Genomic DNA, 57,671 nt, shown 5'->3' with positions numbered 1-57,671 from the left:
GTGCCTTCTATGTCAATGACGTAACAGGTCCGAATGCAGGAAAGGCGTTGTGCTACAAATGCCAGTATGGTTTTCGACCGGTCGTCACCATTTTCACCCGCAGCATGAACGAAAGTGTTAAGAACCTGATCAAACAGATTGATTACGTTGTCGGTAAAAACCACGAGGAACACCGAATGGCGGCCTTCGTGGTACTGCTGAGCGACCAGCCCCGCAACCATGAAAAAATGCTGGTGGCCGCAGCAAAGGAAATGAAACTCTCACATACCCCACTGACGACATTCAGAAAATCGGCTGGCCCGCGAAGGTACAGCATCCACAAAGATTCTGATGTCACGGTAATGATGTGGGTGGACAACGACGTGACGAGCAATCACGCTTTTGCAAAGGGAACACTGAACGACGATGCGATCCGACAGATCATCGCTGCCACGTCAAAGATCCTGAATTGACCCACTCAGGACAACAATGACCCAGCACAACAAATCACCAACGTCTGTTCGCTGTGACTTATTTCCTGGCGTCAGCAGGTTCGTTGATGAGCCTGAGCTCGCCACGACTGCGATCGGCAGGATGTGACTGCTGCGATGGCATCTTACGGACAGCGACACAGGTATTCTGCGTGAGGACTGTCGATTACGCGTCTGAAGGTTTCGCGAACTGTCCCTGACCGGTGTCAAAAAGATCATATCCGCGGCAATACCCGGATGTTCCGGTCCGTGGATCAGCCGGAGTGTCAGTTGGTCGAATTGATTCGAACAAAGTACCAACGAATTCCCGCCGGCGAATCCGCAACATAAAATTCCCGGATGGCAGCGTTTGTACTGTTGTCTACTCTTAGCTCAAACGTCTCGCCTGTCTCACTGACACCGCGGTAATCACCTGTCGCCATGCCATCCGGTCGAAACTGCGTCACAACATGCCGATTGTCGGATATCGAGGTTTGCACATGTCGGGTAACTGAGGCCTCTGTCAAAGAACGAACGATTGTTCTTCGATCGTCACCGGTACTGACGACTGCTGAAACGGACTTTTGTCGCAGTCGCTGTGCAAGGTACTCCTGTCTGTACGCCTGGTCACCGTTCCACGCGACCATGAACAGGCCGACAGCAAGCATCAGGAGTAAAATTCGGGCATTCATCAGTCAACGTCCGTTCCTGGTCAAAGTTTCCTGAAAGACTTATCGACAGTCGCGGCATGGCGGTTCGATCGAATTTTGGCAGGAGAATGATGCGCCAGATGATCCGGCCAACTTTAACGAGAGGACCGGTTGCTCCGGCAGTGTGATCCTGCACGGCATGATCAGGTTAGAAAACGGAGCACTCACACTGAATTACAGGAAGTCGGAATAATTGGCAAAATGCTCTGTCAGGACACATAACCAGGCTCAGCAGCCTGACGACCGATCAACAGATTTAACGGGGCGGCTGTCCGGATTATGACGGAGTACCTGTTCAGGTCCGGACTGGATCAGATCCCGTACGATTCATCGCCGGGTAACATCACATCCTGTTCCTCCGAAATTGGAGCCCGTGCTTTTACCAGGACGACCTTCATTCCGGAAACCGTCTCAATGTTTGGCAGATGGTTGATTGGAACGGGCTTACAACGCGGAACTCCCTGTCGACGGAATACGAGATCGACAAATTTGGCGCAATAGTATTTGTCGTCGTCCGCACAAAAATGTTCGTCAAACGGAATTTGATCGTTATATACCTGTCGACAGAATCTGCTCACTTCCGGGACATGTACTGCAACGTCTCGATCAGGCCGCCTGAATGCGACACGCCGGATCTGATCTCTTGACAGGTACCAGTCAAGTTGTTTTCGTCTCGGCCCGCCGCAAGCACAGTCACCTTCGGACTGCCGCTTAGGACAGTAATCCGGGAATCACTTCACCGCCATCAACAACTTTCATCGGCCGACCCAGCGGGCTGATATTTTCATGGTTTGCATCAACCTTCATTGAACGACAGATTGTACGGAACAGGTCATGAACGGTGACCGGGGAACGCTCTACGGACGTACCATTCGCCGTTGACGCCCCGTACACCTGTCCTCCCCTGATTCCACCACCGGCAATTGCTGCGCTGAACACTCGAGGATAATGATCGCGACCATTTCGAGGATTGATTCTTGGCGTGCGACCAAATTCGCCCATCCAGACGACCAGTGTCCGATCGAGCATGCCGCGGTCTTTGAGGTCTGCAATCAGCGTTGCGGTGGCGGGATCAACAACGCCGGCGTTCCCCGCACATTGTTCGAAATTGTTCTGGTGGGTATCCCAGTTGCCGGAACGGACTTCAACAAATGTCACACCGCGTTCCACCAGTCGGCGGGCCAGCAGACAGCCTCGACCAAAACTGTCATCGCCATAACGATCGCGAAGCCCGCTGTTCTCATCTGCAATGTCGAATGCTTTCACTTCAGGACTGAGTACCAGGCGGGCACTTTTGCGATAGATCGCCTGGTGCGATTCGACAAGCTGTTTCGCACCCGATTCAGAGAACTCGGTTTCCAGTCTTTGCAGAAGTTTCCTGCGGCGGGCAAACCGGTTACGGGATGTCGGAAGCGCGACATTGGCCGGTAACTTTCCTGGGTTGCCTACTACGAAAGGTTCATAGTCCGTTCCAAGAAATCCCGCCCCCAGAGTACTTCCGATTGATACAAAAGATGGCAACTCGCTTTCTGGATTGCCCAGCTGCTGAGTAACGCAGGCCCCCAGTGAAGGATGTCTGACGCTGCCGGCCGGCAGATAACCGGTGTGCATCTGGTAAGTCGCACGAGGATGACTGCCTTCCTTATTTGTCATGGAACGAATGATGGCGACATCATCCATGACTTTTGCCAACTGAGGAAAATTGTCGGCAATGCGAATTCCCGGCACAGAGGTTTCGATCGCTTCAGTGGGACCGCCATTCTCCGTACCGGGCTTGGGGTCCAGTGTTTCAAACTGGCTTGGGCCGCCCCGCATCCACAGCAGAATCATCGAACGACCTTCACGGCGGAGTGACTCGGCCTGATCGGCCATGAGTTCGTGGAAGCCCGAAGTACCGGCAGCAACTGCCGCACTGGAGACCAACTGGAGAGCACGTCGCCGAGTAAAATGGCTGCCTGAGACACTGACCTGGTCAACGAAATGGGTACTCATTACTGCGCTCCGATGAATGCTGCCAAAACAGGAAATCAATCAAACAATGAAACGGAATTCCCAATAACTTCAAGAACTCTTCACAGAGTCCTGTGTCATTCGCCGGCCCACAGCCGGAAAACCACATCTTTAACGCTTTGTTCGAAACTCACTGGAATTCAACAACACCCATAAGACGTCCTCCAGCGCTTCGGTACTGCCGACGGTGTCCTGCAGAAATTCACGGCACACGGCCAGTTCTCCGGTCGTCGGTTCTCGTCCAAGAACCGTCAGATATAATTCACAGACAGCTTCCTCGTCAGAGGACACCCGTTGTCGAATTCCGGCAATCGGACTGTCAGAATCTCGTCCGCTGATCAGTTGACTGATTTGCGGTGAATTCATCAGAAAGAGCGCCTGAGGTATCGTGCCGGTTACCTCATCGCGCGGTGTTGAGGGGTCAAAACCGAAGGTGGCAGCTATCGCGCTTCGCCCGGGATCTCCCCGATCAAACCGTCGTCGACCTTCGACAGGAAGCCGCATACCGTCGACACCAAGGGACTGACACAACACAGCGTACAGCTGATCAGATCTCAAAACGGCCGGTTCCAGATACGCAAATCCCTCAACATCAGTCCTGATTCTGCGTTGATAAACATCCGTCGCCACGATGGTCTCAACCAGCCACTTCAGGTCATAACGACTGCTCACAAACCCCTCGCAAAGAGCTTGCAGCGCGGCTGGGTGACTGGCTTCGCGATCCGGACCGATATCATCCACTGGTGAATAGAACGCAGTTCCGGTCAGTTCTGCCCAAATCCGGTTGACAACGGCCTTTGCAAACCATTGGTTTCCCCGACTGGTGATGAGATCGGCGGCAGCCGATCGACGGTCCAGATCATCTGAACCTGACTTGATTTTACGACCGTTCAGAAAAAACATCGGATCGACCTGGGTTCCTTCCAGGGCAGGATTCTCCAGATCAGGCATGAAATGTTCTGCGCTTCCCCGACCCGGTCGGTTATTTCCAGGGGGTTCGGCTGTTCTAATTTCTTCCAGCGTCAGTTTTCCATCACCGTTCCTGTCAGTGCGCTGCATGATTTGATCGTTGGAAAACAGTCGTCGCAGCGGTGACTTCTGAGCCTCGTTCCTTGAAATCAATCCATCTTCGTTCCTGTCGAGTCGCGTCAGCAGAAACTCAGAGACGCCCCGGCGTCGTCGCTGATTCCCGTTCACCGACGCAACAATAAAAGCGTTGCGAACATCCATCGAGCGATCTCGTCGTACACTGACACGGGGAAAGAATGCGACCAGTTCGTGAAATTCTTTACGTTTCCAGCGGTCCCACGGATGGTCGTGACAATTGGCACACTGAATCTGGATCCCCATGAACAGCCTCGAAGCCTCGGCAGCCACCTCCTCCGGCTCCCCTTCATGTGCGAACAGTAGCGCTGTTGCCCCGTTTTCTGTGACCTGCCCGGTAGCAGTCAACAATTCTTCGACAATCTGATCCCACGGGCGGTTACTATTCAGCTTCTCAGCCATCCATTTTTCAAATGGCTGTCGGACCAGTCCGGAACGAACATTCGTTGCCCGAAGCAATATCGCGTCGCGCCAGTACCGCGCCCAGTTTTCACCATATTCCGGAGAATTCAGAAGTCGTTTGACTGCCTCCATTCGCTTTTCAGACGAAGGATAGAGCCCAAACCGAGTGATTTCTCCCGGTGTGGCCGGGCGGCCGATCAGGTCCAGTGAGATTCGGCGCAGAAAATTTGCATCGTCAATCCGGTCTACGCTCGCAGCAGAATGATCGGCATAAATCAGTCGGTCAACTTCGGCTGACTTTCCCGCCGAACCGACGGACCGTTCAGCTGCCGTACCGGATGTGGCAACGATGACAGGAATGACGGCAAGGTAAACAATTCTCACGGAGATACCTTTCTTGTGTCAGATCACGGCCTGCACCAGACAATGAAGGCTCTCATCGAGCCTGTGCTGAGCTAAACCCGCCGGGGCGGTCACAGTGTCGAAGAAAACACGCAAAACGGGTCAGGGCCAATTAATTCTGTGCCTGAGATGTCGGTCGACACACCCCGTCAGCGAAGACGAAATCACCGTGATCCGTCGTTTTCCGGAGAAAATGGCCGGAGTTCCTTCGCGTCGTCCTGTCTGTCGTCCTGGACCCGAATTCTGAATGTTGTGAATTCAGGTTCGCTGCCACTGGCTGAAACATCAACGACAGCAATATGCTCTCCCGCATCAGAGGCACGCACCTTCAGCATCTTAACGCGACTGGTGTTTGGCTCGAGATTGCGAATGATCAAAGAAAGTCTCCGATTGACATCATCGTCCCTGATATCCCGGTGAGACAACCCACGCGGCAGCTCAACACGAAGCAAGACCTCGGCTGCTGTTTGTGAACCCACATTACTCAGTCGAAACGGAATCTCAACATCGTCGAATAACCAGGCGACCTGGGGGAAATCTTGCATGGTGAGCCGCACATCCGGCCGGCCTGTCGGATAGTCCGTTTGCCGTTCCGACCCGACGACAACCTCAGAGGAAACCGCCGCAACTGCTGAAATCACGGTTTTCGGAGGCGGAAACAAACGACCGGAATCGGACCTCACACGAACTCGCAGAATTTTTTCATTCAGCGGAAGAAGGCCGTCAACAACCCAGGTCACCGTTGAATCACGACAAACACCCTGCTGCCCAACGGACACCGCCTCCAGCGGATACGGAAGTCGTTCGTGGATCAGCAAACCACTCATTTGCTGCGAAGACTGATTCGTGATACTGATTTGAATGTCGAACAAATTTGTACCATCTGCGACAGCCATACTCTTTTGGATGTGCAGATCACTGGCACCGACATCAGTACCAGGCACAATACTTACACGCGACCTGACAGCATCAAGTTCGTCAACGCTGGCTTCGTGCACCGAAAACAACTCTGTCGTCAGGTTCGAAAAATTAAGGCTTCGATCAGGAAGCCGATCTCGAAGTTTCCAGTCATCCTGCCGCGTAAATCTGAGTTGACGCAGCGCTGATTCAATTTCGTCTTTTAGTGTTTGGGATGTTGTAACGACCCCGGAAGTCTCCACGATGACGTCGCCATCGTACTGTTCCTCTCTTTGCCGTGAAAACTGTGGTGTTCGAAGGCGGGGAACAATCCGTGTTTCGGGTTCGAGAACCGCCATGTCACTGTGGTTTCCGTCGAAGGACTCCGAATTCCCGTCCGAAAGATCGTCGAGATCCTCAAATCCTCGTCTGAAGTAATCCCTCCCGCGAACCATGTCGATCGGGGACAGTACAGCATTATCGGAAGCAGACCTGCCCGGTGTACCGGTTTCCCGGCCTGGCAGCAGATTCTGGCTCAGGATCCGGTCAACGTCCGGTCGACGATTTGACGGTTCCTGATGCACAACATGAGAGTCAGGAAGAGTTCTGCGTCGGATTGAATCATTTGGCCGTTCGGTCCATGGCTGAGACTGAATTTCTGTGGGCCCGTCCAGGCTGCCTCCCGCATTCATCCGTCCGGAACGTTGAAACAGATTGGCGGCCGCCTGTTCTGCAATTCCTCCAAACAACATCCATGCGACGATCAGAACTCCGGCACTTCCCGAACTGACTGCCAGCACCCACCAGAGGTGTTCCAGCACAAAGCACCAGACGCGATCGACTCCCTCGCACATGCTGTCCCACAGATCCGCAATGAACTCTGAAAGTGCGGTAAACCAGCGGCCGTAAAAACCACCAAAAACACTCAACTGCTCGCCAAAGATCATCACCAGCAGCAGCAGGAACAGCAGGAACACAAATCCGAGTACGACATTCATTTTGCGGTCAGTCTCCCTGTTGATTTGACGATCACATGCAGGGAAAAAGTTTCAGATTGACACCGGATGCAAATTGCCCAGGGTTCTGAACTTGGGGTGGTTTAGCAAAATCGGACAATTCGGTGAAGCGGAGTCTGCCAATGTCCACATAACCATTCGTCCCATCGACATAGGCCCTGTGGTCGCCAGCAACATGCCGGACGTGAAAATACACGGGCCGCTAATCCAGCCCTGATCGATTGCTTTGCGCTGTAAAACTGAACTGACTCTATTGTCTCCAACGTCGCGCACGGTCGTTAATCCGGACTGACATTTTCTGATGGACCACGCCATCATGACCATTGATAAAGCGACCTGCATGAATGATCGTTTCTGCGAACGTGTTGGCACTGAATCCGGCCATCAGTAAAGATGCTCGCAACATTTTTCTGAGGTGCATCTGTGTTTCTGCGGACTCTTTCGCTGCGAAATCACCATGGAACAGCCCATGATCATTACACCGTAATTGCAAATATACACAATATCCGGCAGCATGGACGGGGAAGGGATGGATTCAATTCACTTTACAGCATCGTACGGAAAGGTCACCGGTAAACAGGCCCCGTGAAGAATCCTGTACATCACTGGAAAACGATCCTCACCGCGATCTGCGGAACCTCAAATCATCCGGAACTCGTTTACGCAATCACCATTCGGTGACAGGAAGACATCGGGCATCAACTGAGGGTATCATACTTGTGTTCAATCAGTCTGATTACCAATGCCTTGATCGTTGTGTCAGTTAACCCGTCCACCTGTCCGGCAGGGGAGATCAAAAAGATATGCCAGCCGGCAACACTGACAACATTGTTGTACTTTTCAAGGGTGGACGGCTGCCCTCATGGTACGAGTTATCCGACACAGATCAGCGTAAGTTCTCTCAAATTCATGTTGACCTGATGCTGACGGTGGCCGAGAAGCACCAACTGAGTCGGCTCGAAGGATTTCGCCTCATCGGCCCCCAGGACAACTGGCAGCGTTTCTGGCTGATTGAGTTCCCTAAGATAAAAGGTGCCGAGCGGTGGATTCGTGCAGAGATGGCCCCGCCGTATGGTCGCTATGGCTACTACGAGTATTTCTTATCGCAGCAGTTGCAGCCCGACGTGTTCAACGCATGGGGCCCCCGACCAGTCTCTGCGACTGTTCCTCTGACTGTCGATCCCCACAATGTTCCGGAGTTGTGGACGGACAGGGACAGTATCGTCGTGCTGATGTTTGCTCGGTACAGGCCTGGGGCAGAATCACTCTCAGCAGACGTTCGTGGCGATGCCCAACACGGGCAACTCATGCAGAGTATCGCCCGCAAATACGGATTGATACGCCTGGAAGCCTTCCAGCTCCTCACACCGCAGAACGACTGGCACCGAGCTTGGATTATCGAACTGCCGACACTGGAAGCTGCCGAAGCCTGGATCGAAGGTGAAGAGTGTCTGCCCCACGGAATGTATGCACAAAGAAAGATATTTCTCACCCGAAAGTGGTCACCGGAGTACTTCGCCGGATGGGTCCAGACTGACTGAAACTCACTGATTCGAATCACAAGCAGACAACAATCCGGACTCCCGGCGAAACTGACTGACGGAAAGGCAGATCGATGACACAGAGTGACAGCCGAAGAGACTTCATGAAAGGCGCTTTTGGTGCCGGGATCGTAAGTGAAACGGGTTTAAGTACAGGCAAACCAGACAACGCTCCTGATCCGAATACAGCGCCGGATTCTCCGCCACAGATTATGTTTTACCACGACGGTCGCCACCCGTTGTTCTACATGTACGAACCACCGATGCAGAAAGAGGAATGTGAGGCCGCCGTTGATGAACTGGCGGGAACACCGGTCGAAGCACTGATGTTTTGTCTGGGTGACGGGCGAACGATGATGCACGACACGAAGGCTGGCGAATTATGGGGCCATAACGTGGATGCCTGGACGCACCAGATCTTCCGACGCACCTACCAAAACGCCAAAGGGCTGATTGATCAGGGACATGACCCACTGAGAATCGTCTGTGAGCGGGCTCACGAAAAAGGCATGCGGCTGTACCCTACGCTTTTGATGCAGCTTGAAAGTGGAGTGCGTGGCGGTCGTGGTTATGACATCCGCAGTTCAAATTTTCGGCTGGACAATAAGCAACTGGACATCGGCGGCGGCAAAGTCCGTCAGGATTTCCCCGGTTACAACTGTGCTGACTTCAAACACCGTGAGGTCCGGGATGAACGGTTTGCCATCATCAATGAAGTATTGACTCAGTACCCGGTTGACGGGATTGAGCTGCAGTTAAATTTTTGGCCGTATTATTTTCACCCGGACGAAGTCACAGCGGGTCGAAACATTATGACCGAATGGATTGCACGGGTGCATGAAGCCGTCAAACGCAGTGGCTCGCAACGGGAACTGGTCATCAGCATTCCGTCAAACATTGAAACGTGTCTGTCCCGGGGACTGGATCCACTGAAATGGATTGAACAAGGCATCGTGGATGTGATCGTCGCCCACAAGCTCGCGCAGCCTGAATTGATGGATCCGAACGGAACCTTCCTCGTTTACGAAGGATGGCTGCTGGACGATATCAGCTCACTTGTCAGGTCAGCCGGCAACTCGCAGTGTCGCATTCATGCTGCCATTGACAGCCACCTGGATTCCGATCGACTCGCAGAAGCTCCCATTGAAATGATCCGCGCGGCAGCCTGCAGTTTCTGGAAGTGTGGCGTCGCCGGCCTTTATATCTCTCAGTGGCACGGCAACTGGCCCTATGATGCTTCATTTTACGAAAAGCTGCGTGAACTGCCTCATCCCGACATTATGGGCGCCAAAGACAAGTTTTATCATATCCCCACCACCGCAGGCCGCTTCAACAACCGTGGGTTAACCAGACAACTTCCTGCGAAGCTCGAAGTCAGTCGACCGGTTGCCCTGGAACTGGAGATTGCTGATAACCTGCCGCGATGGGACACTGCGGGGCGTGTGCATGACGTTTTACTGCGATTGCGAGTGATGAATACCACGGAACTCGACACACTGAACTTCCGTCTGAACGGAATGCTGCTGCCTGAGACATCGCTTCGCAGAATCAACCAGATGTATCGGATGAGTGCTCCGCGTTATCGCACCGGATCGGGATACTGGTTCATCTTCCGACTGAACCGCGAACACTGGCCGCAAAACGGCAGGAACAGCATTGAAGTGACGCTCACTCGCCGTGACCCGGAACTGACTGATGAAATTTTTGTGAGGGACGTGGAACTGGAGATTAAATACCTGATGGGGAAGAATTTTCATCGAGGTCAGGATCTCGACGTCGGTCCCTCAGAAACCAGCGGAGTTTGACAGACCGACCGACAGCGTCTCAGTTTTTCACCGCCCGGCTGCTCCGGGATTTCGGCAATGGAATCTCCCCTTGTTTTCAGATGACACCGCTGCCACGAAGCATTTTAACGGACTGCCGAAACGCGTTTGTCGTTTCGTCCGTGTCCTGCGACGAATGGACTGCAGAGACAATACCACCAGGCCACTTGGCAATATCGACGCCATGGATCAACAGGGCCACCCGTAACAGTCCGATCAGGACTGGATCCTGGTTCCTGATTTGTTCGGGTGATATTCGGGCATTGAATTCACTCAGGGGAATTTTAATACTCTCAGGATTAGTGCAGATGTGAAAACCCGAGTGGGTCCCGTACACGACCCACGGGATCTTTTCTTCACGAAAGATGTCATTAAGGGACGCACGCAATCGTGAGGCAACTGCACTTGCCCGTTCACATACGTCAGTCTCCTCAATGATCTGCAGTGTCCGGAGTCCCGCCACTGCGGATACCGGATTAGCGTTGTAGGTTCCCTGATGAGGAACCTTTTCACGGCCATCGTCTTTGCCGTAATCCATGTCGAGAAGTCCAAGGACGTCGCGTCGTCCGGTGACAGCCCCACCGGGGAACCCGCCTGCAAGAATTTTGGCAAGAGTTGTGATGTCCGGTGTTATTCCGAGTTCGACCTGCGCACCACCTGGTGAACACCTGAAACCACTGATAACTTCATCCATGATCAGCAGCGTGTCTGTTTCCGACGTGGCGACACGCAAATCACGAACGAATTGCTCCGACAATGGAAATCGTCCCCACGCACCGCCGGTTGGTTCCAAAATAACGGCAGCGATGTCACGTTCCTGCAGACGCTGGCGGACGTCCTGAATGGACTCCGTTGCCCCCAGGACAATTCCCTGACTCAACTCAGGCAGAATCCCGGGAGTTGGAGTGCCGTCAAAGTGCGAGCTCACACCGAATGCGGCATGATCCTGCCAGCCGTGGAAGTGACCTTTAAACCTCAGGATCTTTGGTCGATCGGTAAATGCTCTGGCCAGACGAAACGCCAGCATCGTTGCTTCAGTACCGGAACTGGTGAAACGAACGAGTTCAGCTGAGGGCAACATCTTCTGAATTTGCTTGGCCCACATCACTTCAGGTTCATGACAGGTGCCGAAGTGCGTTCCCTTTTGCAACTGAGCCTTCACCGCTGCGGTAACATCAATATGATTGTGCCCCAGCAGGAGAGCACCGTGCCCGCCGAAATAGTCGATATACTCATTGCCGTCGACATCCCATTTTCGTGAACCACTGGCATGATCGATATAGACAGGATGCGGCTTAATATATCGGGAGTCATGCGCAATTCCGCCAGGAAGCACGGTACCGGCGGCTTCAAACAGATCGACAGATCCTTGTGTCTTCTGCCGGTACGTGTCAAAGATTCTGTTGCTGTGTTCCATCTGCTGACCTTACTCAACTGAATTTGGCAAACCAGACACAACCAAGGGCCCCTGCCGGTGGACACTAAAACAGGAGACAATCGTTAGCCAGAGATCAACCCGGCTCCTATCTTCGCAGTGATAAACCCAATCAGCAAGACACCAGAATGAATGATTACGATCAACCTGATCGCATAATCTCCAAACAGCTGCAGCATCAGCTCCGTTCAACTTTCGGATGCGGAACCTTACCCACGAACACGACAGGCCAGGAAATTTTTCGCCGGCCCCGGATAACATAAGATTTCGGCCGTGACTAACAGAGAGTGTGATGCAATAAACCACAGTGTGCCGGGAGTCTGCTGATTGAAAGGTCTTTACGAATAGAGGAAGCGCTAAGCAGCGCATCCTGGCCAACTTGCAGCCCGAACATCGAATATCAAACATCTGCCTTCTGACATCACATGATCCTGGAATTCCGCCGTACGAGTGTTCGTCCAACGCCTTGACTCTAAACTGAGACCGGGCGATGCTATTCTGGCGGCTCGCAAATCAGCCGAAGTATCAGATGAAGGAAAACTCAGTCTGATGATCAGACTTGGCGTTTTGACAATACTGCTTGTGCCCCAGGTTATTTGTGCGGCCTCTGAATTTCGCGACCTGGCCAAAGCCCTTCCGACTGGTGCCAATGCGGTCCTCGTGATCGATGTGGACAGAGTTTTGAAAAGCAATATAGCCACGTCAAATGACTGGGCAACTCCGCAGAATTCTGCCAACAGCCCCGTGTATCTTCCTCGGGAAGCAGACAAAGTCGTTGTGGCTGCTCAGGTTGATCCTCCCAGTGATTTTCAAGTTGCCTGGGAAGCCGCGGTGATCGGCCTTAAGGAATCGTTGCCGATGCGACTGGCAACCGGTGGCGGACCTCTGTGGGAGGGCATGGCCTGGTGCATGATTCACGGACTGACTGTCGCCACTTTGCTGACGCTGCTCGTTGTTCCCTCACTTTATGCTCTGTTTGTCGAGACGTTCGGTGTGCACCCGGTCCAGGTTGAGTCTGCATGAACAGTATCAACCCGATCACTGACTGCGATGATTCCCGAAAACAATCGCTGCTGAGGCGTATGCATCAGGCACGTTTCGTCCGGCTGTTGATTGCGCTGTCACTATTGTTGTTTACAGCACCGTTCGTAGGTGCATTTGAAAACCAGCTCGGGAGAACACTGGCCGCTGTCCTGCTGGTGGGAGTGCTGGCAACTGTACTGATCGCCGCTTCTCTGACTGTCAGTGAAAAGGAACATCAGTCTCGTTTTGCCATTCTCCTTTCACTTGCATGCATCATACTCAGCGCACCGGCTCATCTGGTCGATTCCGCCCAACTGCGGATTCTTCACGAAATTTTAACGATTATACTGCTGATCCATGTGATCCATTTAATCATCCGTTCTTTATTTCGTGCTCGTCGAGTTGATTACGACACGATCGCTGCATCACTGTGCGGATATCTGCTGACGGGAATCGTCTTTGCCGCCGGCTATGCTCTTTTGGTTGAATTCAACAGCGCAGCAATCAACACCGGAACTTCTGCTGAATTCCCTGACCGGAACATGCGGTTCGGTGACGAGACCACCGCCACAACGTTATACTTCAGCTTCGTGACACTGACGACACTGGGATTCGGAGACATCACACCGGTTTCGATGCCGGCCCGTATGCTGACTACTGCTGAAGCGCTGATCGGTCAACTTTACCTGGTAGTAATCGTCGCTCGTCTGGTTGGACTGCACATCACAAACGACATGGCAGAACGACACGACCGGGAAGGTTAGAGCGATCCGTGCTGTCGGGATGTCACTGATTTTCAGGTTGATCCTCGGTCCGTAAACAGAATGACAGCATGTCAGACACACCACGTCACTCGACCGGAATCAAACGACTGGATGACGCCCTTGGAGGAGGTCTCATCCCAGGTACGCTGACTGTGCTGATGGGAGCCACCGGTATCGGCAAGACGCAACTTGCGCTTAGCTACTGCAACGCCGGAAAACACCAGGAAGGGCAGCGAGGTATCATCTTCGACCTTACCACACGCGGTGATTCTCAGAACCAGTCAGATTATGCACAGCGGATTCACAACTGGTCCATTCAGAATCGGCAGCTGGTCGATCGAATCGATCCTGACGTTGTCTGGAACGAAGAAGATATCCGCAGTGATTACCTGCATGTGTTTGACCGCGGCGGCCGGCGCGTCACCATCAACGACATGCAGCCGGAAGAATGGCAGGAATTCAAAGCAGATCTGATGCGGCGTCTGGATCAGACGATTGCTTTTTTCTACGGCAACTTCATACACGGCGTCCGCAGGGCTGTGGTTGACGGCGTGGAACCGACAGAACAGGACAGCGACTCGTTTCAATTCCATCTGTTTGATTATGTGTACCACCAGATCCTGCGAAAGGAACACGACTGGCTGGCCAGAGATTTGTTCCGTGTCCACTATCGTGCTCAGCAGGATCGGGTGCAGCAGCACGCCTATGACTGCAGCGGGATCAGCGGGATGCTGTCGTATACCAGCCATGAAGTTATGCTTGATGACCTGATTGAACGGCCTCTGCAGTCGGGAGATGTCCTTTCCAACGCCAATACGGTTATCCTGGTTGGAAAAACTCGCCAAGGCTCAAAGATTGGACGCGCACTGTTCATCGCCAAACATCGTGGCAGTGCATGTGAAGAAGCTATTCTGCCATTTACCATCACGGAATCCGGAATCACCTTCGATCCTTAACGCCATGACCCGACCACACACAGACTCTGTCGTTCAAAACAGCCTCATGATGAAGGCGGTACGCCGGGAGCCTACAGAAACAACGCCGGTGTGGATTATGCGTCAGGCTGGCCGCTACCTTCCGGAGTACATGGCCGTCCGCAACAGGGTGACATTTATTGAATTATGCAGGACACCCGAACTGGCCTGCGAAGTCACCCTCACGGCGCGCAGCGTTCTTGGAGTCGACGCGGCCATTCTGTTTGCCGACCTGCTGCCAATGCTGCAGCCCATGGGCATAGACCTCGAGTACGTTAAAGGCGAGGGACCTGTGATCCATAATCCGATCAAACACGCAAAGGAAGTGGACCGCCTGACGGTTCTGGATGCGGTCGAACCGCTGGGGTTCGTATTTGACGCGGTCAGAATGATTCGACGCGAACTGCCGGACAACATTCCGCTGCTGGGATTTGCAGGGGCCCCCTTTACACTGGCTTCATACTGTATCGAAGGCGGAAGCTCCCGAAACTGGGTGTGTACGAAATCAATCATGTACAATGATGAGGGAGCCTGGACTGCGCTGATGAACACGCTGGTTGATTCAGTCATTATGTACCTTCGCGAACAGATTGCCTGCGGATGCCAGGCCGTCCAGCTTTTTGACAGCTGGGCCGGGTGTCTGTCCCCTTCTGACTATCGTCGCTATGTGATGCCTCATACAAAACGCGTCATTGACGCGGTGAGTGCAGATGCTCCTGTGATTAGCTTTCTCACCGGCAATCCTGCACTTTTACCGTCTCAGAAGGATGCCGGCGGTCAGGTCATGGGAGTTGACTGGCGAATCAGCCTGGATGACGCATGGGATATTTTTGGCCCGGATGTTGCCGTTCAGGGAAACATGGATCCTGTGTCTCTGTATTCCGAACTTCCTATTCTGAAGCAGCGTGTGCAGGATGTTCTCAATCAGGCAAACGGTCGTCCCGGCCACATTTTTAATCTCGGTCACGGAGTGATGCCGAACATGAATCCGGATCATGTGAAAGCCGTTGTTGATTATGTTCATGAACTGGGAGCCCGCTGATGTCGGCTGCAGCCGTGTCTCAGAGACAGCGGCGTGTGACCGTCATAGGTGCGGGGATCACGGGACTGGCTGCAGCGCTCAGACTGATTCAGCAAAACAAGGATCTGTATGTTGACGTGCTGGAAGAGTCGTCACGTGCAGGCGGTGTTATTCAAACCGAACGCCGGGACAGTTTTCTGATCGAGCATGGTCCGGATGCCTTCATCACAAATAAACCGGGGGGGCTGCAACTGTGCAGCGATCTTGGTATCACAGACCAACTGACGGGAACGGATGAGCAGCATCGTCGTTCCCTTGTCGTCCGTCGTGGTCGTCCGGTTCCCGTTCCGGAAGGCTTCATGCTGATGGCGCCTGCCAGGCCGTCAGCAATTTTAAAAACGCCGATTCTGTCGTTCGCCGGAAAACTACGTTTGCTGTCCGAAATTTTTCGGCCGCGAAAGTCCACCGATGACGACGAGAGTTTGGCATCTTTTGTTCGTCGCCGCTTCGGAACAGAAACATTTGATCGACTCGTGCAGCCTCTGGTCGGCGGGATTTACACTTCTGATCCGGAACGACTAAGCCTCAAAGCTACTTTGCCCCGGTTCCTCGAAATGGAACGACAGTATGGCAGTGTCATTCGGGCAGTTCTGGCGGATAAACGGTCCGGACCTGAGGACTCTCAGCCGTCGGAAAGCGGTGCACGCTATGGATTGTTTGCCACGCATGCCACAGGCCTGTCATCAATTGTGGCATCGATCGTATCAGCACTGGAATCATCCGGCCGGGCGAAGGTGCATTTCAATACCGCTGTAGATTCTGTCAAACCGACACATGAACCGACGGGTGGCTGGCACGTAAGAATTGCCGGTCAGAATCAAATATCGTTCCAGGGAGTGATACTGACGACTCCGTCACGGGTCAGTGCCGGGATACTGCAGACCGTCGATGCAACCCTGGCCAACGACCTGAGTACGATCGAATTCGCCTCAACAGCGATCGTAACGACGGGACACCGTCTGAGTGATTTCACACATCCGATGGACGCATTTGGTTTGGTGGTACCTGCAGTTGAAGACCGCGGCATCCTCGCCATTTCTTTTTCCAGTCGTAAATTCAAAAACCGGGCACCAAACGGGCATGTACTGCTTCGCTCATTTCTGGGTGGTGCCATGCAGGCGGATCTGCTTGACCTTCCGGATCAGGATATTCTTGAAATTGTCGCCGCTGAACAGCAACAACTGCTGGGAAGATCGCAAAAAGCACGGTTCGCCACGGTCATTCGATATCAGCAGGCAATGCCGCAGTATCACATCGGTCATTCGAATTTGGTCAATCGCATTGACGAGCGTGTATCTCGTCAATGCAGTCTGGAACTCGCCGGCAACTCCTACCATGGAGTAGGTATTCCTGACTGCATCAGCAGTGGTTACGCCGCCGCCGACCGTCTCTCTGCTGATTTGTCAGATTGATCTGTTTCGAACGATTGCTGAATCGTGCAGCTGTTCGGCAACCACTGTCGCGCCGTAGACGTCACTCAGCACGTCCTCGGGACCACCGGCGAAATACGCACTTCTGTGAACCCGTGTTTTGGGTTATTCCAGACTAATGGATCCGTTCCGGAGGATTCAGCAGATGACACTTTGTTTTTGATCAGCTGCTGTCGACCTGCGACATCTGATGTGCCATGCTCTGACATAATCCGTTAACGGACTGAAGACCGAAATCTCCATCAGAGTATCGACAGGATGAAAGCTGGAAAACAGGTTGCGATCGTCACCGGAGCCTCCGCCGGTATCGGCAGAGCCATTGCACTCCGTCTGGCTGAAGATAATTTTAGTGTGGTGCTGGCTGCGAGATCGATCGACAGCCTTAGTGAACTGCAGCAACTGATCGAAAGTAAGGGCGGATCAGCTCTTGCTGTGAAGTGTGATGTTTCCAGTTCCGGAGATCTAAAAGAACTGACTCGGCAGACACTGGATCGTTTCGGCCGAATCGACGTGCTCATCAACAACGCCGGCATCGAATGTTTTGGACATTATGAAACGATCCAGGTCAGTCAGATCCTCAAAACAATCGAAGTCAATTTCACCGCGGCACTACTGATGTCCCGCCTGGTCATCCCAACAATGCTTGAGCAAAATTCCGGGTGCATTATTAATATGGCATCGACAGCGGGAAAACACTGTCCGGCATTCGGAGCCGTCTACGGTGCCACTAAAACGGCATTGATCGGATTCACTGAGGGACTCCGCGGCGAGTATATGGATCGCGGAATTTCTTCAACCGCTGTCTGTCCTGGATTCACAAAGGACGGAGGGATTTACGAACGGATGACAGCTGCGGTTGGCCGCGGCACATCGGCTGCTGTCGGATGTACCACAACCGATGCCGTGGCAAGTGCGGTCATAAAAGGGATCCGGTCAAGACCGCCGGAACTCATCGTAAACTGGCCTCCTGTGCGGCCTGTGCTGGTGCTGAAGCAGTTATTTCCCCGACTGGCGGAGAAACTGATCCTTGCAGTTTCAAGGAAATTTACCAGGAAAGTGGCCGACGTATCAGTCGCTTCTGCTGCTGAAGGATAGGTGTGTTCGCAGTGTGTCTCAGCAGAAAGTCTGACTTTGATTCCCCGGAACCCTGCTTGATCACATGGTCATTCACGAGAATCCGAATTTTCCCCAATGTACAACCGGAGACCCGAATCCAGGCAACTGCCGGACGCTGTTCCACCCACCTTGCAAAGCCTGATCTCGGCGTTACGATCGGTTGGTGGCCGGGAAACCAGGGACTGTGGGAATTCCTCAGATGACCTGTGTGTGCATGGAATAATCGTCCAAACTCCGAAATTTTGGATCAATCATCACTCTCAGCCATGAGTTCGTGCGGGGGCCTTCACACCTGCTGTCTGTACGGTTACCGGTAATTGAGTAAGTCAAGTTCGAAGAGAGATTTGTTATGTCACGTCCGTCAGTTAAAGTTGGCATCAACGGCTTTGGCCGTATTGGTCGTATTACACTTCGTGCCCTGATCGCTCGGCAGAAGTGTGACAAACGGCAGGCTGATATCGAAGTGGTGGCAATCAATGACCTTGGTGCAACCGCAGCACTGGCTAATCTGTTTAAGTATGACAGTGCTCAGGGACGTTTCGATGGCGATGTTCACGTCAGCGGGGATGACCTGGTTGTGAACGGCAGCACCATCAGAATCTGCGCAGAACGAGATCCTGGAAATCTGCCGTGGAAAGATCTGGGCGTTGATATTGCTCTGGAGTCGACCGGATTCTTCACCAGCCGGGCGGCGGAAGGCAGGCCGGGATTTGATTCACACATCAGCGCAGGTGCGGGTAAGGTCGTCATCTCTGCTCCGGCCAAAGGAGAAGATCTCACCGTTGTCTGTGGTGTCAACGACGATCAACTAACGGCCGATCACAGGTGCATCTCAAATGCGAGCTGCACGACCAACAGTCTGGCTCCCATGGTCAAAGTCCTTCATGAGAATTTTGGCGGCGTTCAGCACGGTCTGATTACAACATGCCACGCTTATACAAATGACCAAAAAGTGGCAGATCAACTGCACTCCGATCCCCGTCGATCGCGGGCGGCTGCCGTCAATATTATTCCCACGTCAACTGGCGCCGCAAAAGCTGTTGGCAAAGTCTTTCCTGTGGTAGATGGCAAATTAACGGGAATGTCACTGCGAGTTCCTGTTGTGACAGGCAGCGTAACGGACCTCACCGCAATCGTTGGAAAAGACACAACAGCGAAAGAGATCAACGATGCCGTCAAAGCTGCTGCCGAAGATGGCCTCAGTGGGATCCTGGAATATTCAGAAGATCCACTCGTCTCCAGCGACATCATTGGCAATACCCACAGCTGTATTTTTGACTCGGGCTTTACCACTGTGATGGCAGGTAACATGGTCAAGGTACTGGGCTGGTACGATAACGAATACGGCTATTCGTGCCGTACTGTTGAACTGATTGAAAAGCTGGCGGTTCTCTGACACGGGTGACAGGCGAGAACCTGTCGGAAATGACGATGGCAGCGTTTGGTAGATGCCGCATCTCTGACCGTTACATCCTGCCTTCCCTGTTACCTGACTGTCCGGGACAATTTCATCGGGAACGTTTCCCGATGACGGTTACCGTGCTGCGGTCACAAACGAATTCCACAGCAGCCCCGGAAACGACGCAATGGCTGTGAAACAACCCTCCAGCGGTGGCGGATGGAAGGCAATCGGCTACACAATGCAACTGGCCGGCCGAGTCGGCTGGTGGAAGATGTGGAAGGCTCTGCGGTCGAAAAATGCCTGTAAGACCTGCGCTGTCGGTATGGGCGGCCAGCTCGGCGGCATGGTCAACGAGGGCGGATATTTTCCGGAAGTGTGCAAGAAATCGGTGCAGGCAGTGGCGTCCGATATGCAGGGAGCCATCCCTGATCATTTCTGGAGCCGGTACAGTGTCAATCAGCTTCAGGCGATGACATCGCGACAACTGGAGTTTTGTGGACGAATCGTTCGACCAGTCATCCTGGAAGAGGGGGCAACTCATTATCGACCCATTGAATGGGCCGAAGTTCTGCAGCGACTTGCTGATCGTATGGCTGCTGCCGGTCCGAAACGAAGTTTCTTTTACGCCAGTGGCCGTTCCAGCAATGAAGCCGGATTTTTACTGCAACTGATCGCCAGGCAGTTTGGGACTAATTATGTCAACAACTGTTCCTATTACTGTCACCAGGCCAGCGGAGTTGGACTGACCAGCAGTATCGGTTCCGGCACCGGCACGATTCGTCTCGAAGACCTCAAAAACGTTGACCTGTACATACTCATCGGAGCTAATCCGTCATCCAATCATCCGCGACTCATGCGGTCATTGATGGAAATCCGCCGTCGTGGCGGCAATGTGATTGTGGTCAATCCGGTGAAGGAATTGGGCCTGCGGAATTTCCGGGTTCCCAGTGACGTCCGCAGCCTGATATTTGGTTCACCCATCGCCAGTTCGTACGTACAGCCCCATATTGGCGGTGATCTGGCCATGCTGTCCGGCGTCTGCCGTGAGATTTTGGAACGCGGGGCAGAGGATCAGCAGTTCATCGATCGCCACACGCTTGGATTCGATGAATTTCGGCGATCGATAGAATCTCTCGCCTGGGAAGATATCGAACGGTTGAGCGGTTTGAGTCAGGTACAGATTCGCGAGTTCACGGATCAGTACCTTGCGGCAAAGAATGTTGTCTTCGGCTGGTGCATGGGAATCACTCATCATCTGCACGGTACCAACAATGTGCAGATGATCGCAAATACCGCACTACTGCGAGGAATGATCGGACGACGCGACGCCGGGATGATGCCCATACGCGGTCACAGTAATGTGCAGGGACTGGGCTCGGTGGGAGTCACTCCTGCGCTGAAACAATCGATGCTGGAAAACCTCGAAACAAAACTCGGGATCACTGTGCCGAAGTCACCCGGCTACGACACAATGCGGTGCATGCAGGCTGCACATGCCGGGGAAATGGATTTTTCGCTGTGTCTTGGCGGAAACCTGTACGCCAGCAACCCGGATCTGCAGTACGCCGCAGGAGCCTTGAATTCGATCGGCACCGTGTGCTACCTGTCGACGACGCTCAATACAGGTCATGCCTGGGGGCTGGGGAAGCAAACAATGATTCTCCCGGTGCTTCCACGTGACGAAGAATCTCAACCGACCACTCAGGAATCAATGTTCAGCTATGTACGTCTGAGTGACGGTGGCCCCGCACGTTTTCAGGGTCCACGCAGTGAAGTGTCGATCCTTGCAGAGATCGCACACAAAGTATTCGGACACAACAGTAAGGTGGATTTCGAAACTCTGAAAAGTCACGCAGCCATCAGAGAACTGATCGGGGAACTGGTGCCCGGCTATGAAGAAATGCGGGGAATCGATGAGTCGAAGCAGGAATTCCACGTTAGAGGTCGCACACCGGTGGACTACAAATTCTCCACAGAATCGGGCAGAGCATCGTTTAATTCGGTGCCGCTGCCCGAACCACGATGTCAGGACAACGAGCTAAGACTGATGACAGTGCGTTCGGAAGGTCAGTTCAACAGTGTTGTCTACGAGGAAGAAGATCTCTACCGAGGCCAGGAGAGACGTGATGTTGTGCTCATGAATCAAGACGACATGAATGCACGCGGCCTGGAAAACAACCAGCAGGTGCGAGTCGCCAGTTCTGCGGGAGAGATCCGTTACTGTCATGTTCGTGAATATGACGTACGGGCAGGCAACGTACTCATGTATTATCCGGAGGCCAATACACTCGTCCCGCATGCAGTGGACCCTCTGTCAAAGACACCCGGCTTCAAGGGGGTTCCTGTCAAAGTTAGTCCGGAAAAACCTGTATGAGAACTGGTCGCCATCAGGACGGGTCAAGATATTCTCGGCACCATAAAACACCTGCCGAAAACTCGTCGACTCACACTGTCTTCCGGAAAAGTGGCAGATTCTCAAAGCAGACGGACACAGATTTCATGAACTATTTCCGATATGGTCACTGACACTACAGAATCTCACCTCGATTCATCTGCTGACCGGTTCTCCGGTCAGCGATATTCTTCTTCAATCAGGTTTAGCAGGTAAGACTGACCACCATATTCATCCACCTGATTTGTCTCTTCTGCGCCGACCGTGCCGAAGCCGTTCGCAAACGGTCAAACGCCGAGTACTGTTTGCGGGCCGGAATCAGCATGCAAATTTGCGCCATTCACTGAGTGAGTCCCTCTGCAGCTGACGACTTATTATCATCAGTGTGATCATATGCCCTTTCGCGTCTTCCGACGACGTCCGCGAGCGGCATGCACTTCTTCAGCCTGATTCCATCGATAAAGAACCAACCCGGCAATACAACCAGCAACAGTCGCCGACACGACACCTGCAGGACTCTGAGAAAAAGCAGAGTTCTCTGTTGCTGCCTGAGTCGTCAGTATCAGTCCAACGGCACTGATCACCAGACCGGCAGAATCTGAGATAATCTCCCGAAGGTTCATACTTCCCTGGGACAGAACAACAAGTTTTCCAGGTACCAGCTGGAAGACATAGTTAACAACCCCGGAAACCATGAGCGCAAATGCCAGCCAGTAAAATTCGGGAAACGCAAGCAGTTTGGCTGTCAGAGCAATCGGACGGAGAATCTGTGTCGACACATCCTGCACTGTTTGGTTTCTGTCCAGTGTTCCGGCCAGTTCATCCACACGATCTTTAGCCTCGCTCAAAATTTCGAAGGCGGACTCTGTTCCCTGTTGTTCCGGGGTCACAACGTCTGTCATATCTGACACATCCGCAGCCGAAACCGCGTTATCCCCGACACTTGTTTCATGATTCCTGTCAACCGTGGATTCAGGCCTGGCAGAACGATCCTGCGCGACAACAACAGAAACCAGGAGGCAGAACAGCAGAGTAAGCCACAGGCATCGTTTCATCCGGTTGTCTCCAAACAGCAATCGTGAACGGTACAGAGGCTGTTCGCCGACACTATCAGAATCTTAAAAGAACTGCGATATTGGGCTGACTAAACAACATCATCAACCCTCCGATAAGGCATGAGAAGGTCAGACAGACCGATCAGTTCATCACCTGACCGGAACTCAGACGACCTGGAAGCCACTGTCGAAGATAGCGAATCCAGAGAGCCCTGGCCGGAGCTGTAAACGCAAACCAGCAGAACAAAATGGGAATGGCGACTTCGTGAACAGTAAAGACCAGAACTGCAAGAACAACAATTGTTACGATTTGACGACGGCCCTGACTTCCTCGCACCAGCTGATTGAAGAGATGTGGATAGCGGATTCGACTAACCATCAGCAAGGCCGTCCCCAACGTTATAAAGGGCAGCAGAACAGCCAGTGCGGGCAGAACATAACCACTGACAAACGCTGACCATCGCGAGACGTCTTCAGCCAAAAGATCGTTCAGTCCCTTAATTCCAATGGGCATTGAGGCGATGACTCCTGCCGCGGCGGGCGAAGGCAGACCACTGAACCCCTCATGCAAATCTTCCTCGTCAGTTTCTGTGTTGAATCGTGCCAGACGCATGACGGCACACAGTACGAACAGCGTGGCAAACGCGGAAAGGAATCTGGGCCAGAATTCAAACTGAAACTGTGGTACTGCCACGGATGGCATCAGTTGGTTGTTGGGATGGGTCAATTTGAGCATAAGAAACGCCGGCGCCACACCAAAACTGACCACATCACACAGACTGTCTAGCTGAGCGCCAAATTCACTTGTCTGATTGGTGAGCCGGGCAGCACTGCCGTCAAGTGCATCAAACAGCATCGCCAGAAAGATCAGCCATGAAGCCAACACCATTTGCTCTGCAAAGATCCCTACTTGTTCTTTCACGAAACTTTGCGTGTCTGCGGGCTCAATCATTTTCAGAACGTCCGCTGAAATCGTTGGGCCAACGCGTGCCAGAATCATAATCGCACCAAATCCACACACAGCATTACCCAGCGTCAGCAACGTGGGAAACACCGCAAAGACTTTTCGACGACGTCGACCGCGTTCTGAAATTCGTTCCGAATCCACAATTCTTCCCGTCGTTCAACCTGGCGGAGATGCTGATACAATGTCAGAAATATCTGTCGTATTGTACCATCGAATTTCCGAGATCTCACAAAACTCGGACCAATTCCCAAGTTGGCACACCTGGCAGACCGCAGGAAACAACTGATCGGCAGAATCAACTGTACAGAACACGCCAGGAATCAGTGGTCTGTTTCAAACAGCAATCAGAACGTAGACTGCGGCAAGAATGATTTGAATCAATGCAAACGGAAGCGCAGTACTGACAAACCCGCCGAACGTCAGTTTGAGCCGCTGACGATGAATAATCGTCATAGCCACCACGGTCGACGCACTTCCGATCGGCGTGATGTTACCACCCAGGTTTGCCCCGAAAATCACGCACCACCAGTACGGTGAATCGGACGCGGTATTCATCGTGTTAAGGATCTGAGCGAGCATCGCCGCCAGTGGAATATTGTCAGTCACGGAACTGGCAGCCGCGGCGCTCGACAGGAGAACAACTGAATCTCCCGGCCAAGGCAGCGACAACATTCCGGCGATACCCCGACCGATACAGGCCAGAACCTGCGCATGTTCCATGACATGAATGACCACAAACAGAGATGCGAAGAATGCCAGCAGGTCCCAGTCAACTGCTGAATAGAATTTGTCAACTTCGCTGCGGTAGGCCAGTAAAACAAACCCGGCGAAAAACAGAGCCACAAACCCCATCTCCAACTGGTCCAGACCAAACGGCAGGGCTGCCTGTCCCGCAATACCACCGATAAACAGTACAAGTGAGACCACAGAAAACCAAAAGAAACGGTTACTGGGTATACTTTCACAGGGATCGAAGCTGTCAACCAGTCGACGCGCTTCGGCTTTTTCTTCCTCCGTTTTTAGTCCACGAATTCCGAACCTGCTTCGCGCCATATACAGAGTGACTGCGGTCGCAACCAGCACATAAGGAGCTGCCACCACGAAAAACCGTGCAAAACTGATTTCGGCAGTCTTTCCCACGATAATGTTGGGAACACTGCTGATCAGTGTCAGCAGTCCGCCAACATTGGTCAGTAATCCTTCCGTGATCAAAAAACCCAGCATCAATTCGTTGCGGTTCAGTTTCTTAAGTGACACGGTGGTCAGTGACCCAATGATGATCATAGCCGTCACATTGTTCAGTACTGCAGAAAACAACACCGTCAGTAATCCGTAAAAGACCAGAAGTCTCCAGGGATCTCCGCAGGACTTTCGAGTCAGTACGATCGCCATCCACGTGAACACTCCGGAGCGACTGGTGACTTCCACAAACAGACTTGCCCCCAGGATGATCGTGATGACACCCCAGTCTATTGACGGGATATATATGGGCAGAGATTTCAGGGTGTGATCCGGCAACTCAACCGGACCAAACTCAAGCAGCTTCATCACAGTGGCCAGAATCAGACTCAGACCGGCAAACGAGCCAACAATGATCGATTTTTTTGCGTGGAGTTTCTCTTCCAGGGCCAGTGCCACGACCATAGCCGTCAGCAACACAGCAAAAACAACGGTGATCCATCCGGGAACCGAATGCGAAGCACCGGCATCCGCAAGCAGGCACACGGACTCAGAGCTGCCGGATCCGGTCATGTGAAACAGATGTAAAATTGAGTCGCCTGAGTGCATTGGGAATACCATGGCTGACTAAAGGAGTCAGGACGCAATCTAAAAACCTGCTGCATGAACCATGCAGCCGCTGACTAGAGCAACATCATGGAAACATCTGTCAACTCGACGCTAAGTGAATAGGCTCGGCCGTGCATGGCCAGCTGATCATCATCCTTGGTGTTCAGAACGAGCAGATCGATGTCATGATCCCTGATCAGACTGCAATAGTCCCGCAGATAGTGACCTCGCCCGACATAAGGCTCGACTCTGATATCTGGACCCTCTTCATGAATCACCCGGGAGCACACTTCTATAAAATCGGTCGCTTCCTTCAGCAGTTGATTTTCAATAAAATTTCGGGCATCACCTGAGTCAATCTCGGGGATTCTTGCAATGGCCTGCATGTAGCGCTCGAAGACCCGATCGTCTTCCACATGGCACAGCCACATCGTTCCTCCCGCGCGGCACATCGCCGCCCCGTAGTTGATAAGTCGGTTGTCACCGGAAATGTGATCGGCCACAACCATAACACGATTGCAGTCACGATCAGCCACCCTCATGGGATGAGCTGATGTGCCGGGCAGTACCAGTACGGGTATCGAAGTCATTTGTGTAAGCACATCCAGGTAAACACCCAGACTGTACTGCGGTACCCGGGATGTTTCCTTCAAATGCCGATGAGTGACCAGCAGATCAGTTTGCTGCTGGTCCACCAGAGCAACCAATTCTCCTGCTGTATGATAATCATCACCAGTGATCAGGCGCCAGGATTTGACTGCATCCAGTCGACCGATGAAACGGCAAAGATCGTTTTTCACAATTTGTGCATGATCCAGACTACCGTCTGAAACCAGCGTGACCCTCCCAACAGGGATGTCGACACAGGAAAACTGCTCTTTCTCAGCACGACGAAATATGGATTCAAATTCGTCAATGTGGTCAGTCATCAGATTTGACTCGCAGTCTCAGTGAGTTGCACAGTATCGTAGCGAAATACAGGTTTCCGCGGGAGTCGCACAGTATCTCTTGTCGTGACCACAGAAGACACCGGAATTGAGAGCACCGAACGTCCGGTTCGCGGGTACAGAAATCGACGGGTAAACGTAAGCCAGAATCCTGAAACCGGCAGGACCTGCCGATCAAGTCATTTTTCACGGCTCCCTGAACCGCAAAAATCCACTCATTTCAAAAACCGCAGTGAATCATCGCCTGGTTCACGCAGGGTGGAACAACCGGTTCCGATACATCGAATAGGACAAATGAATCTGAAACGGGAAACAGTGGAGTGGTACGATGAGATGCCAGGGCCGGCCAATCCAAAGACTTCTGATTTGTACTGTCGTCGCTGCACTAACTCCGAGTGCAACGGCAAAGGATATGAAATGGCAGACAAACCCTCCCGCTGCTCTTCAGCAGGCCGCGGCGACCGGTCGTCCGCTTCTAATAAAATTTACTGCAGACTGGTGCGGGTACTGCAAGAAAATGGAACGCACTACGTTCTCCGATTCAGTGACAGTGGAAACCGTACATCGTGGATTTGTACCGCTGCTGGTCGATGCAGACAGGCACGCGGATCTGACCAGAGAGCTGCAAATTAAAGGTCTTCCGGCAATTCTGATTGTCAACGCCGACATGACTGTCTTGGAACGAATCACGGGATATCAAACAACCAAAAAACTGTTACCTAAACTCCAGGCCGTCCTGGCGGCGTATCGTCGGACTGACCGAGTCATGGCTGTTTCTGCGGCTCAACAGCGCAATCAGCCGATTCCCCCACATCGGACCGCTGATGATGATCAATCTTTCGACCGGCAAACGCCTGCAAAAACACGTCTCAGTGTCGGATCGAATTTTTCTTTGGGACTCGGCAGTTCAACGGATCAGAATACACCGACAGCGGAGATCAATCCGTCATTCGATGGAATTTGTCTCACAAGTGTTGTGGATGAACGTAACCCGGTTGCAGGTACTCCTGAGTTTGCAGCGGAATATCGTGGTCAGATCCTGCACTTCAGGAACGCTGATCAGCGAAACCAGTTTTTTCTGAAGCCCGAGAAATACTGGCCTGTGCTCGACGGCCACTGTTCAATGACATTACTGGAATCAGGCAGGCTTGTTCCGGGGCATCTCAAACATGCGGCCGTATATCGAAACCGGATCTGGACATTCCAGACTCGAACTCTGATGACAAAATTCATTGCCTCACCTGCGGAACACGTCGCCAACATCGAAGAACTGCAAAAGCAGTCAAAAACATCTGACCGATCGTTTTAACGAAAGCTGTCTGGAGTCGATCAAATTGGCAGTTGTGGCCACTTCATACGAAGCATCCTTGACATTTGGTACCTGCCATCAAAGGCTGATGAATAACCTGGAGTCCGACACTTACTCTCCTGGCCGGCCAAACTGCCAACGGACGTGTCATCACCCGTAAAGTACGATCGACAACGTCTTATCTTCGAAAAATAAATATGCTTGCTCAACTCTTACCAGTGAACGGGGGGGCTCCGGTGACTCTCGATCGTCCGGTGACGGTCGTGGGTCGCAGCGCCCGCTTGTGTGATTTGCCACTGAAAAACACTGCCGTTTCAAAGATCCATTGTATTTTGGTGAAGACAGACGGACTCATTTATATGCGGGACCTGGGCAGCACCAACGGTACGCGAGTCAACGGACAACGAGTATTGCGGGGAGCATTACTGCCAGGTGACCAGATTTCATTCTCGGGCAGTGCATTTCAGGTCTATCTTGCCCCGGACTCCGACAATGTCGATGCTGAATCACAGGACAAAACATCAAATAACGACGGGTCAAATCCAACACCTGAGTCTGCAGACAATTTATCCACCAGCAGCGATGTCATGCTGCTTTCAGATGAAGACCTGATCACATAAACCGGGCTTTCCCGGCCAGGCCTGCTGATCAGTCACAGTCAAAACAGAATACTGACGAACATCATCACGCAACGTCACGGTTCGACTGACCAGTGTGGTTCGCACGCGGGGAATCTGAAAGCAACGCTCCACCAATCGTCGCAAATTTTCAGCTCGCAAAGAGTTCGCGGCATCATACCCGCCTAGTACAGCCGTTACCCGGTGTTTTGGGTCGTTCAATGTCTCAACACGACATGAATCAACCGCATTTATTTCCCGCAGACCCGCCGGAAGCAGCCTCAGCTCACCAACACAACTGTCTCTATCCGTCGCGCTTAATTCGGACAGATTCAATAACAACCTGTTCGAGCGGCACATCTCTCGATCGACTGCTTACGAGCTGCCCGTTAGCCGTGCGCGACTTGAGAATAGCCGGACCGGTTTTGACCGCCTTAATCTTGTCAACTGTAGCCAAACCGCCGGTAACCTTTCCAAAAACGGCATAACCACTGGAATCAACTCCACCAGGATCAAGACTCCTGTTGTTGTCGACAACATTAATAAAAAACTGTGAGGTTGCCGAATCCGGTTCGGAGGTTCTCGCCATCGCAATGGTCCCCCGGAGATTACTCAGGCCGCTGACCCTGGCCTCATTTCTGATTGGACTCATTGTCGGCTTTTGTGTCGGCGGCTCCCCCTTTTCGAAACCACCGCCCTGAATCATGAAATTACCGATCACGCGGTGAAAAATCGTTCCGTCAAACCTGCCTTCTTCTACATATTTCAGAAAATTTTCGACGGTAATCGGAGACTTATCCTGATCAAGCTCAATTGTAATCTCGCCCATGCTGGTGTTCATGACAACGACCGGGTTTGCTGCAGAAGCAACGCTGCCGACAATCGCGACCACAGTTAACGATACAAAGGTTCTCATGGCGGGCTCTCAATTGATCAATTAATACAATGACGGTTTATTTCCGCCGTCACCTGGCTCTTCCGTCTGATATCTCTGGTCCAAACAACAAGTCATCAGACTCTGCTTCATCAGATAAATCGTATACCGACGAAGACTTCGTCTTCTGCGTGTATTGAACCCGGCTGATCACAGAAATGCAATGCTCACTCGTTGGTCCGGCCGGTTACACAGTTCGGAGGTATCGGACGGTGCCCCCACGACGGCTGAACACATTCGAGAGTTTATCATCCCGCGATGACTAAGTATTGCCAGCACAATATCGAATCCGAATTTGCGTTACCTGTCAACGTCCGGCAAAGGAGCTGTGTAATGGTAATGGACAAATCCGCGGGCGTCTTATTTGCTGTCGTCAGGCATGGACTCGACGCCGCCGGCCATTCAGTTCCATGAGACAACCTGAAACTGCAGCAGGTACCTGGAATATTGACGAATATCTGAGTCCGGTGAACAGGCGTGCATGGTCCGGATGCTCCAGGAAAGGAAACCTTCAATCTCCGTTCTGCAGACTGTCCAGCAGAAGTCCCCGGACTGTCTTTGGGTCCGCACCGGAAATCTGTTTCATGACAATTCCGATCAGCGGCCCAACGGCTGCCTGTTTGCCGGAACGAACATCTGCTGCAGCACCGGGCATCGCTTCAATAGCTGCTGCCACGGCTTCGCTGAGTGCACCCGAATCACTTACGACTTCTCGTTCCGCAGCCAGTGATTTCACGTCAGGCACAGAAATCGATTCTCCGGATTCACTGCGGATTTTCAAAAGCCCATAAATTTCTCTGGCGCTCTTTGTGGTGATTCGATCACTGACGACTAACGTCAGCAGCTCACCAAGAATTTCGCCGGTGATACCGAACTCATTAATCGAGACACCACTCACATTGAGATCCCGGAGTATGTCCTGTGTAGCCCAGTTAGCAGCTGTCTTTGCGTCTCCACACACTCTGACAACCCGTTCATACCAGTCCGTGAACTGCGGTCCCTGATCGATAATCACGTTCGCATCATACTCAGACAATCCAAGTTCAGACTGGAATCTCTGACAGCGGTCCGCAGGATTCTCCGGCAGTGAATTGCGAACCTCATCAACTTCACGGGCTGTGACCACTACCGGGATTAAATCCGGATCCGGAAAATAGCGATAATCAGACGAATCTTCTTTTTCCCGCTGTCCGAATGTAGCACCTCTTTCGGCATCCCATCCGCGTGTGCACTTGGGCGCGTCGTCGATCGTCTGATGCGTCTTTTCCCACTGCTTTATCTGTCGCTTGATTTCGTATCCGATTGCGAGCTCAACATTGCGAAAGCTGTTCATGTTCTTGAGTTCAACAATAGGCGTTGCTATTTTCTCGCCGTTGCCGTCATCGACATGCAGATTCACATTCGCATCACATCTCAGACTGCCTTCCTGCATATTACAGTCCGACACATCGATGAATCTCAGCAGGGTCCGTAACTGCTCCAGATACTGTCTTGATTCGGAAGCCGTTCGCAGATCGGGTTCACTGACAATTTCCAGCAGCGGAGTTCCGGTCCGGTTCAGATCAACTCGACTGTCGCCGCCACGACCGGTTTCGTCATGAACGTTCTTTCCCGCGTCTTCTTCCAGATGTGCTCGCGTAATCCGAATACGTCGCGGTTCGGCCCCCTCTTCATCTGCAGAGATGTCAAGCCAGCCATTGGAACTGAACGGCAGATCAAACTGACTGATTTGATAGGCCTTGGGCAGATCCGGATAATAGTACTGCTTGCGGTCCCACTTTGTGAATTCTGCAATCGTACAGTTCAGTGCCACAGCCGTCTTCAGCGCAAGGTCGAATGCGCTGCGATTCATGACCGGCAATGCACCCGGTAAACCCAGACAGACCGGACAGGTCTGTGTGTTGGGTTCATCCGGATTGAATCGGGGTGAACAGCCGCAAAACAGTTTAGATCGAGTGCGAAGCTGGACGTGCACTTCCAGTCCAATGATTGTCTGGTATTGTGTCATCGCATTCAGTCTCCGGTCAGAGACTTCGGTTGAGATATCGCTGCTGAAAAAAATCTGTTGTCGGAAGATCGAACCAAAGTGAATCCGGAACGAATGTTGTCAGCCTTCACAATTGCCAGTCCCACAGCCGGCGAAGTTTCATTATCCACTGAGGTCAACTGACAGGACGTCTCCGATTCGATGGACTCCGGCTGCAATTCTACCGTGGCAAGGGCTCGATTCACCCGTCCCAGTGCATCAATTCTCGCAATGGGTTCCTGCCCCAGGTAACACCCCTTGGTATAACAAATTGCGGATGTGTTTCGAGCGGCTTCGGGAGCCAGATGGTCTTCGGTCAGGTCACGGCCGATCACTGGAAAGCGTTCCAGGATTCTCAATCGTTCGAATTCCACCCCAGACCCTGTTCGACCATGTTTCACAATTTCGGTCTGTAGTGTTTCGATGGCCGTCCGTGGACCACTCAACAGGGTCAAAGACTGTCCGGCCCATTCAAGCCGGAGACATGTCACGACAGCGTCCCCGACAGACGAGTCGATCCATGTTCCTGACTGATTCACTTGATTACGAAAAATTGAATCTGGAATCTGCCCGATGACTGCCATAGCCGCGTGGTCGGCTGTCATTGATTCAAAGGTCACGTCTTCAGAAATAATGTAGCGGTTCAAATGTTCCAGCAGGGAACTTTCATTGCCTGGTAACATCCAGATTTCGTGGTACCCCTCTCCGGCCAGTATGTATCCGTGGCCAATAATTCTGGCTTTGGCACTGGTAAAAAAAGCTTCACAGGTCGTCCCTGACTGCATGCTGTTGATGTCGTTGGTACAGAAATTGTGCAAAAACTTCGCTCGATCGTCACCTTTCGAGCGAATACGAATCAAACCAGGCAGCAGAGTTGCAGTAACAGGTGAAGACATGTAACCACACGAAACCGGAATGTTGAAAATGAAGGATCAGAGACAGATTATTCAGAATTTCAGGACATCATCATTTGAGGGATTCCAGCATCTGCTGAAACTCCTGTCTTATTCGTTCCACGGCTTCAGAAAACCCGCCTGACAGGGTTACACCTGCCGCCAGTCGATGGCCACCGCCACCAAGACGTTCAGCAAATGCTGCAACATCGTATGGAGGACGACAACGCAGACTGCATTTCACCTGACCGGTCGGCAGTTCGACCGCAATAAATGCTGCTTTTGAACCTGCCACAGTCAGACATTGATTCACCAGTCCCTCCGTGTCTGACAGAACAGCCTGAGTCGCTTCCAGGTCACTACGAGTCACAGTGATCCAGGCCAGTCGTCCGCCACAGTCTACCTGCATACGCCCCAGTACCCGACTCAACAGGTGCATTCGCGCAACTGACCACTGCTCATGGATGTGATTATAGATCACATCCGGCTGAGCCCCCTGGTCCATCAAAGCGGCACAGATCCGCATTGTTTGTGATGTCGTTGATGGAAAACGAAACCATCCGGTGTCCGTGGCAATTGCCGCATACAGCCAGGAAGCCACATCTGCATCAAACGTCACACCAAGGTACTCAGCTGCTTCATAAATCAGTTCTCCGGTAGCGGCAGACGCAACGTCTTTGAATTCGCTGGCACCCAGGTCATCGGAACTCACATGATGGTCAATGATCACGCGGGTACAGTCGGAACCCCGAATCACTTCACAAATTCCTCCCAACTGCTGCCAGGCACTGGTGTCCACAACGATCTGAACATCGACATCAGGAATTTCGTCTTTGCGGATACCATCACCCAGTTTTTTTACTTGTCCGTCCTGATTCATAAAATTCAGATTTTCAGGAGGTGCGGTCGCATTAACCATCAATACCTCCCGGCCAAATGATTCCAGAAGGGCAGCGAGACCTCGCTGGGAGCCCAGGGCATCTGCATCCGGACGAACATGCGTCGTAATCAGAAACGACTGATGACGTTCAATGATGTTCTTAAATGGTGCCCAGTTGATTTGAGACACAAACATACTTTCTGAAATGTTGACCACCGGTCCCGAACAACGCCCGCCAACCTTCCGATGCTGTCTTAAGAAAAACATCGTCTGTCGCGGGACATCTGACCGAGTGCCGGCGGTTTTGTAATTGATCGCGTCCGGCTAAATTTTCGATATTTTTCAGGGACATCATCGTCCCTTTTTGTTTCGCGGACGAACAAGCCAGCCGATTGCGACTCCCGCGACCAGTACCGGAATAAAAAATCTTGCCCTGGGAAGGATGAGAGCCAGCCCCACAACGCATCCTACCGACCACGGAGACACACGTGCCCAGGCAGCCGGCCGGTCTTTTGCCGGAAGTACCAGCCAGAATGCCCCTAACAACAGTCCAACCCGCAGAAATGCTGATGCCAGACCGTCTGAATCACTGTTCGTTAACAGAATGACACCTGTGACAATGCACACAACGGCCAGCAACGCAACGACTGCCCGTTTACGTCGCATCTCAGATTCACTGATCATGGTCTCATCGCATCCATCGTGTTCACCTCAGTCAGCCACAGGAAGTCTCAGGCATTTTCCCTGGACGCAACTGAGAGCGTCCAGTTCGGCGTCTGCGGACCTCATTTGTCCCTCGCTAACCCGGTGAGTCATAATAATGAGTCGAGCGGCCTGATCCTGAGCCGTGGCCGTTCGTGATTCGTCCTGCAGCAGCGACGATATACTGATCCGATGACGGCCCAGGATGTCAGTAACATCCGCCAGCACATGCGGTCGGTCGTCGACCGTACAGCGAAGATAAAATCGATGTTGCCGCTCGTCCTGTGGCAGAATTGGAACTGAATTTTGATGACAGCTGCGCAACACTGCCTTAAATGTATTGACCGCCCGACCCGCCGCAGAATCAACAATATCAGCAATGACTGCGGACGCCGTGGGCAGCTGGCCCGCCCCGGCACCTGCCAGTCCCAGACGCCCGACCGCACTTCCCGTAACGGTTACGATATTGTCCGCACCCTGCGTCTGGGCCAACTCACGATCCTGTGGCACCAGTGTTGGCTGAACTGAAATCTCAAGGCAGCCGTCATTAAGTTTCGCCACAGCCAGAAGCTTGATTCGATACCCGAGCGATGCAGCGGCCTCCAGATCAGACAACGTTAGTTTGTCAATTCCCATACAATTCATCCCCTCCACAGGGACGTCGGTGGAAAATGCCAGACGCGTCAGGATAGCCAGTTTTTGGGCTGCATCGGTGCCATCCACATCCAGAGTGGGATCGGCTTCTGCAAAGCCAAGCTCCTGCGCCAGACTCAGGGCCTGATCATAGCTTTGATTTTCAGAGAGCATCTGCGTCAGAATGAAGTTGCTGGTCCCGTTCAGAATCCCTTCGATGGACTCCACTCGATTGCCCGTCATTGCTGTGGTGATGACATTGACCACCGGAATCCCTCCGGCAACGGCTGCTTCAAAGCAAATCGTTCGTCCGCCGTCAGCAGCAATTTCAAACAATTCGGGGCCGTGGGCACAAATTAACGCCTTATTCGCAGTCACCAGATCTTTGCCCGCGTTCAGCAATCGAATGGCATACTGAAGAGCCGCATCAGTGCCGCCAACAAGCTGTACAGCCAGGTCAATCGAATCGTCGCTCAAAACGTCGTCGATGCTGCCGGAAACGGGAACGTTTGGCGGGTTGAATGTTCGTGTCTTACCGGGATCCCGGACAACGATACGGCAGAGCCGGAGTTCACGTCCTGCCCGAACCCGAAGCTCTTCGCGTTGCTCCGTCAGTATACGAGCCACACCAGTACCAACGGTGCCAAAGCCGATCAGAGCAATGTTCAGCGGTGTTTCCGGCATTTGTTTACTGCAGTTGGCTGAAAATCGGTTATTCGGCAAATAAGTATTGCGGATAATAGCAAGGAATAATCATCGACCACAGTAAGAAGCAGTGAGAATCTAAGTTGAGTCAGGAGCAGCGGTTGAGACGACTATTTGCGCGTCTATACTGATTGCGCGTCTATACTGACCAAAATGAACTCTGGGCAGAAGGAACCATCCGAATAACGGTATCGTAGAGACACATTTGGACTTTCTGTTACCGTCGGCTAATGCCTTAACGATCGTAAACAACCTGAGTCTTCCTGCCAGTGTCCAACTGTGATTCTCTGACTTCCTGCACCATTCGGGTTCGGAATCCCGTCAATGATCAATTCTAATCCGCCTGCCGTCCGAATTGGTGCGGTCAGCTATCTCAATTCCAAACCACTCATCGAAGATCTGGAAGACCTCCTGCCGGAGTCTGAAATCATCCTCGACTATCCCAGTCGACTGGCAGATGCCCTGGCCGCCGGACAACTGGACGTCGCCCTGATTCCGTCTGTGGAGTACTTCCGCGGATCCGGATACCAGGTCGTATCAAGCGCTTGTGTGGCAGCACGCGGCCCGGTCATGAGTGTGAAGCTGTATTGTCGGGTTCATCCAGGTAATATTCGCCGTCTTGCAATGGATGAAGGCTCTCGAACAAGTGTCGCACTGTCACGGGTGATCCTGGCCGAACGGTATGGCGTCTTTCCGGAAAGTGAGCCTCTGCCGATCGAATCATCAACACTGAGCAGTACTGCTGATGCAGTACTGCTGATTGGTGATCGAGCAATGCATGAACCACTCGAAGAATTTGTCGAAGTGATGGATCTGGGTCAGTTGTGGTACGAATGGACCGGATTGCCGTTTGTCTTTGCCATGTGGGTCGCACGTGAAGATGCCGACATCACCGGCATTGAACGAGTTCTCGATAAATCACGAGACCGGGGAGTCGCTGCACTTCACAGGATTGCAGAAGAACAGGCTCCTCTGCTTAATCTTTCGAGCGAATCAGCAACGACCTACCTCACGCAAAACCTCAATTATCATCTTGCATCTGCTGAACGCAGCGGACTGGAACTGTTTCGACAACTGGCAGAACAACAGAATCTTCTTCGTCCTGAGCCACTTGCCGTTCATTCTAACGCTGACCTGGCCTGGAGGCTCTGAGATGCAGTCTATTCTCAACAAAGCTGTGGCAGGTGATCGCCTGACTCCGGATGAGGGATTGGCAGTGTTAAAGTCCCACGATCTGCCGGCAATTGGTGCCGCCGCGGACGCCGTTACCCGCCGACTTCATCCTGAAGAATTTCGCACCTACAACATCGACCGAAACATCAACTATACAAACGCCTGTACGGCCGTCTGTGATTTCTGTGCCTTCTATCGGCCACCGAACCATCCGGACGTCTATGTCCTTCCCATAAAGTCATTGCTGCAGAAAATTGCAGAAACCGTGGAAGTCGGAGGCGATCAGATCCTGCTGCAGGGCGGACTGCATCCAAAACTGCCCATGGAGTGGTACGAAGATATGCTTCGAACCATCAAAATGGAATTTCCACAGGTCAATGTCCACGGGTTTAGTCCTCCGGAGATTCATCACTTCACAAAGATCGCGAAGCTCCCTCTGAAAACAGTACTCAAACGCCTGCGGGATGCCGGTCTTGGAAGTCTGCCGGGAGGCGGAGGTGAAATCCTGGTGGATCGCGTGCGCAAAGAGATCACAAGAGGCAAGGTTCTGACCGATGACTGGCTCAATGTGATGCGAGTATGGCATGAACTTGGGGGGCGTTCGACAGCAACGATGATGTTTGGTCATGTGGAAACGCTGGAGGAACGTATCGAACACCTTGATCGGGTGAGACAACTCCAGGATGAAACCGGTGGGTTCACTGCATTTATCTGCTGGACATTTCAACCGGAGAACACCGACATGGCACATATTTCACCGGCGGGTGCATTCGAATATCTAAAGACTCAGGCCGTGAGTCGACTGTATCTGGACAACGTTGCCAACATTCAGTCTTCGTGGGTCACTCAGGGTGAAAAAATCGGTCAGCTGGCGCTCATGTTCGGAGCAAACGATATGGGCAGTCTCATGATCGAAGAAAATGTTGTGTCAGAAGCCGGTACGGTGCATCACCTGTCGCTGGATACCATACGCCGCTGTATCACCAACGTCGGATACGTACCGCGACAGAGAAATGTGTTTTATGAATTCATTGATGAGTCTGCTGAATACCGCTCAACCTCACAATCAGCAACACAGCTGCCGCTGATCTGAGCAGCACTGACCGTTGTGCCGGTATTGAACAGAACACGACCGCACGTCCTGATGTCGGATATGGACAGTTAGATGCTTTTCGCGACATCCGTCAATGGCGGGAAACCAAACAACGGTCTTCAGTTCAGGACCCCAAAAGACGCATTCGCCAACACGACCGGGCCAGGGACGCCGCGATACCTGTTGATGATTGCTGTCATCTACGTTCAAATCATGCAATACTGGGTTATTGATCGGGAGTCGCGGATTAATTCGGTGAATTGGAAATACCAATCCTGATCCGATGGTTTCTTGCTGCCGCAATAAACCCCGATGCGCACAGCAAAGGTCAAGTCAGGAGTTTGATTTGACCACCGCAATCCGGAACACTCTGAGCCGAACGGTATCCAACCGGGCGAGCCAATATGATCATCCCCACAATTAATTATCTTACCGGAGTCCACTTTGGGACGGGCAGCACTGAGCGGCTCCCTGACGTACTCAGTGAATACAAAGTGGAACGTCCGCTGGTGGTAACAGACCGAGGTCTGCTGGAACTGGGATTCGTCGACCGGCTAGGTGTGAAACCCGCAGCCATCTTCGCAGATGTGGAGACGAATCCCGATGAGGCGGGGGCGCTGGCCGGCGTTGCAGTTTATCGTGAACACAATTGTGACGGAATTATTGGTCTTGGCGGCGGGTCGCCAATCGATTGCGCTAAATGCGTTTCACTGCTCATTACCCATCCTGAACCGCTGGAACAGTATGCACTGATCCGTGGCGGCGCTGCAAGAATTACGGCCAATAAACCTCCGTTCATCGCTATTCCGACGACTGCAGGCACCGGTAGCGAGGTTGGTCGCGCAGCGCTTGTGACGATGCAAAGCGGTCGGAAACTGGCCGTGATCAGCCCGCATATCATTCCGGATGCTGCGATTTGCGATCCACAGCTCACTCGTGAACTGCCTCCGTTGCTGACAGCCGCAACGGGACTGGACGCGATCTCACACTGCGTCGAAACATTCTGCAGCCCGAAATTCAATCCGGTGGCAGAAGCAATTGCGCTCGATGGTCTCAAACGCGCATGGCAGAACCTGCCAACAGCAGTCCGGACAGGAAACAATATCAATTCCAGGGAAGAGTTAATGATCGCTGCACTGGAAGGAGGTCTGAGCTTTCAAAAAGGACTTGGTCTGATTCACAGCCTGAGTCATCCTATGGGCGCGCTGACACACCGTCGTCTCCATCACGGAATGCTCAACGCCATATTCCTGCCGCATGTGCTGCGATTCAACGCCGACACCTGCCCGGAAAAGATGCGGCGAATGGCCGAGACAACCGGAGTCGGAACTGATGCTGAATCTCTGGCACGGGCAAGCGAACAGCTCAATGAATCAATCGGACTGCCAGGCCGACTGCGTGACATGGGTGTAACGCGAGAGGATTTAGCTGAAATTCCGGCGGAAGCAGTGGCAGATCATTCAACGCCAACAAATCCTCGCCAGGTTACCGAAGCCGACTGCCAGGCAATGCTGGAAGCGGCGTTCTGAACCGTTGGAAACTGTTTTACACGGGTCGAACACTGAATCCGATCGCTGACTCCACACGAAGGGCGGCTGACAGCAGATTCATGTCGTGCCCCAGTCGCCCAAGCAACTGAATCCCCAGTGGAAGTCCGTATTGATTCAAGCGGGCCGGAAGCGTTAACGCCGGAACCCGTGTATGAGTGGCAATCAGGTTCATCCGGGGATCTCCGGTGATGGCCAGTCCTTTCAAAGCTGCGCCCGGAGCTGATGGTGCAAGAAGAACGTCGAACCGATCAAACATTGAATCCAAAACCGAATGATAATGAGTGCGCTGTCGCAGACACTCCTGTCGGTCTCTGTCGCTGATATCCTTACCCTTCAGATAGAGTTCGCGCACCTTCGGCGGATATTGCGAACCATATTTCTCAAACAGCTGCGCCTGCGAAACCGCCAGTTCAGCAGCAACAAGGTTTACATGATTATCGTAGGCGGTCTGCAGCTGGTCAGGAAGTGACGTTGCCTGCACACAAACACCATCGAGAGCGCTAAGTTTGTCACTCGTCATTCGCAGGGCGTCAATCATGTCCGGGTCGGCCGCCGGACAAAGTAGATCCTCGACCAGACCCACGTTCAGTGTTTTCTGATTTTCGACGATCGGTTCGTTGAACAGAGCAGCACATACAGTCTGCAGATCGGCCACATTTGCTGTAAAGAAACCAGCCGTATCAACCGAAGGAGAAAACGGAATCATGCCGGATGAAATCATTCGCTCGTAACCGGGCTTGAAGCCGACAACCCCGCAGTATGCAGCCGGGCGACCAATTGACCCAATGGTTTGGGATCCCAGCGCAAAGCGTACCATGCCGGCCGCGACAGCCGCCGCCGACCCGCTGCTCGATCCTCCCGGTGTATGTTCCGAATTCCAGGGATTCGTAGTAGGACCGGGATCAAAATAAGCAAGTGACGTGGTCACCGTCTTCGAAAACACATAGGCCCCCAAAGATTCCAGTCGCTCAACAATATCTGCGCTCCCGGATTTCGCGTCACCGGGAAGAAAGTCAACACCTCCCCGTGTCGGCAGCCCGGCAACATCGATAATGTCTTTGACTCCGAGGGCCCAGCCGGACAACGGACCGTCACCCGCCCGCGACGCCTGACGACGGGCAAATTCTTCATTCCAGCCCACAAGTGCCTTAACGGTGGGTTCGTGTGAGTGAACGGCCTGCAGGTGACTGTTGAAATTCATCGAAGGACTGAATCCGTAAACAGAGTTATTTACTCTTCGCCGGGCAGTGGCAAACAAACTGCCAGCGTCCCCAGCTCAAACCCCTGGGACAATCATGGTCCACACCATTGCAGCAGACAGCCAAAAGAACAACCGCATTTTTCTGACCGTCTACGTTCTTCAAGTGTTTCCCGTGTTAATATTGTTCCGTTTGAACGGCCGCGCTGCTGCAGCTTCCGATGCAGAGCCAAAAATCCGGGATTCAGTGCCGCTTCTCCGGTCCCATTTGGGGTATGCTCGGAATTTGCATGTCCACCGTGTTCAATCGCTCGCTGTTCACAGGACAACCCCCGGGCAGGACATCTGTGTACAACCGGATGACGGTGCCGTGTCTGACTTCCAACTGGTCTCAGTGCCCGCTCCGGCCGGTGTCAGACGGAAACCTCAAACCAACGCTACCAGCAGTCAGCGATTCGTTTCATCTAGGGTTACCAAATGCCGGCGATTGCAAATACAGCGTCAAAGTCTGCCGTCAAGGTCCTGGAAGAACTGGCAGCACAGCCTGCAAAACAAATCTCTGTCGATAACCGAATACGTCTTTGCCGTGAATGTGTCGAACGTGTTGTGCAGTCAGCTGCTGAATGGGTGCAACTGGAATCTGAAGCAAAAGGACTGTCAGACGGAGAACGATCGGAAGCTGTGCTCAGCGGACCTGCTGTCGTCCTGCGACAGCTTCAACTGTCCATACAGACACTGTCACGTATCCAGGTTACCGGCACACCGATTCTACCCGGCGCTGTCCGCAGAACAGCAACCGGCCAACTGGCGGTTCCTGTGTTTCCGACGGCCGGGTTCTTTGACTCCCTTACATTCACAGGCCTCACGGCAGAGGTCCACATGCAGCCGGACACCGCAGATCATCAACTGCACGGCGATCTGCTCAAACAGCTGAATCGTTTGCCGGAGGACGGGATTACGCTGGTGCTCGGGGCAGGAAATGTTTCATCTATCCCGGCAACAGATACCCTGAACCGAGTCATCTTTGACGGACGCCGTGTACTGCTAAAACTCAATCCCGTCAACGATTATCTTGAACACGTTTTCCGTGACGTCATGCGTCCGTTTATCAGCGCCGGACTGCTTCGGATTGTCACCGGTGGCGGTGAGATGGGAGCCACACTGGCCCGGAATGATCGGGTGACAGAAATTCACGTCACTGGTTCTGTTATGACACATGAGGCAATCGTCTGGGGAACCAAACCTGGTGAAAGCCGACCCGACACGCCGGTCACAGACAAGTGCGTGACCAGTGAGCTGGGTAATGTCACTCCCTGGATTGTTGTTCCAGGACGCTATACAAAGAAACAATTAACCTCACAGGCTCAACACCTCGCTGCGTCAATCACAAACAACGCTTCATTCAACTGTATTGCGACAAAAGTGATTGTGACGTCGCGCCAGTGGTCGCAGCGGGACCAGTTCCTGTACCTGCTGCAGAAGGCTCTGGACGAGACGCCGACCAGAAAACCGTACTATCCCGGAGCCACGGATCGATACATTCGTTTTGCTGCCGTTGAAGATCCACTGGACGCTGACGGACACCTGCCCTGGAAGCTGCTGGTCGATCAAAAACCATTGGAGCGTCCGGAATTGTTTAACGAAGAGTCATTCGTCTGCGTTTGTACAGAAACGACTCTTGATGAGCCCGATGCGAAGAAGTTTCTGGAAGCTGTTGCGGCGTTTGTCAACGATCAACTCTACGGGACGCTCAGCGCCAGCATCACCCTTCCCAACAGTCTGCAAAGATCTGAACCTGCCTGGCTGGAACGGACCATCGGTTCGATGCGGTACGGGTCGGTCTGTCTGAACCAGTGGTCCGGTCTTGCCTACGGACTTATCAGCACGCCGTGGGGTGCCTGGCCAGGCAGCACTTATGAAGATGTGCAGAGCGGGATTGGCAGTGTTCACAACACTTACCTTTTGGCAAATCATGAAAAATCAGTCCTCAGAGGACCGCTGGTGAATTCACCAAAACCGATCTGGTTCCCGTCACATCGCAAAGCAGAATCAGTCAGCTGGAAGTTGCTGGAACTGTATCATCGACCACGCCTGCTGCGTCTTCCTGGTTTGGCAACAGCCGCATGGACCGGTTAGCCTTTCCCGTGAACAATAGATTTTATGGCCGCCCAGGCCACCCGTTTTCAGTCCAAACGGCCACAAGAGAAACTAAGGACAATGAGGAACCATCAGCTTCTGCAATTTCCTTTGGTCGGTTATGTGAATCCTGGTAGCCGGTCATGCATTGGTAAGAACATATTTGCCAAATTGCGGTGATGAGTTCATCCGGCTGACAGCGATGTTTCCATCTTCCAGTGGAAACACAGTATCAACGACAGGTCGGAGCTTGTGCTCATTGACCAGCTTCAGCATTGCGGTGAAATCGTCCGGTGATCCCATGGTGGAACCGATCAGACGAAGTTGTTTCCAGAACAACTTGAACAGATCCAATTTCTCCGGTGGCCCCGTGGTCGCCCCGTAACTGACAACACGACCTCCGGCATCGGCCAGATTGAGCAAATTCCTGTATCCACTGCCGCCGGCGCTGTCGACGATCAGTTGGGGTGCACCCACGTCTTTCGACATCTGTTTCCACCAGTCATCATCTCTGTAATCAAATCCGCCCTCGGCTCCCAGTTGAATCGCTCTGTCAATCTTCGCGGAGGAAGATGAAGTGACCCAGACTCTGGCACCGGCAGCAACAGCAAACTGCAGAGCAAACGTTGCAACCCCTCCGCCGATTCCAGTGATCAGAACTGTTTCACCATTTTGCAGACTTCCCTGAGTGAACACGGCCCGATAGGCCGTGACTCCTGCCAGCGGCAGCGCAGCAGATTCAATCCAGTCGAGATGTGTCGGCCGTGCATACAACTGACTGGCCGGTACGATCACCTGAGTTGCAAACGTTCCGTCGCCGGGTAAACCCATAATGTTGAAGTTGAGATGCTGTACGTTTGGATTGTCGCCCCAGTCCAGACCTGGATCGAAGACGACTTCCCTGTCAATCCACGACTGATCCACTCCTTCCCCGCAACTCATCACGATTCCGGAAGCGTCGGAACCTAAAACACAGGGCAATTCAATTCCAGGATACATCCCCAGAGTGATCCAGAAATCACGACGGTTAAGAGCAGCGGCTTTGACCTTTAACACGACTTCACCAGGTCCCGGTCTCAGATCGGGACGTTCTTCCAGCTGGAGAGGCGACTTAACAGCATTGAGTGTCAGGCATTTCATAAGAGTGAGTCGCTGGTGGCTATAAGTGCGAACGCGGTTGATTTTAGCGGTCAATTTCGCATTCACGATGTATTTGTCAACTCGTCGGGTCTTCCACCGAAAGGTCCGACACAATGTTCAGATTTCCATAGTGGTGTTATCACTGCTTCAAATGAGCCAGGATCGCGTTATCTGCCCGCACAACGCTGTCAGATTTCGGGCAAAAACCCCCAACATCACTCACCGTCCACCCGGCCCCTGTACACCACTGATCAGCCGACTTGTTCCAGCCAGGTTTGAAGGCAGAGTCCGAGTTGAGATGAACAGGCCGTACCGGTGGTGGCCAGCTGCCGGACAGTGACTGAGGCAACGAGATTGCCAACCACTGCTGCCTGTTCACACGATGCGCCGGAACACAAAGCAAGCACGCAGCCCGCGGTCACACTGTCGCCTGCACCCGTGGTATCGATTTCTCCGGTCAGCCGAATGCCGGGAACGGCAGTCCATTGCGGATCTGTCACGAACATTCCGTTGGCGCCACAGGTCACGAAGACCGGAGCACCGGTCTTCGTACGCAGCTGAGCAGCTGCACTCTGCAGTTCAGCTGCATCGACCGTATCTCCAGGCACAGGATCGTCATTGCCGGTCAGTTCAAATTCGTTTGGCTTCGTAATCACATTTCGATACTCGCGAATTCGGCGTCTGCTGTCGGCCCAGAAGATCACATCCGGATTATTTTCGGCCAACGTCCCGAGATGTTCCCGAACCATCGCTGTGACAGCTCCGCAATTCCGAGCTTCCACCTGATCCATCACGATCACAGCATCCACTTCAGAGACAAGGTCTGTGATAGACGCAATGATCGCATGCTCTGTCTCTGTCGGAGTTGTCTGACGATTTTTGATGTCGATTCGCGAATACTCGCCGTCGAGTCCGCTGACACTCATGTTGCGTGGCTTGGTATAGGTCGGGGTGAATCGTTCGGGTACGACATGCAGGTGTTCGGTTGAACATCGCATTGCCGTCAGCCCGCGTCGCAGCTCCCACGCTTCACCATCGTCACCAGTGAATCCGGCGGCATGCAGTGTTCCCGCGCCCAGTGCACTCAGATTCGATACAACAGTACCGGCTGCACCAGGAAAACAACGAACCGACGCCACCTGGCGGGCTGGCTTACCGGTCTCCACACTTGGTTCTTCCAGACACGGATCAATGTCCAGATATTTGTCCAGAAAGAAGTCACCCACAACAGCAATTCGACAGTCAGAAAAACATTCGACCAGTGATTTCAGACGCTCAGGACTCAGCAGTGAACTCACGGCTCCGATTCTCCCAGCTGATGCACAAGATTCAGCAACAGATCCCGATTGTCCGCCTCAAGATATCGCATGGTACCGCCCATTCGGCTGAACGATTTGTTGTAGCGCAGATAGTAGGCCGGATCATTTTCCGGCGGCTCCCCCTGGCTCCAGTCCCAGGTTGATTTGGCCAGATCACTTACCAGAATGTAATGGCCGTCGATGTGCCTCCCGTCCTGAATTGCCAGATTTTGCGACATGGACAGAGACTTTTCAAAAATCATAGGGCTCATCACGGCCGACCCGATCGACAGATACACTCCGCCATCCAGCCGGCTGATCGTTTGTGCATACGTCAGAAAGTCTCGCTGTGCAGTCCGCCCTAAAGCAGCACAGTGATTCATGGGATGATTGTAGATGATGTCGTGACCGATCATTGGATGACTTGTAAATGGAACCCCCTGTCGAAATGCTCCTGCCTGGACACTGTACTGTTTCCATGGATGAGGGATTTCAAGACGTCCGGCAACCAGACCGAATGTTTTAATAATGCCCAGCAGGTCAGCAGCAGCGGCCACCTGATGAGGATCGAACGATGCCTGTTTTCGGATCAGGTCTTCGAGATCCGTGGCCTCCGGAATATCAAGACCCTCATTTTCAATCATCGCTCCGACCGATTCCCCGTAGCCTCTGCCTTCGAATGCTCCTACGTTGAGTGCCAGATTGATATTGAAACCGGTTTCCTGCCAGTTACCAAATTTTCCTTCTTTGACCATAGGGCCGACGTGCTCACAACTCTGTCCCTGCCAGGCAAATTCCCAGTCGTGGATGACGCCTGCACCGTTAGTAGCCAGGTGAGTGAACCAGCCCTGTTCAATCAGCCTCAGAAAGACCGGTCCCAGTCCGTTTTTGATTGCATGGGCACCAAAGGCTGCAACCACAGGACGGCCGGCAGCTCGTGCGTTCTGAATCCGTCGAACAGTGTCCGCAATCAGACGCTGAGCCAAATCAGACAGCTCCGGGCAGGGATCATCAGGTGAAACATGATCGTGTTCGATCTGTTTTTTGTTCGTGCGAGTGGTCAACGAGTCCATACGAACCTGGAAACGGTCCAGTTGCGGGTGTGGCATTTCCTGTTTCCTGTCAAATGTTCCACAACCATTCGACTAACCGACCGGCGTCCTGGTAGTCGGGAACGACGGCATGGGCCCCGGCTGCAATCAATCTGTCACGCTTCCACGCATCGGGTCGGCCGCTGCGCTCCGTTTCATCACTGGCAACGGCAACGGCCGTGCCACCTACATCCCGGACATTCTGAATCTCAACGTATCCGTCACCAAACCCCAGAAGAGTCGCGCCATCGACACTGTGTTCCGTCAGAATCCTTTGAATCACCTGGGCTTTGGAGAAAGACCTGTAGTCTTCCTGTGCACCATAAACGTGAGGGCCAAAGTATTCCCCCAGTTGCAACAAATCAACTTCTTCACGAACATACTGTTCGTCGGTTCCACTGGCCAGATACAGCTGAACATCGCGATCACGCAGCCGATTGAGCAGTTCAAAACTGCCTGGCACCACCATTTCTGTCGGGGGTGTCTGACCGGACCGCAACCGTTCGCGACGGGATTCGATACGCTGCATCAGTCGCTTATGATATTCGTGCTTGTATGCAGCAGGCTCAAGTGGTCTCCCGCCGCGCTGCCGGATTTCCTCCGCGAGGCGAATCATCTGATAAATCGTCTGTTTACCGGTAAGCTGCATAACGAATTCGGCACAGATCCCGGACAGGTGTTCGCTGGTTTCGTCTGTACCAGTTTCGAGGAGGTATTCCACCATCATTGGCACCATGACCTCAGTCCACCCCTCACGGACCAGACTGAGCGTACCATCGAAATCAAACAGTACGTGCCGGAGTGCGGCGGAAGGGACAAAGCCATCGATGATTTCAATGGTACTGTCAGTAATAAACTGAGTCGCCACACCGGCGGGATTTACCGGTCGGAAATCGTGTTCGATCTGATCTGTCATGCAACCTGACCTGGTTGTCGAAGCAGAAACACTGTCTGTGTCACGTAATCACCCCGACCACAGGCAGCAGTCGGGGTGATGGCTGAATTTGATGTCAGAATGAATGCTGTTGGTCGGAATAAACCCCACCGGACTTTCGCTCACTTTTCGACCGGTTCAAAGGTCCACTACCGTCTCAATTCCCAGTTTGCCCTGAACGGCTCGACTGAGTGTTTCCCGTACAACTTCAACCGGAATTCGGTCATAGATCTGCTGAAAGAAGCCCTCCACGATAATGTGCATGGCCTCTTTTTCGCTGATGCCCCGGCTTTGAGCATAAAAAATCTGCTCTTCATCGACGCGACCTGTTGTTGCTCCGTGAGTGCACCGTACGTCGTCCGCTTCGATTTCCAGTCCGGGAATACTGTCACAGCGAGCATCTGCGCTCAGCATCAGCGCATCGCTGCGCTGGTAGCCGTCCGTCTGCTGAGCCGCTTCGTCAACTTTGATCATTCCGCGCCAGATGACTCGTGACTCATCACGCAGGACTTCTTTGTACAACAGGTCGCTGTGAGTTCCCTGGGCCTGATGGTGTTGCTGCGTGTAATAGGAGACCTTCTGGCGATCGACGGCGAACGTAACACCATTGACTTCCGCCGTGGAACTGCGTCCCTGCAGATTGACATCCTGATGAATGTGGCTCAGCCTGCCACCCAGCCCCACCACCGTCCACTGGAGTGACCCGGAGTTGTCAACATTGCCGGCCTGGTGAGCAAAGTGCCAGGCCTTCTGATTCCAGTTCTGCAGCTGAACATAACGCAAACCGGCATTCCGCCCGACAATCAGTTCAACGCAGCCAACATGCAGGCCGCTGATGTCAGCGGTCGCAGACGTTGTTTCTTCCAGTAAAGTGGCTCGCGCTTCGTCCTCGACAATGACCAGGGTATGACTGAACTCAGCAACCCCGTCTTTGCTGTGACCAATCAGACTGTGAAGCGGCAAATCAACCTGAACACCTTTGGGAACGTAGAGGAGGGTCCCGCCGGTCCAGAAGGCTGCATGCCATGCGGAAAACCGATCAGCGTCCGGCCTGACAGCCTGCTTAAGAAAATAAGGTTCCAGCAGTTCACGGTTTTCTGTCAGCAACGTCCGCAGATCACCAAAGAGCACACCCTGCGCTGAAATTTCATTCAGTAGTTCTGAGTGGGTGGTGTGACCGTCAACATGAACAATTCGTCCGCCGTAATCCGTCTTGTCTGCAAGCAGTGTTGACACCGCGGCCGCATCATCCGGCTTTAACAAAGGGCGAAATTTTGCGGCATTGAAAACTCGCAGGTCTATTCGTTTGAATTCCTCGGGGTTCAGTTCTGCAGCCAGCGTCTGTTCATAAGCTGCGTAGGCGACGCGACGGGCGTCAGTTATCCAGGCAGCTTCGTTTTGTGCAGCGAGAAACTCCTCGAAAACTTCAGCATCGAACCCCGATCGGGAAATATTAAGCGTGGTGACGGCCATGTTTACATTGTTGTGTCGACGTCAGCCAACACTACCTTCCATTTGCAGCTCAATCAGCCGGTTCATTTCAACGGCGTATTCCATGGGCAATTCTTTTACCAGCGGCTCAATAAACCCAGTAACAATCATAGCACTGGCTTCAGCTTCACTCAGACCACGGCTCATCAGATAAAACAGCTGTTCTTCCGCAATCCTGCTCACACTGGCTTCATGTTCGATCGCCACGTCCTGTTCTTCGACTTCGATGTACGGGTATGTGTCACTCTTACTGGCCGGATCAAGAATTAACGCATCGCACACAACATTGCTCCTGCACTGACCAGCACCGTCTTCCACTTTGACCAGTCCGCGATAGCTACTGCGACCGCCGTCCTTACTGATACTCTTGCTGATAATGCGACTACTCGTGTTGGGAGCACAATGCACCATCTTGGCGCCGGCGTCCTGATGCTGCCCCGCACCGGAGAATGCGATTGAAAGTGTTTCTCCGCGGGCACCAGGTTCCATCAGATAGATCGCCGGATACTTCATGGTCAGTTTACTGCCGAGGTTCCCGTCAACCCATTCCATCAGTGCATCGCCATAGGCCATCGCACGTTTGGTGACCAGGTTGTACACATTGTTCGACCAGTTCTGAATTGTGGTGTAGCGGAATCGGCCACCCTTTTTCACCACAATTTCCACCACGGCACTGTGCAGGCTGTCGCTGCTGTACGTAGGAGCCGTACAGCCTTCGACATAGTGCGCAGATGCTCCTTCATCGACGATGATCAATGTCCGCTCAAACTGCCCCATGTTCTGGCTGTTGATGCGGAAGTAGGCCTGCAGCGGAAATTCGATATTCACTCCAGGCGGCACATAAATAAATGATCCACCCGACCACACAGCACTGTTCAGAGCAGCAAACTTATTGTCTTCCGGAGGAATGATCGTTGAAAAGTACTGCTGAAACATCTCCGGATGATCACGAAGAGCCGAATCAGTATCGGTGAACAGGACACCTTGTTTTGCGAGGTCCTCCTTCAGACTTCCGTAAACAACTTCAGACTCGTACTGAGCCTTCACTCCGGAGAGATACTTCTTTTCAGCCTCGGGAATCCCCAGGCGGTCATAAGTTTTGCGAATGTCGTCGGGGACGTCATCCCAGCTGCGGCCCTGTTCCTTCGCCGCTTTCATGTAATAGAAAATTTCGTTGAAATCGAGGTCGGACATGTCGCCGCCCCAGCTCGGCATCGGTCTCGACTGAAAAATTTCAAGTGACCGCAGACGAAACTCCCGCATCCATGCAGGCTCGTTCTTCATCTCAGAAATCTGCGCAACAACATCCGCGTCCAGCCCCTTGCGGCTTTTGAATTCGTAGTTTTCTGTGGAATCGTGGAAGCCGTACTGGTAGTCACCTATTTCGACTTCAGATCTGACAGGGGCGTCTGTACTCATAGTTTAATCTTTATCGTAAGTGCGATAGAGGAACTGACTCCAGACTGTGGAGCCCGCAGCTGTTTCAGTATTTCGGTGAAGTCACCCGGCTGCTGCTTCGGCTAAGGCATTATCGGCTGCAGCATCCGGATGTCGCTCCCGAATGTCTGCATATCCATTGGCATGCAGGTCATGAGCAAGTTGCGCATCGCCGATTTCGACAATCCGGCCACCGAGCATGACATGTGTGTATTGAGGTGGATTAAACTCCAGTAACCGTTCGTGATGCGTGATGATCAGAACCCCCATGTCAGGACCGGACAGTTTTGCCAGCCCTTCACTGACAACGCGTACCGCATCGCTGTCCAGTCCACTGTCGGTTTCGTCCAGAACAGCAAACTTTGGGCGGAGCATGGCCATCTGCAGAATTTCCATGCGTTTCTTTTCGCCGCCGGAAAACCCGTCATTGAGATACCGACGCGCGAACTCGGCATCCATATTGAGTTCCTGCATACATGCCCGAATCTCTTTCCGGTATTCCCGCATAGGTACCAGACCTTCGCCTTCCTTGCGGTCCGGATTGCGCACATTGCTGATCGCGTGACGGATGAAATCCGCTACCTTGACACCTGGAATCACGACCGGGTACTGAAATGCCAGGAACAATCCCATTCGGGCGCGCTCGTCCGGAGCTAATTCAGTCACGTTCACGCCGTCTACTTCGATTGAACCATCAGTCACGGCATAGTGAGGATGCCCGGCCAAAGCATAAGCCAAAGTACTTTTTCCAGATCCGTTTGGCCCCATCAGAGCATGAATCTCACCCTGACGGATTTCAATGTTGACACCACGCAAAATCGGAGTATCTGCCACCGACACATGCAAATCACTAACCTTGAGCAGACTGCCCATGATTTATTCTGTTCCTTGACCTGAACCTGAGAACACTCGAAGTCAAACAGCCGGTTCTGTGCAATGATCATCCCGCTGACAGGGTTCCGTGCGCAAAATAGCTTCACCAGACTCCTGCAAGACTTCCGTGTCTGAGTAAAGGATTCAAATTCACACGTTGAGTGCCGAGCAACCACTGTGGTGAGGCACCGGGAGCTGAGTTTCGCCCCGTGTGATTTTGCGAGCCTTAATCTTGTCCTGAATCCGCATCAAACCTTCAAGCAGTGCTTCGGGTCGCGGAGGACACCCTGGAACATACACATCCACCGGCACCACCAGATCGACGCCCTTGACTACATGATAACCATGCTTGAAATACGGACCTCCACCTACCGTGCAGGCTCCCATCGCAATGACATACTTCGGATCCGGCATCTGTTCGTAAAGTCGACGAACCCGACTTGCCATCTTGAAGGTAACTGTTCCGGCAACGATCATCAGGTCCGCCTGTCGCGGCGTGGCACGAAACGCACCTGCCCCAAAACGATCGATGTCGTATTTGCTCGCCCCTGCCGCCATCATCTCGATAGCGCAACACGCCAGTCCGAATGTCATTGGCCAGATACTGGACTGTTGACCCCAGTTCATCGCCTGCTCGACACTCGTTGTGATGACGTTTTCTTCGAATCGCCCTTCGATCCATGTCATCGACTTCAGATCCTTAATCACAGTACATTGGGGAGTTATTTTTCACCGTCGATCGAAGACGCAAATGTCCACAAACTTTATCAATGGCGAATGTTGAATCAATCGCGACCAAGACCTTCCAGGAATTGAGGAATACCCAACCCATCCAAACCTGTTCGTTCCTGACTGCTCAGGATTTCACCTGAAACTCACAACAATGATAACCATCACGACACCGATTCACGAACTCAACGTCTACGCCCAGTACCTGCTCCATTACTTCCTTCTCGACCTGACAAATTGAATCATCCACGTCGGCCAACATGGGAAAAGGACAGTTGGTTTCCCGCAGAATCGGCAGCCCTGCGGAGTGGTCTGATTCGATATTGAAACCACTGGATTTCATTTGATCAGCTAATTCGTCCAGCCGCTCCCGAACTGTCCCACCAACCGGCAGCGGACGCAGAAAACGCTCTGCCAAACGGTCACGAACCCGTGCCAGCAACCGGTTTCGAAGCGGTTCATCGTCGATTTCTGAAATCACCTGCCAAAACACTACCGCCAACTGGCGGTAGTCTTCACCCAATGCGTGCATTCCCTCAGCATTAATCCGGTAAATCTGACGAGGTCGACCACGTCCGGCTGACTGAGCCTCCACTGCCAGCATCCCGCCTGAACGCAAACGCTGGATCCTTGCTCGTACTGCCGTACGCGTAATCTGCAGAACATCACACAAGGACTGAATATCCGCTCCGCCGACACGGTGCAGATGTTCCAGCAATTCACGATCTCGTCCGTCAATGCCAGCCATGATTCCTGTCGAAAGATTTACCCCGGAGCGTTCCCAAAGAACTCACATCAATATCGGGGCACATGTATCAGTCTAACCGCCGCACTTTCCGCCTTCGATCCGTATTCTTAACAATGAGCAACAATTATGACAATATTTGGTGTCAATATCATCAAAAATGAGTGTTCGTCTCACAGAAACACTCAACCAAGTTCTGCAGACCTTTCTGCAGACGCACGCACGGCATTCATTAAAGCCGCGCGAAGTCCACCGGATTCCAATGCATGCACCCCGGCAATCGTCGTCCCGGCCGGGCTGGTGACCGCGTCTTTGAGCTGTCCTGGATGTTCTCCGGTCTCCAGAACCATTTTTGCTGCTCCTAGTAACGTTTGAGACGCCAGACGGGTCGCTGTCGTGCGAGGCAGCCCCATCCGAACCCCTCCGTCGCTCAGAGCCTCAATGATTTGAAACACGTAAGCAGGACCACTTCCCGATAATCCGGTCACCGCATTCATGAGCTTCTCAGGGATGACTTCGACGATGCCAACCGATTCGAGCAACGCATGAACAATTTCAAGATCTTTGGATGTGGCGCTGTTCCCGGCACTGACTCCGCAGGCGCCCGAACCAACCAGACACGGAGTGTTGGGCATCACCCGAATCACTCGGGATCCCGCCGGAAGTGAATCCTCTATCGTGGAAACATTAATTCCGGCTGCAATGGAGATAATCAGCTGTGATTTCGAAATCTGATTTTCCAGTCCGGTCAGGACCTGAGTCATGATTTGCGGTTTCACTGCCAGAATGAGTACATCTGCCTGCAGCAGTTCAGAACACAGTTTGTCGTGCACTCTGACACCCTGCCCAACCGAGTCCACAAATATATTTCGGGCCTGAGAATCCGGATCAACTGCACTGATTCGATCCCTTGCCAGACCATTCCGGCAGAATCCCTGTGCCAGCGCCGTTGCCATCCGTCCGCCCCCGATGAAGCCGACTGATAGGGTTGTAATATCCATTTTTACTCCGGATTTCGTGTCCATTGTTTGCCAGTGACCAGGAATGACTGCTGTACAAAATTCTTCTTTCATCATCACTGATGAAAATACCAAATCAACGTCCTCTTGTATCCGGATTGCTGATCCGAGCTGATTTCGTAGTCATACTTAGCATAAACCGGCCAGAACAGGTGTTTATCAAGGAGATTTCCCGGGGCCCGGTCGCCTCAGGAAACAGAGATTAAAGACGCGGCAAAATCAAATTTGTCAGGACCGGCAGGTGCCACCTGGACAGGCACTCGTCGTCGCGGAATAATGGGCCAGGGTGAAGCTGCAGCCTGGTGGCAACGGCATTCGTACTCCGCACACTGGCCGGATCGTCAGCAGGCGTCGCTGAATCCGGCACGACAAAACCAGACTCCCTGTTGAACACCAGTATCATGCCGATGAATCGACGAAACATTTTGGCGTCCGCAGGTCACGGTTTCGCCGGACTTGCTGCCTCGATCATGCTTTCTGAAGAATCAAATGCCACCAGGAGCGGCGGTGTCGTTGAGACTCTGCATCATCCGGCTCGCGCGAAGCGAGTGATCCAGCTGTTCATGAGCGGGGCGGCCAGTCATCTGGATCTGTGGGACTATAAACCATACTTGGAGAAGCATCACGGCGAACCGTCCGATTTTGGCGAACATATCGAAGCCTTCCAGAATGGACTTGGTCCGTGGATGAAGTCACCGTTTCGGTTCGCACCATACGGTGAATGTGGAAAACCGCTCAGCGATGTGGTGGCACCGCTCGGTGAGTGCGTGGACGATATCGCGTTCGTCCATAATGTTGCAGGAAAAACAGGAGTCCACAGTCAGGCAACTTATCTGCAGGCTACCGGATTTCAGCGACCCGGATTTCCGGGCGTGGGGTCCTGGGTAAGTTATGCCCTCGGAACGCTGAACGAAAACCTGCCATCCTTCGTTGTACTGCCGGACCATCGCGGTTACGCCAGCAATGGTCCGAAAAACTGGGGATCTGCATTTTTGCCGGCAAGCTGTCAGGGAACCGTCATTTTCCCTCAACGAGCAAATCCAATCGCAGATCTGAATGCAAAGTCTTCGTTTCTAACTTCTGCCGGCGAAGCAGATGGTCGACAACTGCTCCAGTCTCTGAATCAACAATACAACGATGAACGCCCCGGTGATTCGCGACTGCAGGCACGTCTGCATTCCTACGAACTGGCAGCGGCAATGCAGTTAACAGCACCGGAAGTGTTTGACCTCTCCACCGAAACCGAACGCACGCTGCAGATGTACGGACTGGATCGCGTTGGCAGGAGCCGGCCGTCCACAATCAACACTCCGGAAGAAACGGAGTATTTCGGTCGCAAGTGTCTGATCGCTCGTCGTCTGCTGGAACGGGGAGTTCGCTTTATTCAGATCTGGTCGGGTAACGACAATCGTTTTCCCAGACGAAACTGGGACAGTCATGAAAACATCGAACAGGATCATGGTCCTCTGGCTGCGGGAATGGCTGTTGGCACTGCTGCACTGCTGAAGGACCTTAAACAGCGAGGATTGCTGGAAGACACTATTGTTCTGTGGACAACGGAGTTTGGACGACTGCCATCCAGTCAGGGAGGCATTGGTCGAGACCACAACCCCTTCGTGTTCACCAACTGGTTATGTGGGGGAGGCATTCGAACCGGAATTTCGTACGGTCCGTCAGACGAGTGGGGCTACAAACCACTGGACCGTGAAAATCCGACACAGGTATATGACATACATGCAACAATTCTGCATTTACTGGGGATCGACCATAAGCGACTGACGGTTCGCCACGACGGAATTGATCGACGGTTGACGGACGTTCACGGACACGTAATCGACGAACTCCTTGCCTGACCCGATGCGTACATCGCAGTTTGTTCGTCCGTTGAACATTTCTGCTGTCACAAATACATCGATAAAATATTTTCTGGCAGTGGTTTGACGACAAAACAGGATTCCCGATCCTCACAGGGAAGCTGGCCGGATGAGTGACACAGTCGATGATCATATTGACGGGCCTTCACGGGCCTGCCTCACAGAGCACCCGGCGGTGGAAAATGATGTTTCTGATTCCGGTCAACACCGTTTTCTGACCGGCTGTGTGTTTGCGGCACTGTTGTATTTGACCGGTCAATGGTTCTGGCTCAGCATGCAGCGTCCGGATCCGCTTCCGTGGCACCAAGGGACCTCATTCCAGAAATTCTTTCGAGTCGACATCAACAGTGCAACATGGGTAGAGTGGATCCAGCTCAGAGGAATCGGTGAGACGATGGCTCACAGAATCGTCGCAGACCGCGAATTCAACGGACCGTTTACTTCAATTGAAGATCTGCGGCGCGTCGATGGAATCGGCCCCTCGACGCTCGACCGGATCCGCCCCTGGCTTACAATCGGTCATGCCAAGCATACAGAACAGCAATCAGAAACCGTCAGGTCACCGAAACAGCAGTCGGGTTCGCTTTAACGAATACCGCGATCGTGTCAGATCCAAAGAACAGACGGGAGGCAAACTGCACTCGTCCGGTTCGGGGCGCAGTCGTCGGGAAAGAATTCGCACAGCCAGGGAACTGGTCCGAAGGTTCTTTGGACTACTGATTCCATTTCGCTGGCAGGTTGTCGGGATCCTTGTTTCATTAACCGTTGCCACCGCGCTGGCGCTGATTCCACCAGCCGGGACCAAGTTCGTTGTCGACTACGTGTTGACAGATCACGCATTACCATCACTGATTGCATCCGAATTTCCAGGTTTCACGGACCGCAGAACGTTGCTGACGATCACTGTGATCACCGTGATTGTCGTGTCACTGTGCAGGATTGCCATTCACATTTGGGGCCGATGGTATGCTACACGCATTACCAAACGGATTCAGCTGGATGTCAGACGGCGTGTGTTTGAACATGCGATACGCTTGCCCCTTCACCGAGTACAGGAAATTCGATCCGGAGGGGTAGCGTCCATCCTGCGGGAAGACGGAGGAAGTGTCGGCGAATTAGTCTTCGGACTGCTGTACAATCCGTGGCGAGCCATCATTCAGCTTGCCGGCAGCCTGCTGATTTTGGCGTGGGTGGACTGGACACTGTTGCTGGGGGCACTTGTCCTGCTGCCGCTGGTCTATTTTACTCATCATACCTGGATTTCCCGCATCCGTCCTCAGTTTCGGGCGATCCGCAAACAACGTGAATTTATTGACGCCGGTGCCGCCGAGGCATTTGCCGGAATGCGAATCGTACGCGCTTTCAGTCGACAACACCGTGAAGCCGGACGATTCATTCTCGAAAACAACCTCATGGCGCGCAAGGAACTGTTCGCCTGGTGGTGGATGAGAAGCGTTGAAATGGTCTGGGAGTCTATGATTCCGCTCACAAGCGCCGCGCTGATTTTTTACGGTGGCTGGCGGGTCATTGACGGTGCTCTGACCGTGGGCGACCTCATGATGTTCCTCGTCTACCTGCTGATGCTTCTGCAGCCACTGGCGATTCTGGCTCAAAGTGCAACTCAGTTTCAAAACAGTCTCAGCGGCCTGGATCGCATCCTCGATCTGCTGGATGAACCGCAGGAAATGCTGCCAGTGTCCAACTCCGTTCGGGTCCGTCCCCACGATGTGGTTGGAAGAATTGTGTTTGAAAACGTGACGTTTCAGTATCCGGGCGCTGACGAACCGGCCCTGAAGAACATTAATCTGGACGCTGCTCCCGGACAGGTGGTCGCGTTGGTTGGTCCCAGCGGATCGGGAAAAACCACACTGTGTAATCTGATCGCCCGATTCTACGACCCGCAGTCGGGAACAGTAAAACTGGATGGACGGGATCTGCGTGACTACGATGTGGAATCATTCCGCAGTCTGCTGGGCGTGGTCGAGCAGGATGTATTTCTCTTCGACGGGACAATCGCCGAAAACATTAACTATGCCAACCGGAACGCATCTGTGGAACAGGTGCTGGCGGCCGCCCAAGCAGCCCACGCCAACGAATTCATCGACCGTCTCAAAGACGGGTTGAACACGCTGATCGGCGAACGTGGCGTTCGACTAAGCGGCGGCCAGCGTCAGCGACTGGCCATAGCGCGTGCCATTCTTGCGAATCCACGCCTGCTGATCCTTGATGAAGCCACAAGCAATCTTGACACCGAAAGTGAGCGTCTGATCCAGGCCAGCCTGACCGGGCTAATGCGCAATCGCACAAGTTTTGTAATCGCACACCGACTCAGCACTATTGCCGGTGCCGACGTCATCTGTGTTGTGGAACACGGACGTATTGTTCAGACCGGAACACACGAGGAACTGATGGCAGGGGGTGGTCGGTACCGTTTGATGATGGAAGAACAGGTTCGAATGGCAA

Annotated in this window: 48 protein-coding genes (2 of these 48 running past the window's edge); 20 read left to right on the top strand and 28 right to left on the bottom strand. The window is 52.9% G+C overall.

What is annotated here, in order from left to right; genetic code table 11:
- On the top strand, nucleotides 1-452 hold the 3' portion of the coding sequence (locus MK110_12765; protein MCH2212169.1) for a hypothetical protein. The gene continues 100 nt to the left of window position 1, outside the view; only the last 452 of its 552 coding nucleotides appear in the window; the start codon falls outside the window, past its left edge; the stop codon is at nucleotides 450-452.
- Nucleotides 453-736: 284 nt separating this feature from the next.
- On the opposite strand, the gene MK110_12760 is transcribed toward MK110_12765, so the two are convergent.
- The 5 genes from MK110_12760 to MK110_12740 form a co-directional block, all read right to left on the bottom strand.
- Nucleotides 737-1,141, bottom strand: coding sequence for a hypothetical protein (locus MK110_12760; GenBank protein MCH2212168.1), 405 nt, complete (start codon nucleotides 1,139-1,141; stop codon nucleotides 737-739).
- A gap of 329 nt (nucleotides 1,142-1,470) precedes the next feature.
- A complete protein-coding gene (locus MK110_12755) occupies nucleotides 1,471-1,737 on the bottom strand; it encodes a hypothetical protein (GenBank protein ID MCH2212167.1) in 267 nt (88 codons plus the stop codon).
- Between the two features lie 133 nt (nucleotides 1,738-1,870).
- Nucleotides 1,871-3,151 carry a DUF1501 domain-containing protein gene (locus tag MK110_12750; GenBank protein ID MCH2212166.1) on the bottom strand — a complete coding sequence of 427 codons (1,281 nt, stop codon included), beginning with the start codon at nucleotides 3,149-3,151 and terminating at the stop codon, nucleotides 1,871-1,873.
- Between the two features lie 129 nt (nucleotides 3,152-3,280).
- Nucleotides 3,281-5,059 carry a DUF1549 domain-containing protein gene (locus MK110_12745; GenBank protein MCH2212165.1) on the bottom strand — a complete coding sequence of 593 codons (1,779 nt, stop codon included), beginning with the start codon at nucleotides 5,057-5,059 and terminating at the stop codon, nucleotides 3,281-3,283.
- Nucleotides 5,060-5,241: 182 nt separating this feature from the next.
- Nucleotides 5,242-6,972 carry a hypothetical protein gene (locus MK110_12740; protein MCH2212164.1) on the bottom strand — a complete coding sequence of 577 codons (1,731 nt, stop codon included), beginning with the start codon at nucleotides 6,970-6,972 and terminating at the stop codon, nucleotides 5,242-5,244.
- An 821-nt stretch (nucleotides 6,973-7,793) separates the two neighbouring features.
- On the opposite strand from MK110_12740, the gene MK110_12735 reads away from it, so the two are divergent.
- Both MK110_12735 and MK110_12730 read left to right on the top strand, forming a co-directional pair.
- Entirely contained in the window at nucleotides 7,794-8,531 is a 738-nt protein-coding gene (locus tag MK110_12735; GenBank protein MCH2212163.1) for a hypothetical protein, read from the top strand.
- 74 nt (nucleotides 8,532-8,605) lie between these two features.
- Nucleotides 8,606-10,336, top strand: a complete 1,731-nt coding sequence (locus tag MK110_12730) for a hypothetical protein (protein MCH2212162.1) — start codon at nucleotides 8,606-8,608, stop codon at nucleotides 10,334-10,336.
- Nucleotides 10,337-10,412: 76 nt separating this feature from the next.
- Here the strand turns inward: MK110_12730 and MK110_12725 are convergent, their stop codons facing one another.
- On the bottom strand, nucleotides 10,413-11,771 hold the full coding sequence (locus MK110_12725) for an aminotransferase class III-fold pyridoxal phosphate-dependent enzyme (protein MCH2212161.1): 1,359 nt from the start codon (nucleotides 11,769-11,771) through the stop codon (nucleotides 10,413-10,415).
- A 468-nt stretch (nucleotides 11,772-12,239) separates the two neighbouring features.
- Between MK110_12725 and MK110_12720 the strand changes: the two genes are divergently transcribed.
- From MK110_12720 to MK110_12685, 8 genes are all read left to right on the top strand, one after another.
- Nucleotides 12,240-12,812: a hypothetical protein gene (locus MK110_12720; GenBank protein MCH2212160.1), complete on the top strand. Its 573-nt coding sequence runs from the start codon at nucleotides 12,240-12,242 to the stop codon at nucleotides 12,810-12,812.
- Nucleotides 12,809-13,576, top strand: coding sequence for a potassium channel family protein (locus MK110_12715; GenBank protein MCH2212159.1), 768 nt, complete (start codon nucleotides 12,809-12,811; stop codon nucleotides 13,574-13,576). Before MK110_12720 ends, MK110_12715 begins: the two co-directional genes overlap by 4 nt.
- A 68-nt stretch (nucleotides 13,577-13,644) precedes the next feature.
- A complete protein-coding gene (locus MK110_12710) occupies nucleotides 13,645-14,532 on the top strand; it encodes a recombinase RecA (GenBank protein ID MCH2212158.1) in 888 nt (295 codons plus the stop codon).
- A 49-nt stretch (nucleotides 14,533-14,581) separates the two neighbouring features.
- A complete protein-coding gene (gene hemE / locus MK110_12705; GenBank protein MCH2212157.1) occupies nucleotides 14,582-15,592 on the top strand; it encodes a uroporphyrinogen decarboxylase in 1,011 nt (336 codons plus the stop codon).
- Complete coding sequence (hemG, locus tag MK110_12700) at nucleotides 15,592-17,043, top strand: protoporphyrinogen oxidase (GenBank protein MCH2212156.1); 1,452 nt, start codon at nucleotides 15,592-15,594, stop codon at nucleotides 17,041-17,043. The genes hemE and hemG overlap by 1 nt, the downstream gene beginning before the upstream one ends.
- Nucleotides 17,044-17,319: 276 nt before the next feature.
- Nucleotides 17,320-18,156, top strand: coding sequence for an SDR family NAD(P)-dependent oxidoreductase (locus MK110_12695; GenBank protein ID MCH2212155.1), 837 nt, complete (start codon nucleotides 17,320-17,322; stop codon nucleotides 18,154-18,156).
- A gap of 370 nt (nucleotides 18,157-18,526) precedes the next feature.
- The gene (gap, locus tag MK110_12690) at nucleotides 18,527-19,573 is read left to right on the top strand and encodes a type I glyceraldehyde-3-phosphate dehydrogenase (protein MCH2212154.1); all 1,047 of its coding nucleotides are present in this window, start codon (nucleotides 18,527-18,529) and stop codon (nucleotides 19,571-19,573) included.
- 190 nt (nucleotides 19,574-19,763) lie between these two features.
- Nucleotides 19,764-21,953, top strand: coding sequence for an FdhF/YdeP family oxidoreductase (locus tag MK110_12685; protein ID MCH2212153.1), 2,190 nt, complete (start codon nucleotides 19,764-19,766; stop codon nucleotides 21,951-21,953).
- 407 nt (nucleotides 21,954-22,360) lie between these two features.
- On the opposite strand, the gene MK110_12680 is transcribed toward MK110_12685, so the two are convergent.
- From MK110_12680 to MK110_12665, 4 genes are all read right to left on the bottom strand, one after another.
- Nucleotides 22,361-23,026, bottom strand: coding sequence for a hypothetical protein (locus MK110_12680; protein ID MCH2212152.1), 666 nt, complete (start codon nucleotides 23,024-23,026; stop codon nucleotides 22,361-22,363).
- A 142-nt stretch (nucleotides 23,027-23,168) separates the two neighbouring features.
- Nucleotides 23,169-24,134: a phosphatidylcholine/phosphatidylserine synthase gene (locus MK110_12675; protein ID MCH2212151.1), complete on the bottom strand. Its 966-nt coding sequence runs from the start codon at nucleotides 24,132-24,134 to the stop codon at nucleotides 23,169-23,171.
- Between the two features lie 192 nt (nucleotides 24,135-24,326).
- Nucleotides 24,327-25,781, bottom strand: a complete 1,455-nt coding sequence (locus MK110_12670) for a hypothetical protein (protein ID MCH2212150.1) — start codon at nucleotides 25,779-25,781, stop codon at nucleotides 24,327-24,329.
- Nucleotides 25,782-25,855: 74 nt separating this feature from the next.
- Complete coding sequence (locus MK110_12665) at nucleotides 25,856-26,710, bottom strand: hypothetical protein (protein MCH2212149.1); 855 nt, start codon at nucleotides 26,708-26,710, stop codon at nucleotides 25,856-25,858.
- A 346-nt stretch (nucleotides 26,711-27,056) separates the two neighbouring features.
- Between MK110_12665 and MK110_12660 the strand changes: the two genes are divergently transcribed.
- Nucleotides 27,057-28,037 carry a thioredoxin family protein gene (locus MK110_12660; GenBank protein ID MCH2212148.1) on the top strand — a complete coding sequence of 327 codons (981 nt, stop codon included), beginning with the start codon at nucleotides 27,057-27,059 and terminating at the stop codon, nucleotides 28,035-28,037.
- 197 nt (nucleotides 28,038-28,234) lie between these two features.
- A complete protein-coding gene (locus tag MK110_12655; protein MCH2212147.1) occupies nucleotides 28,235-28,657 on the top strand; it encodes an FHA domain-containing protein in 423 nt (140 codons plus the stop codon).
- 301 nt (nucleotides 28,658-28,958) lie between these two features.
- Here the strand turns inward: MK110_12655 and MK110_12650 are convergent, their stop codons facing one another.
- From MK110_12650 to MK110_12625, 6 genes are all read right to left on the bottom strand, one after another.
- Nucleotides 28,959-29,495 (bottom strand): peptidylprolyl isomerase, encoded by a 537-nt coding sequence (locus MK110_12650; GenBank protein MCH2212146.1) that lies wholly within the window; start codon nucleotides 29,493-29,495, stop codon nucleotides 28,959-28,961.
- 604 nt (nucleotides 29,496-30,099) lie between these two features.
- Complete coding sequence (gatB, locus tag MK110_12645) at nucleotides 30,100-31,596, bottom strand: Asp-tRNA(Asn)/Glu-tRNA(Gln) amidotransferase subunit GatB (protein ID MCH2212145.1); 1,497 nt, start codon at nucleotides 31,594-31,596, stop codon at nucleotides 30,100-30,102.
- A 5-nt stretch (nucleotides 31,597-31,601) separates the two neighbouring features.
- Complete coding sequence (locus tag MK110_12640; protein ID MCH2212144.1) at nucleotides 31,602-32,510, bottom strand: hypothetical protein; 909 nt, start codon at nucleotides 32,508-32,510, stop codon at nucleotides 31,602-31,604.
- A gap of 70 nt (nucleotides 32,511-32,580) precedes the next feature.
- On the bottom strand, nucleotides 32,581-33,576 hold the full coding sequence (locus tag MK110_12635) for a bifunctional oligoribonuclease/PAP phosphatase NrnA (protein MCH2212143.1): 996 nt from the start codon (nucleotides 33,574-33,576) through the stop codon (nucleotides 32,581-32,583).
- Between the two features lie 162 nt (nucleotides 33,577-33,738).
- The gene (locus MK110_12630) at nucleotides 33,739-34,071 is read right to left on the bottom strand and encodes a hypothetical protein (protein MCH2212142.1); all 333 of its coding nucleotides are present in this window, start codon (nucleotides 34,069-34,071) and stop codon (nucleotides 33,739-33,741) included.
- Nucleotides 34,072-34,098: 27 nt separating this feature from the next.
- The gene (locus MK110_12625) at nucleotides 34,099-35,406 is read right to left on the bottom strand and encodes a homoserine dehydrogenase (GenBank protein ID MCH2212141.1); all 1,308 of its coding nucleotides are present in this window, start codon (nucleotides 35,404-35,406) and stop codon (nucleotides 34,099-34,101) included.
- Between the two features lie 345 nt (nucleotides 35,407-35,751).
- On the opposite strand from MK110_12625, the gene MK110_12620 reads away from it, so the two are divergent.
- The 3 genes from MK110_12620 to MK110_12610 all read left to right on the top strand — a co-directional run bounded on the left by MK110_12620 (nucleotide 35,752) and on the right by MK110_12610 (nucleotide 39,222).
- A complete protein-coding gene (locus MK110_12620) occupies nucleotides 35,752-36,579 on the top strand; it encodes a menaquinone biosynthesis protein (GenBank protein MCH2212140.1) in 828 nt (275 codons plus the stop codon).
- Nucleotide 36,580: 1 nt separating this feature from the next.
- Nucleotides 36,581-37,693 (top strand): dehypoxanthine futalosine cyclase, encoded by a 1,113-nt coding sequence (gene mqnC / locus MK110_12615; GenBank protein ID MCH2212139.1) that lies wholly within the window; start codon nucleotides 36,581-36,583, stop codon nucleotides 37,691-37,693.
- A gap of 404 nt (nucleotides 37,694-38,097) precedes the next feature.
- On the top strand, nucleotides 38,098-39,222 hold the full coding sequence (locus tag MK110_12610; GenBank protein ID MCH2212138.1) for an iron-containing alcohol dehydrogenase: 1,125 nt from the start codon (nucleotides 38,098-38,100) through the stop codon (nucleotides 39,220-39,222).
- 16 nt (nucleotides 39,223-39,238) lie between these two features.
- Here the strand turns inward: MK110_12610 and MK110_12605 are convergent, their stop codons facing one another.
- On the bottom strand, nucleotides 39,239-40,444 hold the full coding sequence (locus tag MK110_12605; protein MCH2212137.1) for an amidase: 1,206 nt from the start codon (nucleotides 40,442-40,444) through the stop codon (nucleotides 39,239-39,241).
- A gap of 474 nt (nucleotides 40,445-40,918) precedes the next feature.
- Here MK110_12605 and MK110_12600 point away from each other — a divergent pair, with 474 nt between their 5' ends.
- Nucleotides 40,919-42,577 (top strand): aldehyde dehydrogenase family protein, encoded by a 1,659-nt coding sequence (locus tag MK110_12600; GenBank protein MCH2212136.1) that lies wholly within the window; start codon nucleotides 40,919-40,921, stop codon nucleotides 42,575-42,577.
- Nucleotides 42,578-42,718: 141 nt separating this feature from the next.
- Here the strand turns inward: MK110_12600 and MK110_12595 are convergent, their stop codons facing one another.
- The 11 genes from MK110_12595 to MK110_12545 form a co-directional block, all read right to left on the bottom strand.
- Nucleotides 42,719-43,717, bottom strand: coding sequence for a zinc-binding dehydrogenase (locus tag MK110_12595; protein MCH2212135.1), 999 nt, complete (start codon nucleotides 43,715-43,717; stop codon nucleotides 42,719-42,721).
- Nucleotides 43,718-43,968: 251 nt separating this feature from the next.
- The gene (locus MK110_12590; protein ID MCH2212134.1) at nucleotides 43,969-45,015 is read right to left on the bottom strand and encodes a PfkB family carbohydrate kinase; all 1,047 of its coding nucleotides are present in this window, start codon (nucleotides 45,013-45,015) and stop codon (nucleotides 43,969-43,971) included.
- Nucleotides 45,012-46,124 (bottom strand): hypothetical protein, encoded by a 1,113-nt coding sequence (locus MK110_12585; GenBank protein ID MCH2212133.1) that lies wholly within the window; start codon nucleotides 46,122-46,124, stop codon nucleotides 45,012-45,014. The genes MK110_12590 and MK110_12585 overlap by 4 nt, the downstream gene beginning before the upstream one ends.
- Before the next feature lie 13 nt (nucleotides 46,125-46,137).
- Nucleotides 46,138-47,022 carry an HAD hydrolase-like protein gene (locus MK110_12580; GenBank protein MCH2212132.1) on the bottom strand — a complete coding sequence of 295 codons (885 nt, stop codon included), beginning with the start codon at nucleotides 47,020-47,022 and terminating at the stop codon, nucleotides 46,138-46,140.
- 156 nt (nucleotides 47,023-47,178) lie between these two features.
- Nucleotides 47,179-48,513 carry a Fe-S cluster assembly protein SufD gene (gene sufD / locus MK110_12575; GenBank protein MCH2212131.1) on the bottom strand — a complete coding sequence of 445 codons (1,335 nt, stop codon included), beginning with the start codon at nucleotides 48,511-48,513 and terminating at the stop codon, nucleotides 47,179-47,181.
- A 21-nt stretch (nucleotides 48,514-48,534) separates the two neighbouring features.
- Nucleotides 48,535-49,950: a Fe-S cluster assembly protein SufB gene (gene sufB / locus MK110_12570; GenBank protein ID MCH2212130.1), complete on the bottom strand. Its 1,416-nt coding sequence runs from the start codon at nucleotides 49,948-49,950 to the stop codon at nucleotides 48,535-48,537.
- A gap of 81 nt (nucleotides 49,951-50,031) precedes the next feature.
- A complete protein-coding gene (gene sufC / locus MK110_12565) occupies nucleotides 50,032-50,841 on the bottom strand; it encodes a Fe-S cluster assembly ATPase SufC (protein ID MCH2212129.1) in 810 nt (269 codons plus the stop codon).
- 150 nt (nucleotides 50,842-50,991) lie between these two features.
- The gene (nuoB, locus tag MK110_12560; GenBank protein ID MCH2212128.1) at nucleotides 50,992-51,528 is read right to left on the bottom strand and encodes an NADH-quinone oxidoreductase subunit NuoB; all 537 of its coding nucleotides are present in this window, start codon (nucleotides 51,526-51,528) and stop codon (nucleotides 50,992-50,994) included.
- Between the two features lie 169 nt (nucleotides 51,529-51,697).
- The gene (locus tag MK110_12555; GenBank protein MCH2212127.1) at nucleotides 51,698-52,318 is read right to left on the bottom strand and encodes a transcriptional regulator; all 621 of its coding nucleotides are present in this window, start codon (nucleotides 52,316-52,318) and stop codon (nucleotides 51,698-51,700) included.
- 182 nt (nucleotides 52,319-52,500) lie between these two features.
- Nucleotides 52,501-53,316 (bottom strand): pyrroline-5-carboxylate reductase, encoded by an 816-nt coding sequence (gene proC / locus MK110_12550; GenBank protein MCH2212126.1) that lies wholly within the window; start codon nucleotides 53,314-53,316, stop codon nucleotides 52,501-52,503.
- Between the two features lie 220 nt (nucleotides 53,317-53,536).
- Nucleotides 53,537-53,758 (bottom strand): hypothetical protein, encoded by a 222-nt coding sequence (locus tag MK110_12545; GenBank protein MCH2212125.1) that lies wholly within the window; start codon nucleotides 53,756-53,758, stop codon nucleotides 53,537-53,539.
- Here MK110_12545 and MK110_12540 point away from each other — a divergent pair.
- From MK110_12540 to MK110_12530, 3 genes are all read left to right on the top strand, one after another.
- The gene (locus MK110_12540) at nucleotides 53,742-55,187 is read left to right on the top strand and encodes a DUF1501 domain-containing protein (protein MCH2212124.1); all 1,446 of its coding nucleotides are present in this window, start codon (nucleotides 53,742-53,744) and stop codon (nucleotides 55,185-55,187) included. The genes MK110_12545 and MK110_12540 overlap by 17 nt on opposite strands.
- A 130-nt stretch (nucleotides 55,188-55,317) precedes the next feature.
- A complete protein-coding gene (locus MK110_12535) occupies nucleotides 55,318-55,797 on the top strand; it encodes a helix-hairpin-helix domain-containing protein (protein ID MCH2212123.1) in 480 nt (159 codons plus the stop codon).
- Nucleotides 55,730-57,671, top strand: partial view of an ABC transporter ATP-binding protein/permease gene (locus MK110_12530; GenBank protein MCH2212122.1) — the 5' portion only. 41 nt of this gene lie beyond the right edge of the window; the window shows 1,942 of its 1,983 coding nt (coding positions 1-1,942); the start codon lies at nucleotides 55,730-55,732; its stop codon lies off the right edge, out of view. The genes MK110_12535 and MK110_12530 overlap by 68 nt, the downstream gene beginning before the upstream one ends.

The organism is Fuerstiella sp., assembly GCA_022447225.1.
Classification (GTDB): Bacteria; Planctomycetota; Planctomycetia; order Planctomycetales; family Planctomycetaceae; genus S139-18.
The sequence above is the reverse complement of the archived record's forward strand: the minus strand, read 5'-3'. Positions and strand labels throughout refer to the sequence as shown.

Bases quoted from the DNA above. Each gene is read 5' to 3' on its own strand.
- MK110_12760 (MCH2212168.1), bottom strand. From the start codon at position 1,141: ATGAATGCCCGAATTTTACTCCTGATGCTTGCTGTCGGCCTGTTCATG.
- MK110_12750 (MCH2212166.1), bottom strand. From the start codon at position 3,151: ATGAGTACCCATTTCGTTGACCAGGTCAGTGTCTCAGGCAGCCATTTT.
- MK110_12740 (MCH2212164.1), bottom strand. From the start codon at position 6,972: ATGAATGTCGTACTCGGATTTGTGTTCCTGCTGTTCCTGCTGCTGCTG.
- MK110_12735 (MCH2212163.1), top strand. From the start codon at position 7,794: ATGCCAGCCGGCAACACTGACAACATTGTTGTACTTTTCAAGGGTGGA.
- MK110_12730 (MCH2212162.1), top strand. From the start codon at position 8,606: ATGACACAGAGTGACAGCCGAAGAGACTTCATGAAAGGCGCTTTTGGT.
- MK110_12725 (MCH2212161.1), bottom strand. From the start codon at position 11,771: ATGGAACACAGCAACAGAATCTTTGACACGTACCGGCAGAAGACACAA.
- MK110_12715 (MCH2212159.1), top strand. From the start codon at position 12,809: ATGAACAGTATCAACCCGATCACTGACTGCGATGATTCCCGAAAACAA.
- MK110_12710 (MCH2212158.1), top strand. From the start codon at position 13,645: ATGTCAGACACACCACGTCACTCGACCGGAATCAAACGACTGGATGAC.
- hemE (MCH2212157.1), top strand. From the start codon at position 14,582: ATGAAGGCGGTACGCCGGGAGCCTACAGAAACAACGCCGGTGTGGATT.
- hemG (MCH2212156.1), top strand. From the start codon at position 15,592: ATGTCGGCTGCAGCCGTGTCTCAGAGACAGCGGCGTGTGACCGTCATA.
- MK110_12695 (MCH2212155.1), top strand. From the start codon at position 17,320: ATGAAAGCTGGAAAACAGGTTGCGATCGTCACCGGAGCCTCCGCCGGT.
- gap (MCH2212154.1), top strand. From the start codon at position 18,527: ATGTCACGTCCGTCAGTTAAAGTTGGCATCAACGGCTTTGGCCGTATT.
- MK110_12685 (MCH2212153.1), top strand. From the start codon at position 19,764: ATGGCTGTGAAACAACCCTCCAGCGGTGGCGGATGGAAGGCAATCGGC.
- MK110_12680 (MCH2212152.1), bottom strand. From the start codon at position 23,026: ATGAAACGATGCCTGTGGCTTACTCTGCTGTTCTGCCTCCTGGTTTCT.
- MK110_12670 (MCH2212150.1), bottom strand. From the start codon at position 25,781: ATGCACTCAGGCGACTCAATTTTACATCTGTTTCACATGACCGGATCC.
- MK110_12665 (MCH2212149.1), bottom strand. From the start codon at position 26,710: ATGACTGACCACATTGACGAATTTGAATCCATATTTCGTCGTGCTGAG.
- MK110_12660 (MCH2212148.1), top strand. From the start codon at position 27,057: ATGAGATGCCAGGGCCGGCCAATCCAAAGACTTCTGATTTGTACTGTC.
- MK110_12655 (MCH2212147.1), top strand. From the start codon at position 28,235: ATGCTTGCTCAACTCTTACCAGTGAACGGGGGGGCTCCGGTGACTCTC.
- MK110_12650 (MCH2212146.1), bottom strand. From the start codon at position 29,495: ATGAACACCAGCATGGGCGAGATTACAATTGAGCTTGATCAGGATAAG.
- gatB (MCH2212145.1), bottom strand. From the start codon at position 31,596: ATGACACAATACCAGACAATCATTGGACTGGAAGTGCACGTCCAGCTT.
- MK110_12640 (MCH2212144.1), bottom strand. From the start codon at position 32,510: ATGTCTTCACCTGTTACTGCAACTCTGCTGCCTGGTTTGATTCGTATT.
- MK110_12630 (MCH2212142.1), bottom strand. From the start codon at position 34,071: ATGATCAGTGAATCTGAGATGCGACGTAAACGGGCAGTCGTTGCGTTG.
- MK110_12625 (MCH2212141.1), bottom strand. From the start codon at position 35,406: ATGCCGGAAACACCGCTGAACATTGCTCTGATCGGCTTTGGCACCGTT.
- MK110_12620 (MCH2212140.1), top strand. From the start codon at position 35,752: ATGATCAATTCTAATCCGCCTGCCGTCCGAATTGGTGCGGTCAGCTAT.
- mqnC (MCH2212139.1), top strand. From the start codon at position 36,581: ATGCAGTCTATTCTCAACAAAGCTGTGGCAGGTGATCGCCTGACTCCG.
- MK110_12610 (MCH2212138.1), top strand. From the start codon at position 38,098: ATGATCATCCCCACAATTAATTATCTTACCGGAGTCCACTTTGGGACG.
- MK110_12605 (MCH2212137.1), bottom strand. From the start codon at position 40,444: ATGAATTTCAACAGTCACCTGCAGGCCGTTCACTCACACGAACCCACC.
- MK110_12600 (MCH2212136.1), top strand. From the start codon at position 40,919: ATGCCGGCGATTGCAAATACAGCGTCAAAGTCTGCCGTCAAGGTCCTG.
- MK110_12595 (MCH2212135.1), bottom strand. From the start codon at position 43,717: ATGAAATGCCTGACACTCAATGCTGTTAAGTCGCCTCTCCAGCTGGAA.
- MK110_12585 (MCH2212133.1), bottom strand. From the start codon at position 46,124: ATGCCACACCCGCAACTGGACCGTTTCCAGGTTCGTATGGACTCGTTG.
- MK110_12580 (MCH2212132.1), bottom strand. From the start codon at position 47,022: ATGACAGATCAGATCGAACACGATTTCCGACCGGTAAATCCCGCCGGT.
- sufD (MCH2212131.1), bottom strand. From the start codon at position 48,513: ATGGCCGTCACCACGCTTAATATTTCCCGATCGGGGTTCGATGCTGAA.
- sufB (MCH2212130.1), bottom strand. From the start codon at position 49,950: ATGAGTACAGACGCCCCTGTCAGATCTGAAGTCGAAATAGGTGACTAC.
- sufC (MCH2212129.1), bottom strand. From the start codon at position 50,841: ATGGGCAGTCTGCTCAAGGTTAGTGATTTGCATGTGTCGGTGGCAGAT.
- nuoB (MCH2212128.1), bottom strand. From the start codon at position 51,528: ATGACATGGATCGAAGGGCGATTCGAAGAAAACGTCATCACAACGAGT.
- MK110_12555 (MCH2212127.1), bottom strand. From the start codon at position 52,318: ATGGCTGGCATTGACGGACGAGATCGTGAATTGCTGGAACATCTGCAC.
- proC (MCH2212126.1), bottom strand. From the start codon at position 53,316: ATGGATATTACAACCCTATCAGTCGGCTTCATCGGGGGCGGACGGATG.
- MK110_12540 (MCH2212124.1), top strand. From the start codon at position 53,742: ATGAATCGACGAAACATTTTGGCGTCCGCAGGTCACGGTTTCGCCGGA.
- MK110_12545 (MCH2212125.1), bottom strand. From the start codon at position 53,758: ATGTTTCGTCGATTCATCGGCATGATACTGGTGTTCAACAGGGAGTCT.
- MK110_12535 (MCH2212123.1), top strand. From the start codon at position 55,318: ATGAGTGACACAGTCGATGATCATATTGACGGGCCTTCACGGGCCTGC.